The 57,671-nt window shown below is 60.4% G+C and carries 38 protein-coding genes, 5 tRNA genes and 2 pseudogenes (1 of these 45 running past the window's edge); 30 read left to right on the forward strand and 15 right to left on the reverse strand.

Annotation, left to right across the window (positions count from 1 at the left end; translation table 11 throughout):
- Window positions 1-389 precede the first annotated feature (389 nt).
- The gene (locus I8746_RS22855) at window positions 390-1,736 is read right to left on the reverse strand and encodes a class II 3-deoxy-7-phosphoheptulonate synthase (protein ID WP_003247094.1); all 1,347 of its coding nucleotides are present in this window, start codon (window positions 1,734-1,736) and stop codon (window positions 390-392) included.
- 116 nt (window positions 1,737-1,852) lie between these two features.
- On the opposite strand from I8746_RS22855, the gene I8746_RS22860 reads away from it, so the two are divergent.
- Both I8746_RS22860 and I8746_RS22865 read left to right on the forward strand, forming a co-directional pair.
- Window positions 1,853-2,608, forward strand: coding sequence for a spermidine synthase (locus I8746_RS22860; RefSeq protein ID WP_003247095.1), 756 nt, complete (start codon window positions 1,853-1,855; stop codon window positions 2,606-2,608).
- A gap of 317 nt (window positions 2,609-2,925) precedes the next feature.
- A pseudogene (locus I8746_RS22865) lies at window positions 2,926-4,639 on the forward strand (DEAD/DEAH box helicase).
- A 141-nt stretch (window positions 4,640-4,780) separates the two neighbouring features.
- On the opposite strand, the gene I8746_RS22870 reads toward I8746_RS22865, so the two are convergent.
- A complete protein-coding gene (locus tag I8746_RS22870; protein ID WP_064614035.1) occupies window positions 4,781-5,548 on the reverse strand; it encodes a class III extradiol ring-cleavage dioxygenase in 768 nt (255 codons plus the stop codon).
- Window positions 5,549-5,649: 101 nt separating this feature from the next.
- Between I8746_RS22870 and I8746_RS22875 the strand changes: the two genes are divergently transcribed.
- On the forward strand, window positions 5,650-6,300 hold the full coding sequence (locus I8746_RS22875; protein ID WP_004575938.1) for a thiopurine S-methyltransferase: 651 nt from the start codon (window positions 5,650-5,652) through the stop codon (window positions 6,298-6,300).
- Window positions 6,301-6,476: 176 nt separating this feature from the next.
- Here I8746_RS22875 and htpX read toward each other — a convergent pair whose 3' ends face one another.
- Window positions 6,477-7,364, reverse strand: coding sequence for a protease HtpX (gene htpX / locus I8746_RS22880; protein ID WP_004575939.1), 888 nt, complete (start codon window positions 7,362-7,364; stop codon window positions 6,477-6,479).
- Between the two features lie 498 nt (window positions 7,365-7,862).
- Window positions 7,863-9,074, reverse strand: coding sequence for a pyridoxal phosphate-dependent aminotransferase (locus tag I8746_RS22885; RefSeq protein ID WP_003247100.1), 1,212 nt, complete (start codon window positions 9,072-9,074; stop codon window positions 7,863-7,865).
- Between the two features lie 167 nt (window positions 9,075-9,241).
- On the opposite strand from I8746_RS22885, the gene msrB reads away from it, so the two are divergent.
- Both msrB and I8746_RS22895 read left to right on the forward strand, forming a co-directional pair.
- The gene (gene msrB, locus I8746_RS22890) at window positions 9,242-9,637 is read left to right on the forward strand and encodes a peptide-methionine (R)-S-oxide reductase MsrB (RefSeq protein ID WP_003247101.1); all 396 of its coding nucleotides are present in this window, start codon (window positions 9,242-9,244) and stop codon (window positions 9,635-9,637) included.
- 13 nt (window positions 9,638-9,650) lie between these two features.
- On the forward strand, window positions 9,651-10,139 hold the full coding sequence (locus tag I8746_RS22895; protein ID WP_108190976.1) for a glutathione peroxidase: 489 nt from the start codon (window positions 9,651-9,653) through the stop codon (window positions 10,137-10,139).
- Here the strand turns inward: I8746_RS22895 and I8746_RS22900 are convergent.
- Window positions 10,129-12,486, reverse strand: coding sequence for a response regulator (locus tag I8746_RS22900; protein WP_221101083.1), 2,358 nt, complete (start codon window positions 12,484-12,486; stop codon window positions 10,129-10,131). The genes I8746_RS22895 and I8746_RS22900 overlap by 11 nt on opposite strands.
- Window positions 12,487-12,690: 204 nt before the next feature.
- Between I8746_RS22900 and I8746_RS22905 the strand changes: the two genes are divergently transcribed.
- Together I8746_RS22905 and I8746_RS22910 are read left to right on the forward strand one after the other, a co-directional pair.
- Complete coding sequence (locus I8746_RS22905) at window positions 12,691-13,578, forward strand: ATP-binding protein (RefSeq protein ID WP_003247104.1); 888 nt, start codon at window positions 12,691-12,693, stop codon at window positions 13,576-13,578.
- Window positions 13,579-14,061 (forward strand): GAF domain-containing protein, encoded by a 483-nt coding sequence (locus tag I8746_RS22910; protein ID WP_003247105.1) that lies wholly within the window; start codon window positions 13,579-13,581, stop codon window positions 14,059-14,061.
- Window positions 14,062-14,136: 75 nt separating this feature from the next.
- On the opposite strand, the gene I8746_RS22915 is transcribed toward I8746_RS22910, so the two are convergent.
- Window positions 14,137-14,904, reverse strand: coding sequence for a hypothetical protein (locus I8746_RS22915; protein ID WP_014754096.1), 768 nt, complete (start codon window positions 14,902-14,904; stop codon window positions 14,137-14,139).
- A gap of 333 nt (window positions 14,905-15,237) precedes the next feature.
- Between I8746_RS22915 and I8746_RS22920 the strand changes: the two genes are divergently transcribed.
- From I8746_RS22920 to I8746_RS22940, 5 genes are all read left to right on the forward strand, one after another.
- A tRNA-Glu gene (locus I8746_RS22920) sits at window positions 15,238-15,313 on the forward strand.
- A gap of 2 nt (window positions 15,314-15,315) precedes the next feature.
- Window positions 15,316-15,391, forward strand: a tRNA-Gly gene (locus tag I8746_RS22925).
- 92 nt (window positions 15,392-15,483) lie between these two features.
- Window positions 15,484-15,559 (forward strand) — tRNA-Glu (locus tag I8746_RS22930).
- A gap of 3 nt (window positions 15,560-15,562) precedes the next feature.
- A tRNA-Gly gene (locus I8746_RS22935) sits at window positions 15,563-15,638 on the forward strand.
- Between the two features lie 85 nt (window positions 15,639-15,723).
- Window positions 15,724-15,799 (forward strand) — tRNA-Gly (locus I8746_RS22940).
- Between the two features lie 102 nt (window positions 15,800-15,901).
- Here the strand turns inward: I8746_RS22940 and I8746_RS22945 are convergent.
- From I8746_RS22945 to I8746_RS22960, 4 genes are all read right to left on the reverse strand, one after another.
- Complete coding sequence (locus I8746_RS22945) at window positions 15,902-16,990, reverse strand: fimbrial protein (protein ID WP_221101084.1); 1,089 nt, start codon at window positions 16,988-16,990, stop codon at window positions 15,902-15,904.
- On the reverse strand, window positions 16,990-19,563 hold the full coding sequence (locus I8746_RS22950) for a fimbria/pilus outer membrane usher protein (protein WP_012053319.1): 2,574 nt from the start codon (window positions 19,561-19,563) through the stop codon (window positions 16,990-16,992). Before I8746_RS22950 ends, I8746_RS22945 begins: the two co-directional genes overlap by 1 nt.
- Before the next feature lie 270 nt (window positions 19,564-19,833).
- A complete protein-coding gene (locus tag I8746_RS22955) occupies window positions 19,834-25,005 on the reverse strand; it encodes an RHS repeat-associated core domain-containing protein (RefSeq protein ID WP_221101085.1) in 5,172 nt (1,723 codons plus the stop codon).
- Window positions 25,006-25,009: 4 nt separating this feature from the next.
- Window positions 25,010-25,417, reverse strand: a complete 408-nt coding sequence (locus tag I8746_RS22960) for a hypothetical protein (protein WP_012053317.1) — start codon at window positions 25,415-25,417, stop codon at window positions 25,010-25,012.
- Window positions 25,418-25,774: 357 nt separating this feature from the next.
- Between I8746_RS22960 and I8746_RS22965 the strand changes: the two genes are divergently transcribed.
- The 7 genes from I8746_RS22965 (at window position 25,775) to I8746_RS22995 (ending at window position 43,123) form a co-directional block, all read left to right on the forward strand.
- Complete coding sequence (locus I8746_RS22965; RefSeq protein ID WP_014754089.1) at window positions 25,775-27,583, forward strand: hypothetical protein; 1,809 nt, start codon at window positions 25,775-25,777, stop codon at window positions 27,581-27,583.
- A gap of 173 nt (window positions 27,584-27,756) precedes the next feature.
- Window positions 27,757-30,192 carry a hypothetical protein gene (locus tag I8746_RS22970; RefSeq protein ID WP_017147841.1) on the forward strand — a complete coding sequence of 812 codons (2,436 nt, stop codon included), beginning with the start codon at window positions 27,757-27,759 and terminating at the stop codon, window positions 30,190-30,192.
- Window positions 30,193-30,194: 2 nt separating this feature from the next.
- Window positions 30,195-33,026, forward strand: coding sequence for a hypothetical protein (locus I8746_RS22975; protein ID WP_014754086.1), 2,832 nt, complete (start codon window positions 30,195-30,197; stop codon window positions 33,024-33,026).
- Window positions 33,027-33,081: 55 nt separating this feature from the next.
- Window positions 33,082-36,927 carry an RHS repeat domain-containing protein gene (locus tag I8746_RS22980; protein WP_221101086.1) on the forward strand — a complete coding sequence of 1,282 codons (3,846 nt, stop codon included), beginning with the start codon at window positions 33,082-33,084 and terminating at the stop codon, window positions 36,925-36,927.
- 301 nt (window positions 36,928-37,228) lie between these two features.
- Entirely contained in the window at window positions 37,229-39,238 is a 2,010-nt protein-coding gene (locus I8746_RS22985) for a hypothetical protein (protein ID WP_221101087.1), read from the forward strand.
- Window positions 39,239-39,398: 160 nt separating this feature from the next.
- Window positions 39,399-41,594 (forward strand): autotransporter outer membrane beta-barrel domain-containing protein, encoded by a 2,196-nt coding sequence (locus I8746_RS22990; protein ID WP_221101088.1) that lies wholly within the window; start codon window positions 39,399-39,401, stop codon window positions 41,592-41,594.
- A gap of 71 nt (window positions 41,595-41,665) precedes the next feature.
- Window positions 41,666-43,123 (forward strand): hypothetical protein, encoded by a 1,458-nt coding sequence (locus tag I8746_RS22995; protein WP_064590855.1) that lies wholly within the window; start codon window positions 41,666-41,668, stop codon window positions 43,121-43,123.
- Window positions 43,124-43,137: 14 nt separating this feature from the next.
- Here the strand turns inward: I8746_RS22995 and I8746_RS23000 are convergent, their stop codons facing one another.
- The 4 genes from I8746_RS23000 to I8746_RS23015 form a co-directional block, all read right to left on the reverse strand.
- Complete coding sequence (locus I8746_RS23000; protein WP_012053309.1) at window positions 43,138-43,875, reverse strand: molecular chaperone; 738 nt, start codon at window positions 43,873-43,875, stop codon at window positions 43,138-43,140.
- A 55-nt stretch (window positions 43,876-43,930) separates the two neighbouring features.
- Window positions 43,931-44,473: a fimbrial protein gene (locus tag I8746_RS23005; protein WP_014754079.1), complete on the reverse strand. Its 543-nt coding sequence runs from the start codon at window positions 44,471-44,473 to the stop codon at window positions 43,931-43,933.
- A gap of 162 nt (window positions 44,474-44,635) precedes the next feature.
- Window positions 44,636-45,040: a PA2817 family protein gene (locus tag I8746_RS23010; RefSeq protein ID WP_017147837.1), complete on the reverse strand. Its 405-nt coding sequence runs from the start codon at window positions 45,038-45,040 to the stop codon at window positions 44,636-44,638.
- A gap of 79 nt (window positions 45,041-45,119) precedes the next feature.
- Entirely contained in the window at window positions 45,120-47,567 is a 2,448-nt protein-coding gene (locus I8746_RS23015) for an acyl-CoA dehydrogenase (protein WP_014754077.1), read from the reverse strand.
- A gap of 379 nt (window positions 47,568-47,946) precedes the next feature.
- Here I8746_RS23015 and I8746_RS23020 point away from each other — a divergent pair, with 379 nt between their 5' ends.
- The 3 genes from I8746_RS23020 (at window position 47,947) to I8746_RS23030 (ending at window position 50,412) form a co-directional block, all read left to right on the forward strand.
- On the forward strand, window positions 47,947-48,570 hold the full coding sequence (locus I8746_RS23020) for a glutathione S-transferase (RefSeq protein ID WP_003247126.1): 624 nt from the start codon (window positions 47,947-47,949) through the stop codon (window positions 48,568-48,570).
- A 133-nt stretch (window positions 48,571-48,703) separates the two neighbouring features.
- Entirely contained in the window at window positions 48,704-49,636 is a 933-nt protein-coding gene (locus I8746_RS23025; protein ID WP_012053305.1) for an ABC transporter ATP-binding protein, read from the forward strand.
- Window positions 49,633-50,412 carry an ABC transporter permease gene (locus tag I8746_RS23030; protein ID WP_003247128.1) on the forward strand — a complete coding sequence of 260 codons (780 nt, stop codon included), beginning with the start codon at window positions 49,633-49,635 and terminating at the stop codon, window positions 50,410-50,412. Before I8746_RS23025 ends, I8746_RS23030 begins: the two co-directional genes overlap by 4 nt.
- 9 nt (window positions 50,413-50,421) lie before the next feature.
- Here I8746_RS23030 and I8746_RS23035 read toward each other — a convergent pair.
- Window positions 50,422-50,928, reverse strand: a pseudogene (locus I8746_RS23035) (DUF2062 domain-containing protein); the annotation flags it as partial.
- Between the two features lie 142 nt (window positions 50,929-51,070).
- On the opposite strand from I8746_RS23035, the gene I8746_RS23040 reads away from it, so the two are divergent.
- The 8 genes from I8746_RS23040 to murB form a co-directional block, all read left to right on the forward strand.
- Entirely contained in the window at window positions 51,071-53,287 is a 2,217-nt protein-coding gene (locus I8746_RS23040) for a DNA internalization-related competence protein ComEC/Rec2 (RefSeq protein ID WP_017147836.1), read from the forward strand.
- Between the two features lie 155 nt (window positions 53,288-53,442).
- Complete coding sequence (locus I8746_RS23045; protein ID WP_003247132.1) at window positions 53,443-54,078, forward strand: MotA/TolQ/ExbB proton channel family protein; 636 nt, start codon at window positions 53,443-53,445, stop codon at window positions 54,076-54,078.
- Window positions 54,075-54,509 carry a biopolymer transporter ExbD gene (locus tag I8746_RS23050; RefSeq protein WP_014754073.1) on the forward strand — a complete coding sequence of 145 codons (435 nt, stop codon included), beginning with the start codon at window positions 54,075-54,077 and terminating at the stop codon, window positions 54,507-54,509. The genes I8746_RS23045 and I8746_RS23050 overlap by 4 nt, the downstream gene beginning before the upstream one ends.
- Window positions 54,509-55,510, forward strand: coding sequence for a tetraacyldisaccharide 4'-kinase (gene lpxK / locus I8746_RS23055; protein WP_221101090.1), 1,002 nt, complete (start codon window positions 54,509-54,511; stop codon window positions 55,508-55,510). The genes I8746_RS23050 and lpxK overlap by 1 nt, the downstream gene beginning before the upstream one ends.
- Window positions 55,511-55,554: 44 nt before the next feature.
- Window positions 55,555-55,740, forward strand: a complete 186-nt coding sequence (locus tag I8746_RS23060) for a Trm112 family protein (protein ID WP_003247142.1) — start codon at window positions 55,555-55,557, stop codon at window positions 55,738-55,740.
- On the forward strand, window positions 55,737-56,501 hold the full coding sequence (gene kdsB, locus I8746_RS23065; protein ID WP_003247143.1) for a 3-deoxy-manno-octulosonate cytidylyltransferase: 765 nt from the start codon (window positions 55,737-55,739) through the stop codon (window positions 56,499-56,501). The genes I8746_RS23060 and kdsB overlap by 4 nt, the downstream gene beginning before the upstream one ends.
- A complete protein-coding gene (locus I8746_RS23070; RefSeq protein ID WP_004575950.1) occupies window positions 56,501-56,965 on the forward strand; it encodes a low molecular weight protein-tyrosine-phosphatase in 465 nt (154 codons plus the stop codon). The genes kdsB and I8746_RS23070 overlap by 1 nt, the downstream gene beginning before the upstream one ends.
- On the forward strand, window positions 56,962-57,671 hold the 5' portion of the coding sequence (murB, locus tag I8746_RS23075; RefSeq protein ID WP_221101091.1) for a UDP-N-acetylmuramate dehydrogenase. The gene runs 310 nt beyond the window's last position; the window shows 710 of its 1,020 coding nt (coding positions 1-710); it begins with the start codon at window positions 56,962-56,964; the stop codon falls past the right edge of the window. The genes I8746_RS23070 and murB overlap by 4 nt, the downstream gene beginning before the upstream one ends.

The following is a 57,671-nucleotide window of genomic DNA, read 5'->3' on the forward strand; positions in this document are numbered from 1 at the left end:
GGAGGGAGGTGACGGGCATGGATGCCCGTCAAGCGCTGGGCCCCAGGATGGGGCCTGCAGCGCGGTCCTCCCGGGAGCAAGCCCGGAGCGAGGGGACCCCGGAGCGCAGCGTAGGGGCCGGATGATAGGAGCCGACGGTTTTGGTTACTTTGGCCACGACCAAAGTAACCCGCCGGAAGGGCGGAAAGGTGAATAGGCGCCCACATCGTGAATGAATGTCTACTTGATGTGAAAGCGCACAACCCAAAGGCCCAAAAGCCCAAAAGCTTAAGCGCTGGTTCTGATCGGGCGTACAGTCCATTTGCGATGGCCGCAAGGCCTCCTGAAGTCGCAATCTGCGTTGCCTGAACTACCGCGCACTTAGAAGCAAGATCAAAAGCGAAAAGCGCTCAGCGCCGTACCTGCTTGAGGGTTTCGGCAATCAGGAATGCCAACTCCAGCGACTGATCAGCATTCATCCGCGGATCACAATGGGTGTGATACCGGTCAGACAACGCATCCTCGGTGATCGGCCGCGCACCGCCGATGCATTCGGTGACGTTCTGCCCAGTCATCTCGATATGGATACCGCCAGCATGGCTGCCCTCGGCCTGGTGTACCTGGAAGAACTGCTTCACCTCATCCAGAATCTGCGCAAAATCGCGGGTCTTGTAACCGCTGCTGGCCTTGATGGTGTTGCCGTGCATCGGATCGGAACTCCACAGCACCTTGCGCCCCTCGCGCTCGACAGTGCGGATCAGCCCAGGCAAGTGGTCGCCAACCTTGCCCGCGCCCATGCGCACGATCAGGTTCAAACGCCCCGGGTCGTTCGCCGGGTTGAGCGTGTCGATCAGGCGGATCAGCTCTTCGGGGTTCATGCTCGGGCCAACCTTGACCCCGATCGGGTTGTGCACGCCACGCAGGAACTCCACATGGGCCCCATCGAGCTGGCGGGTGCGGTCGCCGATCCACAGCATGTGCGCCGAGCAGTCGTAGTAGTCGCCAGTCAGGCTGTCCTGGCGTACGAAGGCTTCTTCATAGTTCAGCAGCAGCGCTTCGTGAGCCGTGAAGAAGCTGGTTTCGCGCAGTTGCGGCGCACTGTCCAGGCCACAGGCACGCATGAACGCCAGGGTTTCATCGATGCGATTGGCCAACTGGTGGTACTTGTCGGCCAGCGCCGAGTTGGCGATGAAGTCCAGGTTCCACTTGTGCACCTGGTGCAGGTCGGCAAACCCGCCCTGGGCGAACGCGCGCAGCAGGTTGAGGCTGGCGGTGGCCTGGTGGTAGGCCTGCAGCAGGCGTTCCGGGTCCGGAATGCGGCTTTTGGCGTCGAAACCGATGCCGTTGACGATGTCGCCACGGTAGGCGGGGAGGGTGATGTCGCCAATGGTTTCATCGCCAGATGAGCGCGGTTTGGCGAACTGCCCGGCCATACGCCCCACTTTCACCACCGGGCAGCCGGCGGCAAAGGTCATGACAATGGCCATTTGCAGCAACACCTTGAAGGTGTCGCGGATTTTTGCAGCCGAGAACTCGGCGAAGCTCTCGGCGCAATCACCGCCCTGAAGCAGAAAGGCACGGCCTTCGGTGACCTCGGCGAACTGCCGGCGCAGCTCGCGCGCCTCACCCGCGAACACCAGCGGCGGGTAGCTGGCCAGGGTCTGTTCAACCTTCAGCAGGTGCGCGGCATCGGGGTAGGTCGGTTGCTGCTGGATCGGCAGGGCACGCCAGCTGTCGGGGCTCCACGGTTGGTTCATCTTGGGCTCGGTCTTGTCGGTTGTAGGCTATGGGCCATGGTAACAGTTGGCGCTGCGCTTGTTGCATCAAGGGTGTTGGCGGACAATGCGCGTTTTTGCGCAGGCGGGTGGTGGACATGACGGCGGAACGGCAAGAGCGGCTGCTGGCACGGGTGGAAGATGCGTTTGGCGTCATCAGCGTGTACGAAGTAGACGACTACCGCTTTCTGGAATTCGGCGATGCGATCGAGCAAAGCTGTGTGTTCACCGCCGACCCCAGCTGGCTGGAGTACGACTACACCCGCGCCATGCTGGTGGGGGCGCTGTGCCACGAACTGCCTGAGAGTGCACTGTTTCTGGGCCTGGGCGCCGGCACGCTGACCCAGGCCTGCATGAAGTTCCTGCCGTTGGAAGACATCGAGGCCATCGAGCTGCGCCCGGATGTGCCGCGCCTGGCCATGGATTACCTGGGCCTGGACGACGACCCGCGGCTGTATGTGCGCATCGGCGATGCTCTGGAGCTGCTGCCCACTGCAGAGAAGGCCGACCTGCTGTTCGTTGACTTGTACACCGACCATGGTCCTGGGGTCGGGCACCTGGCGTGGAACTTTCTGGAGAACTGCCAGCAGCACCTGAACCCGGGCGGCTGGCTGGTGATCAACCAGTGGGCCACCGATGATGGCAGGCCGCTGGGCGCGGCGTTGTTGCGCGGGTTGTACCACCGGCATTACTGGGAACTGCCTGTGAAGGAGGGCAATGTGATTTTGCTGGTGCCGGCAGACCTGGAGCAGTCGCTGGACCTGGACGGTTTGAGGGCCCGGGCCGAGGCGCTGGCGCCGCGTTTGGGGTACAGCCTCGAGGGGCTGATCCGCGAGATTCGGCCGGCGACGTGAGTGGCTGACGCGCGCCGACACCGAGCGCGCCAGGCTTCAGGGGATTATCGATTCAGCCTGTCGTGCTTGATGGCCCGATACTGGCCCTGCCTCCATGAAAATATTCCTCACGTACGCGACTATTTCAGGTATAGTACGCGCCGGTCTTTTAGCGGACCTCAAAATCAGGTGGTGCAAATCCTCCGAGTCCAGCTTCGGCTGCGCGTCCGCTAGGCGGACCTTCCCAAGTTTTCTTTTTCAATCGTTTTCGCAAATCCCCGCCGCCAAAGCTGCCTGGGTGACCTGACGGTCTTTCAAGGCATGTGCAGCTTTGGAGCATGGGTCTTTGCGGATGCACCTAGAGGCAGACCCATGACCCAGGAAACCGGCGGCTTCGCCGCTCTCGATCTTAACCCGAACATTGTTGCTGCCGTTGTGGCTACCGGCTACGAAGAGCCGTCCGCCATTCAGCAACAATCGATCCCGATCATCCTCGCCGGTCACGACATGATCGGCCAGGCGCAGACTGGCACCGGCAAAACCGCTGCCTTCGCCCTGCCGATCCTGAACAAGATCGATGTGAGCAAGCGCGAACCGCAAGCCCTGATCCTGGCGCCAACCCGTGAGTTGGCGCTGCAAGTTGCTACCGCTTTCGAAACCTACGCCAAGCAGATGCCGGGCGTGAACGTTGTCGCCGTCTACGGTGGTGCCCCGATGGGCCCACAGCTGCGTGCGATCCGCAACGGCGCGCAAATCGTCGTGGCCACCCCGGGCCGTCTGTGCGACCACCTGCGTCGTGACGAAAAAGTCTTGTCGACCGTACAGTACCTGGTACTGGACGAAGCCGACGAGATGCTGAAGCTGGGCTTCATGGACGACCTCGAAGTGATCTTCGACGCAATCCCGGCTACCCGTCAGACCGTACTGTTCTCCGCTACCCTGCCGTCGTCGATCCGTTCGATCGCCGAGCGTCACCTGCGTGAACCCAAGCACGTCAAGATCCAGACCAAGACCCAGACCGTTACCGCGATCGAGCAGGCCCACCTGATGGTCCACGCGGACCAGAAGATCCCGGCTGTGCTGCGTCTGCTGGAAGTGGAAGAGTTTGACGCGCTGATCGCCTTCGTGCGTACCAAGCAAGCCACCCTGGACCTGGCCGCCGCGCTGGAAGCCAAAGGCTACAAGGCTGCTGCACTGAACGGCGATATCGCCCAGAACCAGCGTGAGCGCGTGATCGACTCGCTCAAGGATGGCCGCCTGGACATCGTCGTCGCCACCGACGTCGCTGCCCGTGGCCTGGACGTACCGCGCATCACTCACGTGTTCAACGTTGACATGCCGTACGACCCAGAGTCCTACGTACACCGTATCGGCCGTACTGGCCGTGCCGGTCGCGATGGCCGTGCACTGTTGCTGGTTACCCCGCGTGAGCGCCGCATGCTGCAGGTGATCGAGCGTGTTACCGGGCAGAAGGTTGCCGAAGCGCGCCTGCCGAATGCCCAGGCCGTGCTGGATGCCCGCATCAAGAAGCTGACCTCGAGCCTGGCGCCGCTGGTAGCCGAAGCAGAAGCCACCCACGGCGAGCTGTTCGACCGCCTGACCACCGACCTGGGTTGCAGCGCGCGTGCTCTGGCTTCGGCCCTGCTGCGCAAGGCCACCAATGGCCAGGCGCTGGACCTGGCGGCGGTAGAGCGCGAGCAGCCACTGGTGCCGAGCTTCGCCCCGCGTGGTGAGCGTACCGAGCGCGGTGAGCGTGGCGAGCGTCCTGACCGTGGTGATCGTGAGCGCCGTGCACCGCTGCCGTTGGCCGAAGGCCGCGTGCGTTGCCGTACCGCCCTGGGTGCCCGTGATGGCATCGCTGCCAAGAACCTGCTGGGGGCGATCCTCAACGAAGGTGGCCTGGCGCGTGACGCTATCGGCCGCATCCAGGTGCGCGACAGCTTCAGCCTGGTCGAGCTGCCGGAAGACGGCCTCGAGAAGCTGCTGTCCAAGCTCAAGGACACCCGCGTGGCTGGCAAGCAGCTGAAGCTGCGTCGCTACCGCGAGGATTGATCCTGGCGTAACGAAAAAATCCCCGGCTTAGGTCGGGGATTTTTTTTGCCAGTACCGGCCCTTTGGCGGGCAAGCCCGCTCCTACAGGTACCCCACAGATTTCAGTACCTGTAGGAGCGGGCTTGCCCGCGAAGAGGCCCTTCAGTCGAACCGATAGATGTCCATCCCCAGCGCGCCCAGGGTAAACCCCTGATGCACCACGCCGAACTTGCTCCCGGCCCCGAGGGCAAAGAACAGCGGCAGCAAATGCTCATCACTGGGATGGTTGCGCACCGCAAACGGCGCCTGCTGCCGGTAATCCAGCAACGCCGCCTGGTCATCCTCCTGCAGCCGGTCTACCACCCAATCCCTGAACGCCAGCGCCCATGGCTCGATCACATCCGGCCCTGCATGCCAGTCCAGCTCACCCAGGTTGTGGGTAATGCTGCCTGACCCTATCAGCAGTACATCCTCGGTACGCAACCCCGCCAGTGCCTGGCCCACTTTTAGCTGCAGCGCCGGCCCCATGTGGCTGGGCAGTGAAACCTGCACCACGGGAATGCTCGCATCCGGGTACATCAGCGACAGTGGCACCCAGGCGCCATGGTCGAATGGGCGTTGCATGTCCAGGTGCGCGGGTAACCCCGCAGCCTTCAACCGCTCACTGACCTGGCCAGCAAGCCCGGGCTCGCCCGGCGCCGGGTACTGCACCGCATACAGGGCCGGTGGGAAACCGTAGAAGTCATGCCAGGTTTCCGGCTGTGCGCTGCCGGTGACCAGCAGCTCGCGGCTTTCCCAGTGTGCCGACACCACCACGATCGCTTTCGGCCGTGGCAGGGCGTTGGCCAACCCGGACAGTGCCGGCCCGCTGGCGCCGGGTTGCAGGGCAAGCATGGGGGAACCATGGGAAATGAACAGGCTGGGCAGCATGGCGGGGTCCTGAAGGTTAAGATGCAACCATCATCGATTAACTACAGATCGAAATCCAAACCAAGTTTTACCGACAAATCATCTAAAAATCGGGAGTAATCATGGAACCAGCGTTCTGGCAGCAGCGGTGGGCCGATAACCAGATCGGCTTTCACCAGGCGCAGGTGAACCCCTATCTGCAGACGTATTGGCCACAGTTGCAGTTGGCGCCCGGCAGCCGCGTGCTGGTGCCGTTGTGTGGCAAGAGCCTGGACCTGGCCTGGCTGGCCGGTCAGGGCCATCGTGTATTGGGTGTGGAGCTGTCGCGGCGGGCGGTGGAGGATTTTTTCCGTGAGCACGGGCTTGAGGCTGAGGTGCGGCAGCAGGGCGCATTCGAGGTTTGGCGCAGTGGAGATGTGCAGCTGTGGTGTGGCGACTTCTTTGCCTTGCGGGCAGAGGATGTGGCTGACTGCGTGGGGCTGTATGACCGGGCGGCGGTGATTGCGCTGCCGGTGCAGATGCGTGCGCGGTATATGCAGCTGTTGTCGGGGTTGCTGCCGACAAGCTGCCGGGGGTTGGTGGTGACGCTGGAGTATGACCAGTCATTGTTGGCCGGGCCGCCGTTTTCGGTCAGGGATGAAGAGCTGAGGCAGGGGTTTGCGGGGTGGCAGGTGGAGCAACTGGAGGCTGTGGAGGTGATTGAGGAGAGCCCGAAGTTTGTGCAGGCCGGGGCCTCGAGTTTGTTGGAGCGGGTGTACCGGCTCAGCCGGTAAGCAGGGAGGGCGGGCTGCCCCGGCCCATGTGGGAGCGGGCGTGCCCGCGAACCAGGCGGCGCGTTAGATGGCACCGGCTTTGCCGGTGTTCGCGGGCGCGCCCGCTCCCACAGAAGCTGCGTAAGGCCGGGAATAAAAAAGGGCGACCGAAGTCGCCCTTTGTTTTCTCAGGTGGATCAGCCGCGGCGGCGCAGGGCCTCAATGCGTTCTTCCAGCGGCGGGTGGCTCATCAGCAACCCTGCCAGGCCGTGCTTGAGGCCGCCATTGATGCCGAAAGCCTTCATGGTGTCAGGCATGTGCACTGGCAGGCCTTGTTCCACGCGCAGGCGCTGCAGGGCGCCGATCATTGCCGCAGTACCGGCCAGTTGCGCACCGGCTTCGTCTGCGCGGAATTCGCGGCGGCGCGAGAACCACATCACGATCATGCTGGCCAGGATGCCAAGGATCAGCTCGGCAACGATGGTTGCTACATAGTAGGCAATGCCTTGGCCCTCTTCGTTCTTGAAGATCACCTTGTCGACAAAGTTGCCGATGATGCGGGCAAAGAACATCACGAAGGTGTTCACCACGCCCTGCACCAGCGCCAGGGTGACCATGTCGCCGTTGGCAACGTGGCCAATTTCGTGGGCCAGTACCGCACGCACTTCATCGGGCGAGAAGCGCTCCAGCAGGCCCTGGGACACTGCGACCAGCGCGTCGTTGCGGTTCCAGCCGGTGGCGAAGGCGTTGGCCTCGTAAGCCGGGAAGATACCCACTTCAGGCATTTTGATGCCCGCTTCGCGAGACAGCTCTTCGACCGTTTGCAGCAGCCACTGCTCGTGGCGGGTGCGCGGCTGGCTGATGATCTGGGTGCCGGTGGTCATCTTCGCCATCCACTTGGAGATGAACAGCGAGACGAGGGAGCCGGCAAAGCCGAACACGGCGCAGAACACCAGCAGGCTGCTGAGGTTCAGGTCGACCCCGTTGGCGGCCATGAACCCGTTGAAACCGAACAGGCTCAGGGTAATGCTTGCAACCAGCACCACCGCGAGGTTGGTGGCTACAAACAACAGAATGCGCATCATGGTTGTTACGTTCTCCTGACGGATGAGTTGTCGCTTACTGCGGGGTATATAAGGGGCCTGCCGCGCCGATTCAATCGGGGGACTATTTCAAACTGTGTACGGCGGAGTATGGCAGAGGATGGCGTGGGGGCTGTGGGATAGAGCGTTGCAGGATGTAAGAAACATTCGGCTTGGGGGTTGCGTCAAGGCTGCTGGGTGTTTGCCGCAAGGGGTGTGGCGCCTGTGAGATCGAGCGCCGCCCGCGCGGCGCTTCGCGGGTAAACCCGCTCCTACGTTTGTTTCGGGCCAGTCCATCCTGTGCCAGGCGCGCGCGATCGCCTTGTTTGTACGACGCGATATCGAGCCATGCGCCAGGGCGTTCGCGCGCAAATCCCACAGGCATAATTGGCCCGAAACAAACGTAGGAGCGGGTTTACCCGCGAAGCGCCGCGCGGGCGGCGCTCGATCTGCGCCCCACCACCACCCCCGCGTCGAACCTCTCGTGGCCCCCGTCGAACCCTACTGCGAATAACCCTTCAGGAAATTGCCGATCCGGCCAATGGCTGCTTCCAGGTCGTCCACCCGCGGCAAGGTCACCACGCGGAAGTGGTCCGGCCACGGCCAGTTGAACGCCGTTCCTTGTACGATCAGCAGCTTCTCCGACAGCAACAGGTCAAGGGCGAACTTCTCGTCGTTGAGGATCGGGCAAACCTTCGGGTCGATCCGCGGGAATGCATACAGCGCGCCCATCGGCTTCACGCAGCTGACGCCGGGGATGTCGTTGAGCAGTTCGTAGGTGCGGTTGCGCTGCTCCAGCAGGCGCCCCGGTGGCAGCACCAGGTCGTTGATGCTCTGGTAGCCGCCCAGCGCGGTCTGGATGGCATGCTGGGCCGGCACGTTGGCGCACAGGCGCATGTTGGCCAGCATGTCGATGCCTTCGATGTAGCTGTGTGCGTGGTGCTTGGGCCCGGAAATGATCAGCCAGCCAGAGCGGAAGCCCGCCACCCGGTACGACTTGGACAAGCCGTTGAAGGTCAGGCACAGCAGGTCCGGGGCCAGCGAGGCGGTGCTGATGTGCACGGCTTCGTCGTACAGGATCTTGTCGTAGATCTCGTCGGAGAACACCACCAGGTTGTGCTGGCGGGCCAGCTCCAGCATGCCCAGCAGCAGCTCTTTGGAGTAGACGGCGCCGGTCGGGTTGTTCGGGTTGATGATCACCAGCGCCTTGGTGTTCGGGGTGATCTTGGCCTTGATGTCCTCAAGGTCAGGGAACCAGTCGGCCTGCTCGTCGCACAGGTAGTGCACCGGCTTGCCGCCGGCCAGGCTCACGGCGGCAGTCCACAGCGGGTAGTCGGGGGCCGGGATCAGCACTTCGTCGCCGTTGTTGAGCAGCGCCTGCATCGACATGACGATCAGCTCGGACACACCATTACCCAGGTAGATGTCCTCGATGGTGACGCCTTCGATTTCTTTCTGCTGGCAGTACTGCATCACCGCCTTGCGGGCACTGAACAGGCCTTTGGAGTCGCTGTAGCCCTGTGCGGTGGGCAGGTTGCGGATCACATCCTGAAGGATTTCATCAGGCGCCTCGAAGCCAAACGGCGCCGGGTTGCCGATGTTCAGCTTGAGGATGCGGTGGCCTTCCTCCTCCAGGCGTTTGGCGTGCTTGAGCACTGGGCCGCGAATGTCGTAGCAGACATTGGCGAGCTTGTTCGATTTGCTGAACTGCATGATGGGATCCCGATTGAGAAAACGCGCTACGCCCCGCCGAAAGGTTTGAAAGGGCAGGAAGCGGGTGCCAGACTGAACGCCTGGCACACGAAGCCAACTAATATACGTGCCACCCGCGCCCCGGAAAAGACGGTGTGGGGTGAAATTCAGCCTGCCGAGGTTTCTACATGAAAAAGATCGAAAAAACCCTGGACGAATGGCGGTCGATGCTCGACCCCGAGCAGTACCAGGTCTGCCGCCTCAAGGGCACCGAACGGCCATTCAGCGGCAAGTACAACAGCGAGCGCCGCGATGGCATCTACCATTGCATTTGCTGCGGCCTGGCGCTGTTCGATGCGCAGACCAAGTTCGACGCTGGCTGCGGTTGGCCAAGTTTCTACGCCCCGATCGAGGACAGCGCGATGATCGAGATTCGCGACACCTCCCACGGCATGATCCGCACCGAGGTCACCTGCGCCCGTTGCGATGCGCACCTGGGGCATGTGTTCCCTGACGGCCCGCCACCGACCGGCCTGCGCTACTGCATCAACTCGGTGTGCATCGACCTTCGTCCGCGCGACTGACCGGAGCCCGATCATGGCTGCAACGATGCTGAACATCCCCTGTGTGACCCTGGGTGGCGAGCACAAGACGCTGGGCGACTTCCCGGGCAAGGTGCTGTTGGTGGTCAATACCGCCAGCCAGTGCGGTTTTACCCCGCAGTACAAGGGCCTGGAGCAACTGTGGCAGGCCTACCGCGACCGTGGCCTGGTGGTACTGGGTTTCCCGTGCAACCAGTTCGGCAAGCAGGAACCTGGCGATGCGCGGGACATTGCGCAGTTCTGCGAGCGTAATTTCGGCGTGAGTTTTCCGCTGTTTCGCAAGGTCGAGGTCAACGGCCCAGGCGCTCACCCTCTGTTCGTCGAACTCAAGCAACGCGCCCCGGGTATTTTGGGTAGCCAGAAGATCAAGTGGAACTTCACCAAGTTTCTGGTCGACCCGGCCAGTGGCCAGGTCAAGCGCTATGCCCCCTCCACCAAGCCACAGGCCCTGCAGGCGGACATCGAGCGTTTGCTCAGCCGCTGAAGGGCACCCAATGGTCGACCAGGGCCAGTAGCTCTTCGCGGCGGAATGGCTTGGCCAGGTAGTCGTTCATGCCCGCCGCCCGGCAGCGTTCGCGCTCTTCGGGCATGGCGTTGGCGGTGAGGGCGACGATCGGCAACTCGGGCCAGCGACCGCTTTGGCGGATACGCCGGCTGGCCTCGTAGCCGTCCATCACCGGCATGTTGCAGTCCATCAGCACCAGGTCGAATTCCTCACGCGCCAGCAGCTCAAGGGCCTCCGCGCCCTGGGTGGCCAGTTGCACCTGGCAGCCGAGCTTGGCCAGCATGCCCTTGGCCACCAGCTGGTTCACCGGATTGTCCTCTACCAGCAGGATCCTCGCACGGCCTTGCTCCTGGGTAATGGCCGGGATGGCCAGCGGGTGTTCGGGTTCATGGCCTTGCAAGGTGCGGCGCAGGGTCTGGTACAGGGCGTTGCGTGCCAATGGTCGGGCCAGCTGGTGCAGCGGGGCCAAGGCCAAGGACTGCTCGTTGGGCAGGAAGTTGCCGTAGGCAGTCACCAGCAGAATCGGGGTTTTCAATGCTGGTCGCAGTTCGAACAGGTGCTCGACGTCGTCGGTGATCAACAGGTCGATCACTGCGGCATCCAGCGTGGCGCAACTGTCATGGCGCTGGTAGGTCAGGCCCCAGGCAGGCAGCAAGTGCTGCAACAGTTCATTGAGCCCGCTGCCGGCTGCGCTCAGTGCGGCCACGCGGCCATGCAAGGGTGCTGGCGGGATGGCTTCGGTGTGCACGGTCAGCGGCAATTCGGCGGTGAAACAGCTGCCAAAGCCCGGCTCGGAGCGAATGTGCAGGTGGCCCTGCATGGCCTTGCACAGGTTACGCGTCAACGCCAGGCCCAGGCCGGTGCCACCGTACTGGCGGGTGATGCCGGCACCGGCCTGGGTGAAAGGCTGGAAGATGCGCGCCTGGGCGTCTTCAGGGATGCCGATGCCGGTATCCCGTACCTCAAGACGTACACCACCGACAATGGCCATCAAGCGCACATCGACACGGCCGAAGCGGGTGAACTTCAGCGCGTTGGACAGCAGGTTGCTGACGATCTGCCGCACACGCGTGGGGTCGCCGAGCACGCTGCTGGGGAAGTCGCTGGCGATCAGGCAGGTCAGCTCCACGCTTTGCGCGGTGTTCTGCGACAGCAGGTTGGCGGTGTCTTCCATCATCGAGCCCATGTCGAACGCAATGCGTTCCAGTTCCAGCTGGCCGGCATCGAACTTGGACAAGTCGAGAATATCGTTCAGCAGCTCTACCAGCACCTTGCCCGAGTCATGGGCGATAGCCAGTTGCTGGCGTTGCTCGCTGGGCAGCGGGTTGTCCAGCGCCAGGGCGATCATGCCCAGCATGCCGTTGAGCGGGGTGCGGATTTCATGGCTCATGTTGGCCAGGAAGGCGGCGCGAGCCTGGGCCATGTCCAGCGCTCGGCTGCGGGCTTGTTCCAGCTCCTGGTTGGACAGGCTCAGGCTGCTGTTGCTGGCCTTGAGCTCGTTGGTGCGCGCCGACACGATGTCTTCCAGCTCGTTCAGGTACTGGGTCAGACGGTTTTCCGCAGTGCGCCGCTGTTCGATCTCGGTGGCCATGCTGACGAACTGCTGGTTGGCGACCTTCACCAGCACGCCGATTTCGTCATGCTCATGTCCGTGTGGGCATTCCAGGCGCGTTTGCCGGGGTTTGCGCGGGTCGCTGCCGCTGAGTGCGCCAATCACCGTCACCAGCGGCTTGGTCAGCATCATGTAGAACAGCGCCAGCAGGAGGCCGGTGAGCACCAGGCTGCGGGCAAAGCCATTGAGCAGGGTGATGCCGGCACGGTCGAGAAAACGGCTGCCGAAGGCGAAGGTGTCGATGTCCAGGTACAGGGTGCCCAGGTATTGCTCTGGCATGTGGGTCAGGTACAGGCGCTCCTTGAACTGGCGTTGCTCGCCGAACAGGAAGTCGCTGAGTGGCCGGGAGCGGTCCTGCAGTTTTGGCCGCTCGACATCGGCCAGTACCGTTTCGTTGTTGTCGATCAGCCGTGCGCGGATGACGGCCGGCGACTGCAGCAGGCCGCGGGTCAGCTCCAGCGCCAGTTCCGAGTCGATGTTGTAGGCGATGCGCGAGGCCGGGTTGTGGCTGATTTGCAGCAACGCGTTCACTTCACGGTTGATGGACGCGTCTTCGCTGGCATAATCGATGCCGATCTGGATGAGACTGAGCAATGTTCCCAGGATGAAGCCGACCAGGACTGTCAACCGGGCTTGCTTGTATGACAGGCGATTGGTGAACTTGATATCCATGAGTCCCGAGCCGGTTTCCCGTTCCTTGCGCTGCGCAAGCATAGCCGAATAGCCCCGGCTGCTGGTGGGTCTGTCTGTTCATTTCAGTTGATCGCCAAGCGGGGGCCGCTTGGCGCCCCTTCGCGGGCTTGTCCGCTCCCACAGGTACAGCTTAGCCCCAGGCTGAAGGCAAGCCCTGAGGGAGCGGGCAAGCCCGCGAAGGGGCGCGCAGCGGCCCCCAAAAAACTGAGATTGTTAGGAGTCGTCATGGACGCTCGCTTGATCGCTTTTCTGGACCGCGCCGAATCGGTACTGGCGCGCCTTGAACCCCTGTTGCCGGCACAACGCCCGCACATCGACTGGGGCACCACACTGGCCGCGCGCTGGCAGCGTGATGGCCGCAGCGGCTACCTGCTGCCGCTGGACGTCAGCCTGGACATCCGCCTGACCGACCTGATCGGCGTCGACAAACAGCGCGACCAGCTGGGCCGCAACACCCACCAGTTCATCAACGGCCTGCCAGCCAACCACGCGCTGCTGTGGGGCTCGCGCGGTACTGGCAAGTCGTCGCTGGTACGTGCCTTGCTGGCTGAGCACGCCAGCGCCGGCCTGCGCCTGATCGAAATCGAACGTGACCACCTGGCCGACCTGCCGCGGGTGGTCGAGCAACTGCAGAAGTTGCCGCAACGCTTCATCCTGTTCTGCGACGACCTGTCGTTCGAAGCCGGGGAGGGCGACTACCGGGTGCTCAAGAGTGTGCTCGACGGCTCGCTGGAGCAGGCCCCGGACAACGTGCTGCTGTACGCCACCTCCAACCGCCGCCACCTGGTGCCCGAGAAGGAGAGCGACAACGAGAACTGGAAGCGTGTGGACGGCGAACTGCACCCCAGCGAAGCGGTGGAGGACAAGATTGCCCTGTCTGACCGTTTTGGCCTGTGGCTGTCGTTCTACCCGTTTACCCAGGACCACTTCCTGAACGTTGTCGAGCACTGGATTGGCCAGTTGGCACAACCTGCGGGCCTTGTGTGGCAGCGCACCGAAGCACTCGACATCCTCGCCGTGCGCTGGGCCACCGGCCGCGGCAACCGTAATGGCCGTTGTGCCTATCAGTTCGCCCGCTACTGGGTCGGGCTGCAATTGCTGGAGCAAAAGTAAATGATCGACCTCAATGCCAGTGGCGCCGGCCTCGACGGCTATAACCTGCTGGCGGCGCAAGTGCAGGCACTGTTCGCCGACGAGCGTGACTTCATCGCCAACGCCGCGCAGTTTTCCGCGTTTCTGTATAACCAGGTGGACGACCTGAACTGGGCGGGGTTCTACCTAAACCGCAACGAAGAGCTGGTGCTGGGCCCGTTCCAGGGCCAGGTGGCGTGCGTGCGCATTCCGTTCAGTAAAGGTGTGTGTGGCGCCGCGGCGGCAACGCGGCAGACCCAGCGGGTCGAGGATGTACATGCATTCCCTGGCCACATTGCCTGTGACAGTGCCTCCAACAGCGAGCTGGTGATCCCGTTGGTGAAGGACGGCAGGTTGATTGGCGTGCTGGACCTGGACAGCCCGACGGTCGGGCGGTTCAGCGAGGCGGACCAGGTGGGGCTGGAGCGGTTGGCGGCGATCTTTCTGGCGTTGACTGACTGCTGATTGATGTTGCCTGAGCCGGCCTCTTCGCTTGTAGGAGCGGGTTTACCCGCGAAGAGGCCGGTACAGGTTAACCAATCAGTCGTAGATCACCTTCTTCTTCCAGGTTTCTTCCTCATCGGTCTTGAGCCCATCGGTCAATTCGTTGTGCTCGTCCTCCGCCGGTGCCATGCGGTCCAGCACCTGGGCATTGGCCCGGGCCAACAGTTTCTCAAGATACGTCAGCTGCTCTTCATACACCTTAGGCTCGGGCTGCTTGCGCAAATACTGCACGCCGCGCTCGAAGGCCAGGCGCGCCTGGCCGGGCTGGCCTTTTTGCAGGGCCTGTTGACCAAGGTTGTTGAAAAACTCGATGTGCAGCAGCACCAGGACATGGCGGATTTCCTTGACCCAATGCTTGGCCTCGACAGCGGGCAAAAAGCCTTCATGGGCAGCGCGGGTCACCTGATTGTGCAGCGCCTCCAGCAAGAAGCGTACGTCCTTGGCCTTGATCTCGGTGTGGATCGGGTTGGGTGGGTTGTTGACCGGGATCTTGTCGCCCAGGGCAATCAGCCCTTCCAGTTCGGCGATGCGCGCCTTGAATTCGGCATTGTGCTTGTCCACCGCCAGCAGGCGCTGGTTGAGGTTCAGCTCCAGGCGGGTCAGCAGCAACTTGAGGGCCGGGGTCATGAACTGGCCGGGGAATGTCTCGGTGATTTCGCCACAACGGCGCAGGCGGTCGGCCAGCTCGATCTTCGTCCGGGCGCGTTCTAGCTTGCCATTCTCGACCACGTTGTTGAGGTAGCCGATCACGATCAGCAACGCGATGCCCGCCACGATGAGCAGGGTGATCAGAAGTGGTGTCACCGTTAAAGCCTCATGAATAGGTTTGCATGATTGAGTGTAGGAGCGAGCTTGCTCGCGAGAGGCCCTGACAGCCATTCTCTTTTTCTATCGGCAAACTGTGCCATGACTGGATGCTGGCACATTAATGCTGACTTGACGCCAGAAAATCAACGCCAAACCCCGGCAGGCTTGCCAAAACAGCGCTTGGTGTACCCGGAAGTCATTGATTTAAATAAATTTCTACAAAGGGGTTGACGCCTTCCCGAACCATCCATAGAATGCGCGCCACTTGCAGCGTAAAGCACACAGCGAAACGCAGCAGGGAGTGAAAGCAGGCAGTAATGCCAGCAGCGTGTCCCCTTCGTCTAGTGGCCTAGGACACCGCCCTTTCACGGCGGTAACAGGGGTTCGAGTCCCCTAGGGGACGCCAATGCGGGAATAGCTCAGTTGGTAGAGCACGACCTTGCCAAGGTCGGGGTCGCGAGTTCGAGTCTCGTTTCCCGCTCCAGTTTCTCCGGCACTGCTTAACGGCGGGGCAGGAAAAGAAAATCCAGGCTGAATCGTGAGGTTCATGTTCTGGTGCACTGAAAAGTGTTGTGTGTCCCCTTCGTCTAGTGGCCTAGGACACCGCCCTTTCACGGCGGTAACAGGGGTTCGAGTCCCCTAGGGGACGCCAAATGCGGGAATAGCTCAGTTGGTAGAGCACGACCTTGCCAAGGTCGGGGTCGCGAGTTCGAGTCTCGTTTCCCGCTCCAGTTTAAATACTGTGGCGTCTATGCGGTGCAGTGGTGGTGAAGGTCGTCAAGGCGCTTCACGCCGAAAGCGGTAAAGTTTCACAATGCGGGAATAGCTCAGTTGGTAGAGCACGACCTTGCCAAGGTCGGGGTCGCGAGTTCGAGTCTCGTTTCCCGCTCCAAACGTAAGATAAAAAAGGGACCTCAGGTCCCTTTTTTTTTCGTCTCGATTTCACCCCGATACAACCCTGTGCTAAAGCCCCTTGTTCAGGGGCTTGCACGGTTCAACGGTAGTGAACGGTGAAGTTCAGCGCGCCAGCGGCCACGCCAGGTGTCACCCGAGCCTCGGTCTGCACGTAGCGGGCATTGAAATGCAGCACGGTTTGGCCAATATCCAGTTCCTTGATCAACTGCTCGGACTGCAGGGGCATCGCTGTGGTGTTGTCGCTGCGCAGTATCTGGATGCCGACGCCGTCGGCGCTGCCTGATCCCGGGAGTATGCTGAACACGCCTTCGGTGGGGTCGATGGGGACTGAGCCTTGGCTGGTATCCAGCATCAGATGGATATCCGCACGCTTGGCACCCGGGGCACTGCTGTCCACGCAGTTGTTGAGGGTGATCTGGAATGGGACAGAATTTAGGGGCGTGCCGACGCCCTTGAAGTCATCGATGCTGTATTCCCCCATGTTCACAAGGCCGGGATTCACTTGGTTTCCTGCCAGGGAGCACTGTGCGCGGGTGATGGTGGCCTGGACCTTGTAATCCATGACTTTGCCTAAGTCATGGATGAAACCATGGAACACCTCCACGTCGACTTCTTGCGGCCCTGGGTCGATATCGCCAATCTTGATGAAGCTGGCCTTGCCGCGGATTGCGTCCAGTGGCAGGCCAAACGAGGTCGGCCTGGTCATGGTCCCGGTGTAGGGGATGCCAGTGCCTGCGTCGGGCGTGAAGGTATTGTCGGCACTGCCATTGAAGGGGTAGCCAAGATCGATGGCAACGCCCACGCCCTGGATGTTGGTCTGCATCACCATGCCATCCACGTTCTTGTTGCCCATGAGGGGCAGGCTGCCGACGAACGGTGGTGCGCTGTTGGGCAGCTTGGCAGTGACTGGGTTGGCTGCGTTATAGAAGCAGGTCAAGGTCGCCCCTTGGTCATTTTTTGCGTATAGACTGGCCTCGCCGATGAGCGTCCCGACGGGTGCATCGCGCGGGATCGAAAAACTGACCTTCTGGTTTTTGAAGGTCATGTAGGTTGCGCTGCCAGCGCCCCAGCTGCAGTTGGCCTGCGCGCTGGTCGCCACCAGCCAGGGCATGAGGTTGCAGAGGGTCAAGGCAAGCAGGCGCAGGCGGCGGGTGTGGGGCGGGGTCATTAGGCGTGTTCCTGTGAGTCGTCGGCAGATGCCGGTTTGGTGTCGTCAACCGATACGGGCAGGCATTGCAGCGTTTGCATGCGGAAGCCATCGAGCAGTGGCAGGTTTTGCGGGTTCACTGCCACCTGGCAGTGCTGATTGCCGTCGTCCTGCCAGCGTACCGTCAGGTGTTGCGGACCTTGCTGGGTGCTTGCCAGCAGGGTTTGCCCAGCCTGGCCGACCACGGCCAGTGACTTGCCTTGCGCATCGCTGACGTCGGCGCCGAACGGCAGTGGGCGGCCGTCGGGGTGTTGCAGCGTGAGCACCATGCGCACCACCCGGCGTGCGTCGAAGCGGGCCTTGACCACTGCACCTCGGCGTGGAACCACTTGCTGGCTGCCATTGTCGATGACCACTTCGGGGGGCAGTTGGTCGGTGTCGAGTACCAGTGAATTGACCCGATAAGGGCGCAGGTATGGGACCAGCAGGTATCCATCGGCATCTGTCCGTGTCGAAGTGGCATTCTGCATGCCGAGATCGGCGACGTCGGGTACGTGTACAAGCGCCGTGGTCTCCCCCATGTAGCTGCCGAAAGTGATGCCGTCGGCATGGGCCAGCATCGAGCCACTGGCGTTCAGCGACAGGGTGCGATAGTTGCTGCCTTCGCTGTACCCCACGCCATAACTGGCCTGGCTGCCCTGGTAGGCAAGCGATAGGTTGCCGCTCTTGCGGTTGTTCTGGTCGTTGGTCAGTGCCGCATAGTAACTGAGGCGGTCATCCAGCAAACCGCCTTGCAGGCTGGCGCGCTCGCTATACTGGCCGTTGACGCGTTGCAGGTCGAAACGGGTGGTCTGCCGGCGGCCGAAGTCCAGTGGCAGGCTCAGGCTCAGCCCGAACATCCTGCTGTCGGTATTGCGTTCGCTCAGTGATTGCGAAGCGAAGAGATTGACCCCGAGGTCACCCAGGCGTGTGTTGTACTGCAACTGGAACTGACGACGCTGGTAGTCGCTGCGCCAGTAGTCCTCTTGCGACAGGGTCAGGCTCAGCGAGCTGCTTTGGCCCATGGTCTGGTATGCCGAGGCTTCCAGGCGGCTGCGCCGGCTACCGGCAAACCGCGAAGCGCCATTGCGTTGCAGAACGGCTTCGTCAAAGTCGCGGTAGCCTTCGGTGGAGTAGCGGTAGCCGGCAAAGCGCAGGCTGGTGCGGGTCTGGAAACTTTTACCATAGCGCAGGGCAACGCTTTGCCCCTGCACTTGCCCCAGCGAACCACCCAGGTCGGTGCTCGCCTGGGTGACGTCCAGCGACAACGCACCCAGGTCAGCGAAGTCGCGGGCCGCTCCCAGTGCGTAGGCGCGATAGTAGTCACTGGCCAGCAGGCCGCCATAAAGCGTGCTGTTCCAGGTGCCGCCGCGGGCCAGGGTGGTTTGCCAGAACCCTGGCTTGTCGAGGTGTTCGGCACCGTTGTAGCGGCCAGCGGTGCCCGTATAGCGCCACACCCCTTCGCGTAGCAGGCTCCCCAGCGATGAATAGGGCTGGATGAAGCGGCTGACCTGCCCATCGCTTTCGGTCACCACCACCTCCAGCTCACCGTGACCGGCACCGACGCTGAGGTCGTCGATGGCATACGGTCCCGGGGCTACATAGCTGGAATAGATCGGGAAGCCGTTGCGCAGCACTTCGATCTTCGCCCGAGTTTGTGCAACACCGCGGATGACCGGAGCATATTGCTGCAGGGTATCGGAGAGCATCTCCTGGTCGGAGGCCAGGCGCACGCCAGAAAAAGCAAAGCTGCGAAATACATCGCTGCCGGTAAAGGTTTCGCCCAGGGTGAGGTTCGCGCGCAGGCCGGGCAGGTCACGCTGGGCGTAGGTGTCGCTGCGGCTCCATTGCCGTGTACCGTCATCGCCCTGGCGCAGTGCCTGTTGGCTGCGCAGGCGCCAGGCACCCAGGTTGATCCCACTGTTCAGGTAGAGGTCTTGGCTGCTTGTGTTGCGCCCTTCGCGCAGGCTGCTGTGCTGGGCCGATACCTGATAGTTGACGAACGCTGCATTGATGCCCGCGTCCCAGCGCTCTTGCGGCACGTTGCCCGAGCGGTCCTGGCGCAGGGCAACCTGTGGGATCGACAACGACAGGCGCAGCTGCGCCGGGTCGAAGTCGACACTAGCCTGCGGGATCAGGGTTGCCAGGTCGACACAGCTATCATCCTCGGGCAGGGCTGTCTCAAGCGCTTGCTCGCGCAGGTCCAGGGCACGCAACACGTCGCCGGTCAGGCAGGGTTGCAGGCCACTACCATTGGCTGCGGCATGGAACTCCAGCTCCCGCTCTTCGATGGGGGCAAGGTTTACCAGCAGGGCAACGCGATAGCGCCCTGCTGGTAGCGGCGTATGTGCAGCCAGGCTCTGCAGCGCCACCGCCCCGGCATCCGTCGCCTGGCCAGGGGGTTGGCGCATGAAGCCTGCCTGGAACGTGACAGGTGAGGTTTCGGCAAGCGTGGAGGTGGCGGGTGCCAAGGTCACAAAGGCACCCAGCAGTGGCGAAAGCGGGGCAAGGCGTAGGCGTGATGGCAGGTGCCTGCGCCGATCGAGTCGAGGCATTGGGGGGTCCTGAGCTGCGCTACCGGTCAGTGCCAAGGCAGTACCGGTGGGGTGGCTGTGTTGTGTAGCGAGCAGCGGCGCAGGGGTGCTTCAAAAGACGGTGTACGCCGAGTTCGAGGGCGCTAGGTTAGGCGGGGCGGGGGTGAGGTAATGTAGGAAGAGTCTTCAGTGTCTGGCGGAGTAATCAGCGTGAGCGAGGGGTAATGCATTGTGGGAAGGTTCCCGCTGCGTTGCGCAGCGGGAACTTGGTTGGGGTCAGTCCGCAGGTCATTAATCTAAATATCTAAAGTATCCGGAACGTATACCTTTTCCTGGTTCTGCCCACTCGAATGCTCTCGTAAAATCCGGTGGACCCTTCAGCCAGACAGGTGAGGACGGCGTTGAAGTGCCAGACGATTGACCAGAATTTTGGGTTATCTCAGCGAAGTTTTCCCCGCGGGAATTGTTGTTCGAGGTACGGCTCGTGACGGAGTTGGAACGGGTGGGGTTAGGTGAATTCCGAGAAGTATTCGAAGAGTTAACCACCGACCTGTTAGAATTTGTTCTGGTCAAGATCCTTGGGCTGTTACTTCCCCTGGTAGCCGATATCGAGGCTCGGGAGAGCGTACCCCCACCGGCAGGAGATGCGTTTGCCACTGGTGCGAGATTGCCCCCCTGTTTGATGATACCTGCGTTCATCTCGCCCATGTTTTTGAGCGCTGCGCTTATTCCACTCGTTCTGGCGGCAGCCGCTTTGGCCGCGTGGAGCGCCGCTCTGGTAGCCTTGATCCCGACCCCCGAAGCGAAACCGCCCGCAAAGGAGAGTCCAAAGAGTATGTATTGCAGGTTCTGGTCCTCATCATTGTTGACGGCGATATAGATCTGTCCAGCGAACGCGAGGCCGTTGGCGGTGACACCCGCGACCCCCAAGGTGAACTTAGGGAGTAAACTAAGACTCAATGGCGCCGACCACGGCATGAAGTATACCGAAGCGAGAAATATCGCCCCGGCTACGGCCACGCTTATCCACGCACCCCAAGGCGCTTTGGGCTTCTCGGGCGGGTCGATATACGATGGTGGTACACGGTCAGGAGGGATGCCTTGGACACGGTGCCCGGTAGGGTCGCGCCAGTTCACCGGGTTGCCTAGGGCGTACAGGTAGGGGTTGATGCCTGCTTCCTCCTGGCTTAGCGAGTCTGGGCTGTGGAAGCGCATCAGTCCTGGGTTGTACGCACGATAGCCGCTGCCGAGCAGATACCAGCCAAGCGCTTCCTCGCGGGCTTCGCCGTTGAACGCCAGCAGGGTGCGCATGCCGTTGTCGGCAGGGCGCTCGCCATAGACGCTGTAGTTGGCGTGGCGGGTACCCTGGGCATCGGTTTCGCTGACCACGCTACCGGCGATATCGCTGTGCAGCAGCCGTGTGGCCTCGGGGGCAGCCGGGTATTGCTGAACGCCCAGGGGCTGGATGCCGCTGTACAGGTATTGGGTCAGGACATCGTTTTCCAGCGTGCTGTCCAGCTGATGGCCGAGGAAACGGCGATGTACCTGGCGGCCGTCGGCATGCCGCGATGCCAGCAATTGATCATGCCCGTCGTACTGGTACTCCACCAGCGTGGTTTTGCCGTCGACATCGATAACCCGTTGCAAACGGCCAAGGGTGTCGTACTCAAGCTTGCGGCCAAGTTCGTCATTGAGCATGTTGCCTTGCTCGTCATAGGTGAACGTCTGCTCTTCGTCGAATGTCTGCTCCTCTTCGAATGCCTGCCATTCATAGTCGAAGGCCTGTTGGGCGGTGTAGCCCTCGAACAGGCGATAGCCAACCTTTTCCAATTGGAAACTGCCATCCTCTTTGTAGGTAAAGTCGGCTCTCTCGCTGTTGCCATCGGCAAACTCGGTGGCGCGACGGGTTAGCCGGTCCAAATCGTCGAGGCGGAACAGCTGGACACTGATCTGGCGCCCTTTGGTGTCGCTGGGCAGGTCCTCGCCAGTGCAGGTGTACTGGACCAAGCGATCGAGTTCATCGTACTCGAAGGTTTCCTTGCGCACCTCCTTTGCGTCCCGAACCAGCGTACGGCTATAGAGCAAGTCATTGTCGTACCATTCCAGGCTCAACACTTGTTCTGCAGCGCCATTTACGGTCAGCGTGCGTGTTTTCTCACGGCCCAGGGCATCGTATGTCTGGGTGCACAGCACGCGGCGATCGGCATTCCCGCCGTCACGGGTTTCTGTGCTGCACAGCAAACCCTGGCTGTTGTACTTGAGAACACTGTGCAGCGCCCCTTGGCTGATGCTGTTTACGCGGCCCTCGGCGTCATAACCGTATTCGCACTCGTGGCCATCGGAGTGCTTGCGAGTGCGTATCCTGCCTTGAAGGGAGTGTTTGTAGTCACTGTGGTGTTGCTCTTTGCCCCCGACCATCCAGGTGTCTTTAGCCAGGTAGCCCTCCTGGGTGTATTCATACCCGTGTCGGCCATTGCCGTTGTCGGCGCTCGATATCTGCGCGGTGGTCTTGTCGTAGCCGAAGATGGCCTGCGTAGCGGAATGCCGTTGCCCTGGCACTTCGATACTGGCATCCAGCATGGTGGGTTGTTCAGTCAGCTGCGGCAGGTAATTGTATTGGATGACGCGCTTGCGGTTCTGGTCTTGTGCGTAAGCCGTACGCTTGTCGATCAGCAAGGTCTGCGTCACGTAGTCGTAGTCCTCGATCCGTGGGCCGATCTTCACCTGTTTCAGCCTGCCCAGGCCATCGTAGCTGCGGCTGAATACCGTTTCGGCGGTGTCGCTGCCCGCTTCTTGCACTTCCAGCCTGGTGGTGAGTTCCTCCACGCTGTACCCGACGAAGCTACGCAGCAGCGCGCTACCGTTCGGGCGCACGGTTTTGTACATGCGTCCCCAGACGTCATAGCTGAATTTGCGGATGCGGGGTACTGCCTTGCTGCCCGGTGTGGTGGAGCTGAAAGTGTCCTGGGTGCAGCGGCCAAACCCATCGTAGACGTAGTCCGTGCGGCCGACTTGCACCGGTGGTTGACCTGGCTCTTCGATCTGGCGGTACTCGTAGGATGGTTTGTTGAAGGCATTCAGCTGGCTGACCCGCACATTCTGCCTGACGCCCGGTTGGTCCCGGGTTTCAATCCACTCGGTGACCAGATCGCCGCCTACGCCGAACGGTGTGGAGTCCGTGAACTCCGTGACGCCATCCGAGCGGAATACCTGGCTGCGTGCACCCCAGCCGTCGTAGCCATAGTCATAGGTCGTGGTGACGTCGGGCTGTTGCGGGGCCTGTGCGCCGGCATCGACAGGTGGGTAGTCGTAGAGCGTCTCGCGGGTGAGGCGGCCTGCCGAGTCATAGCGTGACGTCGATAGCGTGCGCGTCAGGCGCGTTGCTGGGTCGCCAGCAACGATGACCTCGCGCTCTTCCCTGATCGGCCGGTTCAGGCCGTCGTAAACCACCCGTGTGATCACCCCTTTGGCGTCAGTGACTTGGTCATAGGAGCGTTTTCGTCCCTCATCGATGAAGAATCGGTAGGCGTAGCTACGGGTGGCCTGGTAAACGCTGTCGGGCGCCGTAGTGTGCTCTATCAGGCGGTTCAGCATGTCGTAGCGGAAGCGGCTCACCACGCCATTGAGATCTTCATCTTCGACCAACTGGCCACTAAGGATCGACTGCACGGCGCGGGTCGTCGTTTCGAGCGTGCCGCCGGGTGCTTTGTAGGTTTCTTTGGTCTGCAGCCAGGTAGGATTACCGTCGAGATCATTGGTGATCTCATAGCGCCAGGCGGTACTGGCCGAGAAACCGTTCATGCTGAACTCATGCTTGTCGGTGCGGCCATGCAAGAGTGGATTTTCAGGCATGTTCAGGTAGTAGCGGTGATTACTGTGCAGCAGGTGTTCTGTTTCTGCTTTCTGCCCGCCAGCGCGTGCCTCGATCTTGACCTCGAAGGTGTCCTCGTTCTCCAGTGCCAGCCAGTGGTTGGGCAGTTGCTGGGATGTGGCCTGGGCCAGAGCGGGTAGTTTGACGTACCGATAGCGGTTGCGCTTGATCGGAGCAGCATCCAGTGAGCTGTCGGCCACGGGCGCCGGGTAGACCGTTTCACATTTCAGGTTGCGCACAAAGCCTTCTGGGTCTTCCGGGCAGCCTTCGCATCCATTGGAGTAGTACTCGCGTACCGTGCGTATGCCGTTGGCCTGGATCTCCTCGGTCAGGTTGCCAAAGGTGTCGTACAGGGTCACCAGGGTTTCATCGCGGCGCTTGTTGGAGTCGCCGTCCAGCGTCCAGGACTTGGTCACTTGGTGGGGCAACTGGAAATGGTTGGGCTGAGCCTTGAAGTTCAGATTGTCTACTTCGTGGTACTTGGTCGTGACGGTTTCGATGCAACCCTGTTGTTGGGTGACCTGTTCGGTCAGGAGATGAAAGCGGTTGAAGGTGCGTGTGACCGTTCGCAGCACTTGGTCGCCCAGGTGGTGGTGTGCTGTGGACTGATAACGGAAGGTGGGATCAGGGGAGTCGTAGAGAATGTCTAGACCCGTGTCGGACCAACTGACGCCGGCACCATTGCCCAGGAAGTTGTTGTTGCTGAACGCGTAGGTGTTTTTCAGGTAGGTGGTATCGTCCAGCGGGTCGGGCTGAAGGATGTGTTCGGTCGCGTAGGGCAGGTATTTGCCTTCCACCCCTGGAAACGCATGGCCGTCCACCTTGTACCTAATCGTTTCGATGCCACCGACGGGGTTTTCCAGGCGGGTCAGGTAGTACAGGGTATCGTTATCATAGGCGACGTAGTCAAACTGCCAGGCTGCTTTGTCGGGGCCCGGCAGGTTCACACTTGTCAGGTGACCACCTTGCAGTCCCAAGGTAAACCGGGCATGAGCCTCGGTGCCCGGGTTTATATCTACAAGTACCTCGGCGTTGCCGGTGTAATCAATGCGCAGTAACACGCGCTTGCTGTCATCGCTGATCGATGTCAGGTGCGGCGTGGTCTTGTCTGGTGCGTAGTGCAGGTTGAGGCCATGCCCTGACGGCGCCAGTACCCGTACCGGCACTGCCCAATCATAGTTGGCGTCGCGTGGTTCGAGGATTTCGGTCAGGCCCGACTTGTGCGCAATGCGAAAGCGTTTCTGTTCGCCCTCGCTGATATCGCTGAAGTGAAAACTTTCCAGCTTACGCTCCGCGATGACGGCAGCCTCCCCAGGACCATTGTTGTCGACCTTGAATCTTTCACCGCTGTGCAGGTTGAGCATGCCGCTGGAGACGGTAAAGCGTGTCAGTTTCAGGCTCCAGCCAGTACCGAACCCCGTCTTCTCGTTGTTCATCGGGTTGAAATTAAGCTGCAACGGCAGGTCGGGACCGCACAGGTTATTGGCGTTAAGTGTTGGCAGGTCGATGCTTAACGCATATTGGCCGGTGCGCGGGTCGACACTGCCTTGAACGAAACTTGAAAAGTTGAAGGCGTTGGAATGCACGGACATGACATTATTCTCGCGAAGTGGATGGGAGGCCAGGTTGTTTCGAAAGGGTGACCTCAATTTTTTTTAGTGAATCGCGGCTCGCTGTACCGGTTTTTTCCATGACCTCCACGCCCAGCCCTTCCTTGATGAAGGCGTTGTTATCGTAAGTTCTCGCGTAGTAGTCAATATCGTTCGGCTCCAGGCCGGCCGGGTGGTGAGTGGTCTTGAGTTTTACTGACCAGTTATAGCCACTCAATGTAATGATTGAGGCGGAAGGTATATCGGAGAATTGGATTTTACGTGGCTTAGAAAGCGTCACGTTGAGTGTGAATGTTTCGCCATATTTTTCCGGGACGATTAATTCGTTAAAGTCTTGGTCCGGGTCGGTAACCATTATAATGCCCGACTGGAGGGGGGCACTTTCAGTGTTCATACTGGTCGTCTCATGTCAGCGTGTGGATCGGGTGTGCCGCAGCTGGAGTGCCCGCGACATCCATGAGCGAAAGTGATGCGCATAGGCCTCACGTATTCGCATACAGGCTAGGGGGGCTTTCTCTGGCGCGCACCTAGCAGTTTTACCAGTTGTTCGACCGATCCGAGCAGGGCTATAACTTTGCTGAAATATGTTGCTGGCAGACGAGGCCCAAGCGTTCCAGGGCGTAGCGTTCAGCTGGCACTCCTACAGTCGCCCATGCGATGGCGTCGACGTATTCGTCCTGTTCAAATTGGCAGGTTGATCAGCGATTGCGACGTTTCAGCGTAAAGGGTAATTAACCTGAGGTCGCTTGACATGAGTGGGCTGAAAGCTGCACCCGAGAAGCCGCATATCCCTGATTTGAATGAACGTGATGAGATAGATCTGGATAAATTGGGTGCCGATGCATTGGTTGTGCGTATTAAGTACACGGGTATGGATGGCGCAGATACTGTAAGTCCACGCTGGATAGGGGCTAACCCGGGCGGTGATGCTTTCGATGATACAGGCGCGGGGTACCCGGTCGACCCGATAGATGGGGTCGAGGTAAAGATCGATAACGCAACTATCCGAGGCGCCGCTGGCGGATGGGCATTTCTGTCCTACACCGTATTCCCATCCGGCGGCAACCCGCTGGAGTCACTTCGGCAGTTTTGCTATGTGGGGGTGCGCCCGCAAGAGGGAGGCGAGACGCTAGCGGTGCTACAGGCGCTGCCCTCGCACGGCTTGGTCATTCAGCCCCGCAAGCTCCCCGTCGGTGGTGTGGTGACCGTGCTTGTCGCTCCCTACCAGGCCATGCAGCCGGGAGACAAAGTCCATCTCAAGGTGGTCGGCTATGACGAAGATGGGGTTAAAGATGATGAATGGTCCAGGACGCTGTTAGTCGATGAAGACCATTTCGATAAGGAAGCCCTATCGGCCACCGTTCCCAAAAATTTTTTCAGCTTACTGGAAAAGGGCCATGCAGAGGGGTCTTACAGTATTGAATTGATGAACGGCAGCAAGCTCGATTCGCCTGTCCAACGCTGGGAAATCGACTCGGGCGCGACTTTGCCCCAGCCACTCGAAAAACCTGCCATCGATGGGTATGCGGAGGGCGAACCGCTGGAGCCGGCGAAGCTCCGCTCGGGCGTGACGATCCGGGTTCCGGTGTACCCTTCGATGGCGTCGTCTGACCGCGTTGTCATGCATTGGCGCAGCCCGGTGGGGGACCTGATCCAGTCGGTGCGTGTCGATCCCAGCACCATGGAGGCGGCCTCGATCCCTTTTCAGGTTTCTGGCGAAACCTTGGCGGCCAATGGGGGCACGACGGTGTGGTTGAGCTACCAATATGGCCGACCGGGCGAGAGCCTGAGTTCGAGCGAGTTGCAGGTAGAGATACTGCCAATGCGAGAGGCGCTGGTGGCGCCTGATATCAGGGGTGCCAACCCGGATGCAACGCCAGATTGGGGAACGATGGAGGCGCTGTCTGGTATTGACGGCGTATATGTTGTAGTGCCCACCGGCGTTGTCGCGCCTGGAGAACGCGTGCAGGTGCATTGGATAGGGCATTCCGAATGGGGCCAATACGTGGCCAAGGAGCCGGCGAGCACAGCCGACCCGCTGCGTTTTTTCATCCCGGCGCAGTATGTCGTGGCGAATATGGCGCGGGGTGACAAGGATGAATCCAGGCGTTTCAAGGTGTTTTACCGGGTGATCAACGAAGCGGATGAAGCTGATTATTTCGACTCGGTGGCCTACCACCTGCGAGTAGCGCCACTGCCACATGAACAGTTGCCGCAGATTATCTGCAAGGGTGTCTCTGGTAAAGAGCTGCCGCTCTCGGAAGTGCCTGAAGACGGTGCCGACCTGGAGCTGGAAACTTGGTACTTCATTGCTGAAAAGCAGCTACTGACCTTGTCGATCGTCGGCGTGACGGCAGAGGGCGAGCAGGAATACGTGTTTCACGATGCTATCGAAGTCTCCCCAGGGGAAGTCGAGACCGGGGTGAAGGCGAAGTTACCCAAGGACATATTGAAGCGGCTCATCGTGGGTGAGCGTTTTACGTTGTATCCACGGCTCAGCTATGACGGTGGAATTTACTATACGCCCTTCCGTGTTAATAACTTGACGTTAGTCGACTAGTCTCAAATTGTCGCGCATCAAGCGCTGGTGTTTTGTATCCAGCGATGATAGGCGATGAGTGATTTTAGGTAAAACGCTGTCAATAGGTAGTTTTTTTGTAATGCAGTGCGGGCGCACTGCTGTGCAGTCTGTGATGCACCTTTCTTGTTTCTAGAGTTCAGAGGGTTAAATAAATGCCTAGGCCTACACTTGCTCAATATTTGCAATACCTTGGAGAAAAGCCCCAGACGAAAGGTTGGGGGGCTATACTGGTTTATGATCGTTTTAAAACCAACATGCTGTTGACCCAGGAGCACATTGAGCGTTTCGACGGTAGCCATTGGCTAAAACCTATCAACCTGCGTGAGCTAACCGAGACGGGTAGTTACATTGATCTGTCGGAGCTTACCTTCAGCAAACCCAGCTTGACCTTCGTTAACTCGAACATCAGTAGCTCTAATGCGCGGTTGAGCATGCGTATGGTTGACGGCACCATCAAGCATCTGCGCGAAAAGTCAGGCGGTGATACCTTGGAAGTGATAAGCATCGCTCGGGTCGACCCACTGACCGCCCCGTCCGTGCGTATGAACATCTCTCTCAAAGAGAGCAACGGGGGCAACATTAATGACAAGGGCCGGGTGACACTGAACTTGGCCGAGGGTACAGCCTATACGTTCGAAGTGTCTGCATGGAAGGACTTGAACGATAAGGTGGGTAACGCTATTCGGAAAGAGTTTCAAGGGAGGGAGGTGGAAGAGCAAGTATGGGAACTGAACACGCTCGCGCCAGTGGAAGGTGAATTGAAGCCGACTTTCTTCTCGGTTCGAACGCACTCGCTGGCCAAGGCCGGCCAGACGGTCGCGAGTACTGACCCGGCCGAACTTGAAGAGGGGGCGGTACTGGTTGGCGTGGCCTTCAATGGTGGGGCGGTCGGTGATTGGCCAGCGAACGATGGAGGTTTTCCGTATTTACTGCCGCAACCCCCAACTGGCGAGGCGTATACGGCAAATATCATTTTGCACAATGCGGCGTGGGCAAAAGACCTCGTGGCCAAGATGATAAAAAAAATACCCGAATTCAGTGGAATTGAGCCGACGTATGAGGAATCTGCAAATGGTTTTATTGTGCGGGCGAATTATGGTGAGTTGAAAGCCAATATTCCTGAGCTCGTGTTTAATGACCCGGGTGCGACGCTCGACTATGGGCGGCTTTCCCCCTTTAGTCTAGCGAGTGAGGGTAATGAGGGCTCGTTTAGTTTTGAAGAGGGCAAAATAAAATTCAGGTGGCAGTGTCATGCGCCGGCTGAAGTCAGGTGTTGTTTTACTTGGAGTTCGGTGCATACGTGTGGGGAGCGAGAACCAGTTTTCATCTTCACCTTTGAGAAGGAATATTTGCTCAGCATCGAAAGCGAAGGTCCGAATAAAGGTAGGGTGACCATTGTACCCGGAGAGAAAAGTCTTCGTACGGATATTGAGCTTGACGACAATACTGATGTGAGAGGGATGTTTTGGGGGTTCACTGTCGATCGTTGTGCCCCTCACGTCAAACCACCGATGGAAAAAGCATTTGAGAAGTTTACTTCCGCCATCGAAGAAGTCGGGGCCTCGATTGATGTGCTGCGTCTGAACGGGTTGCTGTTCCGCAGTGAACAAGCGGTACAACCCGTTTCCGTGCATGCCCCCGGCGACCTGTCGTTGCTGGGTACCCTGGCACCGAAGTTCACCGCCTTTGCCGTTGAACCTCTAGAGGTATCGATTGGGGCCGGTACAAGTCAGGACTTCGTCCTGACGACACCACCCAACGCCCCAGTTACCTGGACTGTCAAGCCCGTGCCAGGCTCAGAGGGTGAAATAGGCTCTATCAAGGATGGCACCTATACCGCGCCGACGCGGGACAAGATCACAGGTGCCTCGAAGCAGGTCATCGTCGAGGCCCAATCAGGCGACAGTATCAGTCGGGCATTGGTGACAGTCGTCGCTAGAAAAGTCTCGGCCTATCCGCTTCTACAGGTCGCCAATTATTCGCCGGAGCCTCCGGCGAAACCCCGCACTTACCTGCTGATAGGTGGCAGCTTGGATGAACAGTTGCAGTGGAGCATGGGGGGCGGTGCGAAAGGCGCCTTGCGTGAGCCAAACGCCGACGACGATAACCTTGAGATTCCCCCGGGTGCGAACGCGCGCATTTATGAGGCACCGACCCATCAACCGGGAAGTGCGGGCACGATTGGGCGCGTGGTGCAACTGGACACTGTGCAGGTATCCGCTGGGGGAGAAACGGACGTCTTCGAGATCCTCATAGCGTGGTTCCCTGTCACTGGCGTGCTCAAGGCTACGCAGCCGGAAGAAGGAAAGCTGGCGCTGGAGCTTTGGACTCCAGGGGGAATGATGGACCCTGAGCTAATCCCGCCTGATGCGGTCGATTGGTACACGGTAAGGGGGGAGGGCAACATTGATGAAAAGACGGGTGTTTATACAATCAGCGAAAAGGACAGCGATTACGTCATTCTTGCAGCGATTGAAAAGACTAGGCCCAATACCTGGGATTACGTCGTGCTTCCACTACCCTTCGACCCGGATTACATCGAGCAACTGAAACAAGTCAAGCAAAACACCGGTGCGAAGGGGGCTTGATCATGGCTAGCAATTCAAAGGATGACCTGCTCGCAGAACTGAGCAAGGGTGACGCCATGCACGGCTGGGGTGCGATGCTCTCGATCGGCCGCGACCGTTTCAACCAACTGTTGCAGGATCGCTTTGTCGAGGCATTCGCGACCCAGGACTTTATCGTGCCGTTCAGCGGCGAATATTACGCGGATAACAACACCGAGAAGGTTGTTTTCGCGAACATCATGTTCGGCCCGCCCCAGGTGTCGTTCAGAGCGGCCAGTGGTCGGTCGGCACGGGTCAAGCTGAGCATGGAACTGATCGCCGGCAGGTGTAGCATGATTGCCGAGTACCCCGGCGAGCCTGCCTTCTTGAGGCGCAGCCATGTGCTGCAGCCGGGCATGGGCTTTCGATTCGAAGTAACCGTCGATTTGCAGGTAGTGCGGTCACGTAATGCCGACAAGGGCCAATTGGTCATCGATTGGAGTACGGTCTCCGACCCGGTCTGTAACCTGGCGCCAACCCCAAACGCCGAAAGCACCATGGGCGCATATTTACTGCGGCAGCTGGGGCCGCAGTTGCGCAACTGGGCATTGCCGGTGGTAACGATCGAATTCCACTTTGGCTATAGCGCACTGTCCGTGGTGGATTTCACTGTCGTGGCGCAAAAGGCCCCTGAAGGGGGGGGCAGCGGCTCATCGCCCGCGGACGATGGGGCCGTGGTGTTGCTCATGCAGTTAAGGGGTGCGCTGAAGTGGGGCTATGCGCCTGCCGGGTGGCTCTACCTACTGCCGTCGAGCGGTGCCGGCAAGGGCAACTACGGTGCTTCGCTGCTGGTAAGCAAGGCTTGGGCCCCCCTGATGGCCAAGTTCGCCACCGACGTGTTGTCGCAGGTGGTCTTGCCGCAGAAACATGAGATTGCGATGTCCGAAGAGTACAAGCAGCATGACACGATCCTGTTTGGCGATATTACGCCTGGCAAGGACGCGCGTATTCTGCAGCCGGCGCTAAGTAGTCTCGGGGCTTCCAGGGACAAGCAATTCACCCTGACGGGCACGGCGCCCAGTGAATGGTCGGTGCGTAATCTCACTTATCCGCGTGCGTGCGGTGACATGGTGGCCGGGCGTTATACCGCTTCGGCCATCGACAAGTTTGCCAGTGACTCGCAAGTTGTCCTAGTGACGGCCAAGCTGACCAACTCGCCCGACAGTGAAGTACGTACGGCATTAGTGGTCGAGTCCAGCGAGGCCTTGGCGATTTCACCCAGAGTAGTGCTCTGGAACAAAGGCGATCCTGCGCTCACGCTGACGGCGTCAGATGGTGAGGGCATCTCCTGGGCGCTCGAGGATGGCACCACTGACGGCTTTGAAGCGATTCCGGAAGATCCCCGCAGTGTCAGGTATACGCCGAGCGCCAAAGACGAAAAGGTGCCTGTGGAGCTGTTGCGTATAAAGGTGTCGCGCGGCGCCGACAGCGGCTATGCAACGGTGGTGATGATCAAATACTCCATGATGCTCCAGCTCGAGCCGTTTCATGTCTCGCAAATGCCACCCAGCGGGACCCAGGACTTTGCTCTTCTCGATTATAAGGCGGACTCATGGATGCTCTTCGGTAAAGGTACGCTTAAGGACGGTGTCTACACCGCGCCGGGGGCTGAGCCAGGCGGGCCGGGTGAAGTCAGCGTCGTTGTCGGCGTTGCCTACGGGCTTGGGGGGCTTGCCGTGATCGAGCACGGGCGTAACAGTGTGCAACAAATGGCCACACAGCAAGAGCGTTGGAAAGCGCTCAATAGATTTGAAGTTTTGCGTAATAACAGCAATCGTAACAAGGTCTTGGCCAATGGTTTGCAGCAGGTTGGCATCGACGTCCTTATCGAAACCAACAGTTTCGAGGGGGCTAACGGGACTGTATGGGACCCGGTGAGCGATCAGGAATTATCGACGCTGCAGCTGCTATACGAGGACGGTAGCCCAGTCTACGTCTTGCCGGCTGGTGCTGATGGGTTGGACCCTGATGAGCTGCCTGAGGAGGCAGCTGACCAGAAATGGGCAGTTACCAAGCGTCGCAATGTTCGCTACGACTACTTTCCAGTTAGCGCGGTTCAGGCTGAGCAAGACTCATTGCTAGCGCCAATCGACGCACGGCGTACCGTGACCTTCTTTGTGAACGCCCTGGAGGCCGAGGTCAGGAAGTTCAAGGCCAAGTTCCAGGATCATAACAACGGCTGGCATTACTCTGACCTCAAGGAGGGAGCCCCGGGGGTGCTCGAGCTGCAAGGGGTGCAAGTTTCCCCGCCCAATATTGACGATTACAAATTTGAGCCAAAGCGGGTGTATACCCACGATGGTAGTAATCACTCGAACGGCGACTTCTTCAACTATTGGCATTACACCACCGATTACTGGGTACTCAGAGCCCCCGGACTCGAGTTTGTCAGGGCCCGTCTGGCGTATGCATCGATGATGAAGTGGGAAAGCGAACTGATCGACGAAACCTACTGCAGCTACACAGGGTTTGCGTTCATTCCCCGTCGTGATCCGGATTCCGTATCGCCACCGAGCGGCATCACGTATGGGGCTGAACTCGAGTTGCTGGTGCATGAGGAAAAGGTGAAGTTCGAAGGCCTGGATTATGGGTTCAAGAACCATGAGTCCGTCAGTACAGGCACCCTGCTGTTGAGCCTGGATCGGGTACCGAACTTGAAATACTGGGTTGACACCGAACATACCGAGTATCGCAAGGTATTGGACAGACCACTGCTCGTAACGCTCACCGACAACTACGGCAATGCCCACCACTTGAGAATTACTTTCAAGGGCGGCGTGGACAGCCGCAACCAGTTGGTCCTTGAGGGGCAGTAAAGCCAAGTCGCCCGTTCGCGGGCGACGCACCCCAATTATCGAGTGAGTATTTACCATGACGACCCAATCCATCGTCCATTCCAATGCTTTCAACTTCCTCAGCTTCGTGCAGGGTGGCGTTGACCCGCGAACCGGGCAATACACACTGGCGATTCAGTTACCCGAACTGCCCGCCAACGACCTCAACGGCCCCAGCCTGCCGCTGCGGCTGTCCTACAACCCGATGAGCAAAGGGGATCCAGGGTTCGGAGACGGCTGGAGCTTGAACCTGAGCCAATTCACGAACCGTGGGATGCTCAACCTGCATTCTGGTGAAAGCTTCAAAGTGGACGACAACGGTCCGGGTGAGCAGGCTGTGGTGCTAGAGCGCAAAATCGACAGCTTTCATTTTGAAAATGTCAGTGAAGGTGAGCAAACGCGCTATCGCGTGGCGCACAAGACCGGTTTGATCGAGCTGCTTGAGCCACAGGCTCCCGATTACACCGTGTCCTTGCCCGTGCGGGTGCTGGCAGAGACAGGTCATGGCATCACCCTGGGCTACACGCCTGTGGACGGTGCGCCCTGCCTGGAATGGATCGTTGACGACACCAACAGGACCTTGCTGAAAATCGACTATTCCACCAGCGATGTGCTGATCGACTTGAACCCCGGGACCAAAGCCTTCGCACGTTACACCTTGGTACGCGACGGCGATGAACTGAAACAAGTCGTGTTACCCACCCCGGACAAGGCACGCTGGGAATTCGACTATCATCCGTTGCAAACGGAGTCGTGGGGCATTTTGCGTTTGTTGACCCATGTGCGAACCCCGCTCGGTGGCAGCGAAGTCATCGAATACAAGTACGATGGCCATGACTTGCCTGGCGGGAAGACGCTACCGTACGTAACGCGCCATGTCGTGAGCCCAGGCTTTGAACAGGAAGATGTCGAAACACACTATGCTTTCAGCAGCAACAATTATCTAGGTAACGGCGCCGGCGTCGATTGGGAGGATAATGGCTTCGACAACTTGTACAAGTTCACCGGGAGCGATTTTCTCTATACCTCGACGACAAGCCACTATATGAACAAGGTTGCGGTGCGCGTGGTGGAGCGCAGTTTCAACCGCTTCCATTTAATAACCAAACAGGTCACTACCCAGGACGCCTGCGTCAATACCGTTACCACCACCTATCATGAGGTCGATAATTTAGGATTCTCGGCACAACCGAATAACTTCCAGTTACCCAAGACCGTGACAACCGCCTGGCGGCTGGCAGGAAACTCAAACGCTTACCGGGAGCAGACGGTCACCACTGACTATGACCCATACGGCAACCTGATACTGGAGCGGCAGCCCAATGGTGTGACAACGCACAGCACCTATTACCCAGCGGCCGCCGAGGGAGACTACCCCGGTGATCCAGAAGGCTTTGTCCGGTGGCTGAGATCGCGCACGGTGGAGCCCGCCGCCGACGGCGATGCCGGAGCAGAAACACTGCGTAGTGACTATACCTACGTCAAACTGTCCGCCCTCGACGCTGATGCCAGGGGCAAGTTGCTTCAGCATACTGAAGCACTGGTGCGAGTGCAGGGCGCCAAGCTGTTGCGCCATACCCAGACTGAATATGCAGACAGCGTCGGCGGTACGTGGCATCGTGGCCTGGTGCGAGGGCGCCAGATCAAGGCATTGCGTCATGGCCAGTCCAGGCTCGCGACCCCGCGCGACGATAAGTTGCAACATGGCCGGCCTGTCAGTGAAACGCTGAAGCTGAACGGCAAGGTTACCCATACAACCTATAACTACACCCGGGTTGAGGAGGACCAGCATCCCGCTGTGCAAACCGTGGCGACTCTGAACGGCTTCGACCATGGGCATTATCTGCCAGGTACGGGCAAGCGTCATGCGCAAAAAGTCACCACTTTGCGGCACTCGGTGTTGATCGGTGAACCGCTGCTCCATTATGACGAAAACTATGAGAGCAACGATGTGCAGATCGCTTATACCTATGACGAGCTGCGACGCGTAACAAGCGAAACCGTTGCGCCGGGTACCGAGTACACGGCGAAACGCGAGTACAGCTACCATCTGTCGTCCAATGGCAGCCAGGCTCTGCAGGTCATGGTAGACGTCAAGGGTGTTACCACCTGGAGCTATGTCGATGGCCTGAACCGCGAAGTTCGGCGGATGCGCCAGGATCCCGACTATGCGCTTACGCCAGCAGCCCAGGAAGCGCAGCGTCAGACCTATAGTGCAACGTACGATGCCCTGGGCAACCTGGTTGAAGAGGTTGAACATGAGTGGCTGGCGCTGGAAGACCTGCCGCTGACCACCCGTTACGAGTACGACGCCTGGGGGCAGCGTTGCTGTGAGGTTGGGCCGGATGGTGTGCGCAACCATGAACAAACCGACCCGATCGGCACGCAAGAATCAGCAGGGCCGATCATCACGCAGTGGCGTGAATCGGGGGATGGTAAGGTGCGCACTGGCAAGACCGTGACATGGCAGAATCTGTTCGACAAACCAGTGCGTGTCGAGCGCTTGCGCCTTGATGGCAAACGGGAAAGCTTGCACCAGTATTTTTATGACGGCCTGGGCCGGACCTCTCGGGAAATCGATGGCCGTCAAGCGCAAACTGCCTTTGCCTACGATGAATTCGATCGATTGCTCGTGCATACCTTGGCCGATAACTCGCAGGTGGTGCGTGAGTATGCGCCGCATAGCCACGAAGACCTGCCGGTGCTGATCAAAGTGTTGGAAACCGTTAGTGGGGTAGTGGAGGAGCATGTGTTGGGCGAACAGGCCTTTGACGGCCTGAACCGTATGGTGGCGTCTGTTACCGGTGGTCGTCGGCGCTTGATGGAATATGCCCCGGGCATGCGCCAGCCGGAGTCAGTGATTTCCCCCCGTGGCGAGCATATTGTTTACAAGTATGTGCCACAGGTAGGTGAAGAGCCTTGGCAAAGGACCCTGGTTAACACCGAGGTGAATGCGGAATACGACTACGACACAAAAAATGCTCGGCTGCTCGGTTGCAAGGAAAATGGTGATGAGCTTTCGCGAGACTATTACAGTACCGGTCACCTGCGCTCGGAAACGCGTAGCCAGGGGGGTGGGGAACCGCTTCGCATGCAATACGTCCACAGCCTTGGCGGTCGCCTTTTGAGTTATACGGATGTATTAGGAGGTGTTCAATCACACCGTTACAACGCATTGGGCCAGCTCGAGGAAACCCGCCTGGGTACACTTGTCAGCCGCTTCTACTATGACGCACTGGGCCGCATCGAGTCCTACGTGACGGAAACGGAGGAACCCGACGGTAGTGTGCGTAGCCTGACAACTACCTTGGGCTACGATGAGTTCGAACGCGAGACATCCCGCATTTTTGATTTTGGCGACACGCAGCAGACGTTGACCCAAACCTACGATGCAGTGGATGCAATCGTGACTAAAACGCTTAGTGAGGGCGAGGGCGCGCCGGTGCTGCGCGAAGAAAGCTACGTCTATGACGAGCGAGGCCGGTTGACCGACTACGAGTGTCAGGGTGAAGACGCCTATGTACCCGTAGACCCATATGGCAACAAGATCCAGCTGCAGCGCTTCGATATGGACGCATTGGATAACATCACCCGAGTGCGCACCCTGTTCGAGGAAGGCATGATCGATGCCCGTTATCATTTCGACAACCCTTGGGACCCCGCGCAACTGACGGGCATCACCATCAATGGGCTTGAAGATGAGCCGCGAATCATTGAGTTGGAATACGATGCCGATGGCAACCTGATACTGGATGAGGAGGGGCGTCAACTTGAATATGATGGGTTAGGGCGTTTGCAGCGTGTCAAGCTGGCGTCCGGTTCGGGTGGGGCTACCTATGGTTACGATGCGCTGGATCGGTTGGCGATGCAGGATGTACTGTGACCCTTTATCGAGGGGCTACCTGGCTTTGCAGGGGTAATGTCAAGTGGGCCCACCCCGTGGGTGAAAGGTCTTGCGCCTGCGCATAATGCTGCTTGCTTAAGCAGTTGAACCCAATCTGGGCTTTATGGAAAATCCGATACCAGCCCTCTGGTATCGGATTTTCACGTTTGAAAAAAGCATCTTTGTAAAAGCGTCAACTGACATTTTTGTCAGTTGTCGATGGGGGGGTTACGCTTTTTAATGGGTTCACCTGAGTTTGGTTGGTTTGTCGTTTTTCAACTTCTATCCAGCGGGTGAGGCTATGAACAAGCAAGTAAGCAAGTGGGCGGCAGCAGAACAAGCCCGTCAAAGCGTTCGCGGGGCCAGGGCCCGGGCAGTCGAGGTCGCGCCGCTCGATCCGCCAACTATCAAGGAATCGCTGTTGGCGGACCCAGCAGATAATACTGTGAAGAACAGCGTCTTGCTGAACCCAGCTGAAAACCTGATTATCGATCTGCAAGCTTGGGATACGTTTGCGCCGCCGGATTCTGGCCTGTTTGACACATTATATGTTTATCATACTGCGGCTACGGGTGGGCCAGAGGAAATGTTCAACCGGGAATTCAATGCCGATGATAAGCCTGGTTTTCCTTTTGCATTCACAGTTCCCAAAGCGAAGATAGAGTTGTGGGGGGAGGGTGAACACAAATTCAGTTGTGAAGTTCAGCCGTACAATGGTGGAGACAGGATAAAATCTGATGGTGAACTCAGCCTGATATTTGACCGTGTGCCTCCCTATGGCCAGGCACTGCCAGCACCCTTTACGCCAATTGCGGATGTGACGGATGCCAATATCGATAGCGTGGATTTGGCCTTCCCAGAATATGACGATTATAAGGCAGGCGATACCGTACATGTGTATTGGCTGAAAAGCGTGCCTGACGATCCATCCGAATTTAAACCTGTTGTGAGTGTGCCTGTGCAAGCTCCACCACAAGCGTTGCGAGTGCCTAAGAAGGCCATCGAAGACATGGGTGACGGCGGCGTCTATGCACTCTACCTGTTGGTGGACAAGGCAGGGAACATCAGCAAGCTCTCGCAGTATCTCCCGGTAGGGGTGGCTATCGGGCCCTTGCCCACCGGGTTGCAGGACCCTGTAGTGCCGTTAGCGCCTTCTGGTGATGGTTTGATTGACCAAGAGGATGTTTTCACCGGTGTTAGCGTGCAGATCCCTGAATTTTCAAACTTCAAGCCCACGGATGAGCTTGAAGTGACATGGGGGACGCTCAAGCTCGGCTGGCAACCGATCGGCAACGCTCCCCGCTTCCCCTTGGTCGTCAATCTGACGTCGTTGCAAGTGTGGGGGCAGTATGGTGATTCAAGCAGCGGCGATGTGCAGACGCCCGTCAGCTATGAGCTGCGACGAGGGGCGGTCTCGGCAGGTAGCAAATCCATTGATGTGAACGTCAACCTCGAACGCATTGGGCCGGTTGACCCAAATCCGGACCCAGAATGGCCAGGGCCCGTCAACCCGAAGCTGGGGCCGGTCACGGTAACTGGTGCAGTTTCAAGTAAACCCAACGAACTGACCCCGGACGATGAAACGCATCCTGCATCGTTGACGTTTTTGCTTGATGCTGCATTCAAAGAGGATGACAACATTACCTTCTATTGGGGGGGGCAACATATTGCTGAAGCGGATTATCCTGTAGAAAATGGAGACTCTGGCTCGAATATTACGTGTGAAATTCCCTGGAAATATATTGAGGCAGGCAAGAACGGTACCGTACCGGTTCATTATGAGATCACGCGCACTGGCATTCCAAATAAAACGGCTTCACCTTCTACCGATGTGTTAGTCAATGCCATCGTTTTGCGCCCCGAAGCACCTGCTTTCTTAGGTGGAAATACCGAAGCGCCAGTAGGCTGGCTGACGTGTGCGTCGTTGTTCGATCCAGACAACCCCACTGACAACGTCCCATCTATTCGCGTTCAAGTGCCTGATCTTGCCCTGTATGGCTTGACAGAGAGTGATAAAGTGACAATGCACTGGACGGCGGTGCATGGGTACTCTGGCGACACAAAAATCCCGAATATCGACAAGACAGAAGATATACCCCTGACTGGCGGTAAGTTGAACGGTTTCGTCTGGCGGGTCGAGCCATATGATGTGCACATTTTACCCATTCCTAACTACAGCACAACCATCAGGGAAGGGCGTGGTCGTGTAACGTATAGCTTCACCTTGGACGGTAAGCCGTACACCTCACTTACCTTGGAACAAATTGTCTCCATGCACCAGCTTGGGGCTGCCTGCCCACTTAGGCCATGAGCAGTGAAAGGGCGGCGATAGAGCGCGCCATCGCCGTCCTTTCTGAAGTTGACGAAGGGATTGTAGGGTTTTCCTACAGAATTTTCGGACTGTGTTTAGTAACTTTTCTGCCATAGCCGTTTGGCAGAAATATTAACTGACACAACTGAGGTCATTGCTGATGGGGATTGTGAAAAAACAACGCGGGGGGCCGTTGGTGCGGGCCAAGGTGGTCATGTCTGCGCTTATGATGCTAAGCCCAATTGCCCAAGCGTTGACGACCGTGGATGGCGACCTGACCATCGATGCGAATACACCACTCGATAACTATCAACTAAACCCAGGGGCCAGGCTTGACGCCAACGGTGCATCCACCCAGCACATCGATATTTTTGGCGGTGCGCACCTGGAGATGAGCGGCAGCACGGTGGATGCGCAACTGGACGATGGCATCGCCCTGCGGGGCGGTTCGAGCGCAAACGTAACTGCCAATTCGCGGGTGGTCAGCGCCCGCTATGGTCTGCGCTTGCAGCACGACAACAGCCTGGGTGGCTCAACGGCCACCGTCAGTGACAGTTATGTCGAAGGCGCCAGGGGGGGCGCGCTGATATCGGACGAGTCGACCCTGGTACTGCACAACAGTACACTGGTCGGTACCGGCACGGCCGCAGCTGCGGACATGTTTGACAACGCAACGCTCAGCGCGGAAGGCAGCCGTTTGCAGGGTGCACGGAATGGCTTGCGGATATTGTCTGCGCAGGCACAGCCTGGCACTGCAACGGTGAGCCTGGTGGGGTCGCACGTAGAGGGGCAGGACGGCTCTGCGATTGTGGTCGGCAACCCCGCGCTTGGCCCGGCTGAGGCCGATGTCCTCGTAGCCGGAGGAAGCACCTTGCAAGGCAGCAACGGCACGCTGCTGGAGGTCATGGGCAGTTCCACGGCGCGCATGACGGTGGACAACAGCCAGCTGGTGGGTGACGTGCGTGTCGAAGAGGGCTCCAGCGCCTCGCTGACGCTGGACAACCACGCCAGCCTGACAGGCCGACTGGAGAACGTAGCAGGCCTGACCTTGAGCAACCAGGCGCGCTGGAACATGGTCGAGGACAGCAAGGTCGGCAGCTTGGCCCTTGAGGGTGGCAGTGTCAGGTTTGGTGAGCCGGGCCAGTATCAGCGCTTGAGCGTGGGGACGCTGGCTGGCAGTGGCAACTTCATCATGGACGCCGACTTCAGTACCGGCGATAGCGATTACCTTGAAATCACCGGTACCGCCACCGGCAGCCATACCTTGCTGGTTGGCAGCAGTGGTGCCGATCCTGTAGCTGAAAACCAACTGCACCTGGTGCATGCCGCTGCAGGCGATGCGCAGTTTTCCTTGCTCAACGGCCCAGTCGACGTGGGCACGTTCTCCTACGAACTGGTGCAGCGTGGCAACGACTGGTTCCTCGACGGTGCGAGCAAGGTCATCAGCCCCGGCACCGCTTCGGTGCTGGCCCTGTTCAACACCGCGCCGACCGTATGGTATGGCGAGCTCACCACCTTGCGTAGCCGCATGGGCGAACTGCGCCTGGACCAAGGCAAGGCGGGTGGCTGGGTCAGGGCATATGGCAACAAGTACAACGTTTCCGATGCAGCGGGCAGTGCATACCAGCAGGTACAGCAGGGCTTCTCGTTAGGTGCTGATATGCCGCTGCCGCTTGGGGATGGCCAGTGGCTTCTGGGTGTGATGGCAGGGCACAGCAATTCGGACTTGAACCTGACGCGTGGCGCGTCCGCCGACGTCAAGAGTTATTACCTGGGGCTGTATGCCACCTGGCTCGATGCCCAGAGCGGTTACTATCTGGATGGCGTGGTCAAGCTCAACCGCTTTGACAACTCGTCGGATATCACAATGAGCGATGGCAAGCGCAGCAAAGGTGATTACGACAACTTCGGTGTGGGTGCATCCCTGGAGTTCGGTCGCCATCTGGAGCTGGGTAATGACTACTTCATCGAGCCCTATACGCAATGGTCAATGGTCACCATCCAAGGCAAACACTATGACCTGGATAACGGTATGCAGGCGCGCGGCGACGTCACCCGCTCGCTGCTTGGCAAGGCCGGGGCCACCGTTGGGCGTACCTTCGACCTAGGTGCCGGGCGCAAGGTGCAACCCTACCTGCGCGCTGCCTACGCACATGAGTTCGTCGACGACAACCAGGTCAACGTCAACGACAACCGGTTTGACAATGATCTGTCGGGCTCGCGCGGCGAGCTGGGGCTGGGGGTTGCCGTTAGCATGACCGATCGCCTGCAACTGCACGCCGACTTCGATTACGCCAACGGTGAAAAGATCGAGCAGCCCTGGGGTGCCAACGTCGGGCTTCACTACAGCTGGTAGGGCTATTGCAACCGGGGAGGTATCGAACCTCCCCTTTTTGTGCCCGCCTGCACTGGATGGAGATGCAGAGTATGCAACGGTCTACACAGGGTACTTCCGTTCCGGTTCCGGTTCCGCTCGATCCGCCGACGGCGCCGGATGCGCTACCCGACATTCCCGGCGGGCAGCACAATTTGCTGCCGGTTGCGGTGTTGGGTCGCCCACTGCGCATCGACATCCCGATGTGGGAATACTCGCGTCCAACTCCCGAATACCCGGAATGGATCATCCTGTACTGGAACGGTTCAGAGGTCGAGAAAAAGACCTGGTACGACGACATACCGCCAGATGAGCTCTATGTGGATGTCCCGGTGCAGTTCCTCGAGCACGGGGTGGCGGCCGTCACCTATTTGGCCCACGGCTTCAATGGGGGGGAGGTCGGATCCGTGCCTCTGTCCCTGACCATCGACAAGGTGGCGCCAGTGCTGGGTGACAACCAAGGGAGCCTGGTGTTCGATGAGGAAGTGCTCAGGGACGGCGTGACCGCGCGCTACCTCGAGAACAACGTCCTGCAGGCGCTGGTACCGAGCTATCAAACCCCCGCAGTGGCTGACATGCTGATCGTTTACTGGGACCGTGAGCCGTTTGCCGATGAAGAGGTCGATCGGTATGAACTGAAGGACCCCAGCCAGCCGATAAGCATCGTATTTTCCAAGGAAATGATACTGGCGCGCGGTGATGGCAAGCGCTATGTCCATTACAAGGTCTGTGACCGTGCCGGTAACCTGAGCGCTGGTTCACGGCCAGTCACGCTGGAGGTGGCTGCCACGCCGATACCGCGAAGTTTGCCGCCGGTGTTGATCGAACAGGCAGAGGGCTGGGGGGCACAACAGACGCTGACGCTCAATGACTTTTACCCGCCGTTACTGGTTGAGGTCCCGGCGAGTGCGGTTATCTACCCGGATGAAACCCTCACGGTGGTGTGGGGAGCGCCGGGCACAGCGGGGTACTTTACGACCAGCACGCCGTACAACGGGCAAGAGCGTCTCTTCGAGATACCCACCCAGTACGTTTTGGCGCAAAGCACGCATACCGTTACGGTGCTATACCGCGTGAGTGACAACGCCAATGCGCTCGATTCCGACGCGCTTGCTCTGGACGTGAAAGCGCGCTCGGAACAGCTGCCCCAACCCGAGTTGGATGGGGCCAATGCCGATGGGTTCAGCCTGGGCAAGGCGCCAGCCAATGTGCCGATCCGGCTGGGCACTTGGCCTTTGATTGCCGAGGGGCAGCAGGTCAGCATTCAGCTGACCGGGGTTTTGCCTGGTGGCAGCGACGCGCCAGCGTATGACGTGCTGTTTGCGCATGCGTTATCTGCTACCGAGGCCGACGAGGGAATTGGCATGCGCGATGATGTGACGGTACCTAAAACCCACCTGGCCACCCTATGGATCGGTCATAATTTTACTATCACGGCGTCCGTAAGCTTCGATGAGGGCGCGACTTGGGTAGCGTTTCGTCCCGTGCTCAACCTGCCACTGCGCGATTGATGGAAAGTGTTGGATCACGGCCTTGCGACCGGGCTGGAGACCTCTGCAGTTATGCCACTGTAGTCACTGATCGTGGTGAACTTCACCTGCAGCCCATCGGTGACTGTCATGGTGTTCAGCGCATAGGCCTGCGTGCCCAGGGGCAAGGCCATGGCCTTGGCGTTGATGGTTTCACTCGCGCCATTGCCACTTACCACCAGGCGGCTGAAGGTGAAGTAATAAGGCGACGGGTTATCGACGACCAGATGCGGTTTTCCATCTATTTGTTGCACTGACCAGGCCAGGTCTTTCAACCGGTCTTGCGGGCGGCCTTTGAGCTCACTGGGTCGATAGAACAGCTTGATGCGCGTGCGCAGGGCGATGTTGAGGATGTTCTCTCCGTCATTGGTCGCTGCCTGCGGTATTTCCTGCAGGTTGAAATAGAACACGGACTCACGATCACGGGGGAGATCGTTAGGCAGGGCATTGATTTGCACCGTCTGTTCGCCACCGGGGTCGAGGCGGAACAGGTTAGGGGCAGCGATCAGGGGGACGGCAGTGGTTGCGTCGTCGGCTTCGGTGTTGACCCAGGCCTGCGCCGCGTACGGCCTGTTGGAGGGGTTGGCGACGATGACCGAGGAGCTGCGTTTGGCGCTGTCGTGCACCACTCGCGTGTGGCTGATGGTGAGTGCCGCTTGTGCGCCGGGGAGAATGGCTGTGAGCAGCGCCAGGCAGCTGCATGAGGTGATCAGAAGTCGAGAAAGGGGTGACATGGTGTTTGACCGGGCAGGAATGGTGGACTCCAGGTGCGGGCACCTGGAGTAGGTGTCAAGGCAGGTCTACCGTGAAGGCGACTTCAGCTTGTGCTACACCGTCGGTGATATCTGCTGCATCCAGGTAAGACTCGTACGAGGCGTAGAACACCATCTCCGTTGGGCGATCTACGTATAGATCGTATGGGATGGAAGCACTGTTGGGTGCAATTTTGGCTTTCAGCCTGTCTTTGATCGCGACGCCCACGCCCGAGGCACCGTTGACGCCATAAAGGTCGCCGCCGACGATGCCGTGCAAGGGTGTATATTTCACGGTTGCGGTGTGGGGGGCTACAATTTGGCAGGCCGGAGTCGGTGTTATCTTCAGCGCGAATGCCTTGTCAGGCGTGGCGGTGCCAGGGGTGTGGAAGTAGCCTTTCGTGAAGTTACCCAGCGATACCTCGGGGATAACGCTGGCGCCTGGGGCGACGACTTCAATCGGGCAGGTACCGCCGCCGTAGATGGTACCGTAGAAGCTGATCTGGCCCGTTTCATCGTCGAGAGCGAATGCGCTGCTGCTGGCCATCGCCATGGCGAGCATGAGCAAAGTTTTTTTCATTGGCAGGTCCTTGATGTTGTCGTGTTGACTAGGGGACGCTCCCTTGCGTCGGCTTCGAGCCGAAGGGGGAGCGGCCAACAGCATAGGGGGGGAGGCCAATGGTTGAATGTAGGATTAAGTGGCAGCTGGGTACGGATTTTTAGGGCGGCAGCGCACGTGTGGTCAGGACTTTTTTACGGCTTCCAGCAGAGCCTGCTTTTGTGCATGCCAGTCAAACCGCTGGCCGTCCCGTTCCGCTTCATAGCGCAGATCTTCCAGGTTCTGGTAGAGCTGCAGCTCTTCGTCCGGCATGAAGTGCAGGCAGTCGCCACCGAAGAACCACAGCAGGTCGCGCGGCACCAGGTGGGCGATTTGCGGATAGCGCTGAATCACCTGGCATATCAGGTCCTGGCCCAGATATTGGCTTTCCAGCGGGTTTTGCGGCAACAGGGTCAGCAGCTCGTCGAAGCGGTCGAGGAACAGGGTGTGGCTTTCCTCCGGTACCTGCTCGGCTTCACCCAAGGCCACCAGTATGGTGCGCAGGTGGTTCAGCAGTTGCAGGTGGTATTCCACGTGGGGGGTGGCCATTGGGGTGGTCCTCGGAATGGTTGAAACGGGGCGCGGAGTATACGCCGGTTGGGGAAGGGGCCGCAAAACGGCCCCTGTCTCAGCGTACCTTGCCTTGCTCCGGCAGCAGCTGTGCCTTGTCGAAGGCATCCACGTCGATCACCGCACGGCGCGCTTGCTCGGCAGCATGCAGGCGTTGCGCCTGATCAGGCTGAAGTACCCCACTGTCGACTGCCGCATCGATCACCGACTGCCCGGGCGCCGGTCGTACCTTGCCTTCCTTGATTACCTGATGCAGCGCGTTGTGCAGCGGCGTCGACGCCTCCAGCAGGTCGCAGGCTCGTTGCAGGGCTGCCACCGGGTCGCCGTCGGCTTGCGGCCTGAAGCAACCGGCAAGCAGCTCTTCCAGCGCAGGGTCGCCTTTGCTGCGCCCTATCAGCGCTGCCACCTCGGCGTCCAGTTCATCGCTCGGCCCGGTGTGACGGCGGCCAAAGGGGAACACCAGCACCCGTAGCGCGCAGCCGACGAAGCGGTTGGGGAAGTTGTCGAGCAACCGGTCCAGGGCGTGCTCCGCCTGGCCCAGGCTTTCTTCCATGGCCCAGCGCAGCAGGGGCTGCATGTGCTCGGGCGAACCGAGATCGTGGTAGCGCTTGAGTGCGGCACTGGACAGGTACAGGTAGCTGAGTACATCGCCCAGCCGCGCACTCAGGCGCTCCCGGCGCTTGAGCGCCCCGCCCAGCAGCATCATCGACAGGTCGGCCAGCAGGGCAAAGGCGGCGGCCTGGCGGTTGAGGGCCCGGAAGTAGCCTTGGCTCAGCGTGTCACCCGGTACTTTCTCGAAAACCCCCAGCCCCAGGTTGAACACCAGGGTGCTGGCCGCATTGCCGGCGGCGAACAGGATGTGTTTCATCAGCAGGTCATCGAATTCCTGAAGTGCCTGATCGTGGTCTTCACGCCCGGCCAACGCCATCTCCTTGAGCACGAACGGGTGGCAGCGAATGGCGCCCTGGCCGAAGATCATCAGGTTGCGCGAAAGGATGTTGGCGCCTTCGACCGTGATGAAGATCGGCGCTCCTTGCCAGTTGCGGCCCAGGTAGTTGTTCGGGCCCATGATGATGCCCTTGCCACCGTGCACGTCCATGGCGTGCTGGATGCATTCGCGGCCACGCTCGGTGAGGTGGTACTTGAGGATCGCCGACAGCACCGAGGGTTTCTCGCCCAGGTCTACGGCCTTGGCGGTCAGCAGGCGGGCACTGTCCATCAGCCACGCGTTGCCGCCAATACGTGCCAGCGACTCCTGGATACCTTCGAAGGCAGCCAGTGGCACGTTGAATTGCTCGCGGATATTGGCGTACTGGCCGGTCACCAGGCTGGTGTACTTGGCAGCCCCTGTACCCACGGCAGGCAGTGAGATGGAGCGACCTACCGACAGGCAGTTCATCAGCATCATCCAGCCTTTGCCAAGCATCGCTTGGCCGCCAATGAGGAAGTCCAGCGGGACGAACACGTCCTTGCCGCTGTTGGGGCCATTCATGAACGCGGCGCCCAGTGGCAGGTGGCGTTTACCGATTTCCACCCCGGGGGTATCGGTGGGGATCAGTGCCAGGCTGATGCCCAGTTCTTCCTCATCGCCCAGCAGGTGGTCCGGGTCGTAGGCCTTGAATGCCAGGCCCAGCAGGGTGGCGACCGGGCCGAGGGTGATGTAGCGCTTTTCCCAGTTCAGGCGCAGGCCGATCACTTCTTCGCCGTGCCACTGGCCTTTGCAGATGATGCCGGTGTCGGGCATGGCGCCAGCGTCGGAGCCGGCCAGTGGGCCGGTGAGGGCGAAGCAGGGGATTTCCTCGCCTCGGGCCAGGCGGGGCAGGTAGTGGTTGCGTTGTTCGTCGGTGCCGTAATGCAGCAGCAGTTCGGCAGGGCCGAGGGAGTTGGGCACCATCACCGTGGAGGCCAGATCACCGCTGCGGGTGGCCAGTTTCATCGCCACCTGGGAGTGGGCGTAGGCGGAGAAGCCCTTGCCGCCGTATTCCTTGGGGATGATCAGGGCGAAAAAGCCATGCTGCTTGATATGTGCCCAGGCTTCGGGCGGCAGGTCCAGGTCCTGGCCGATCTGCCAGTCGCTGACCATGGCGCACAGTGCTTCGGTCGGGCCATCGATGAAGGCCTGTTCTTCTTCGGTCAGTTTCGGTGCCGGGTAGGCCAGCAAGGTGCGCCAGTCGGGGCGGCCACTGAACAGTTCGCCGTCCCACCACACGGTGCCGGCGTCGATGGCTTCGCGCTCAGTCTGGGACATGGGTGGCAGGGTGCGCTGGAACCAGCGAAATACCGGGGCGGTAAAGACTTTGCGTCGCCACTGCGGCAGCGCAACCAGGGCGATCTTCAGGGCCAGCACCACCCAGATCAGGGCCAGCAGCCAGCCGGGGGCACTGCTGAAAATGCCCATCAACAGCACATAGGCCGCCAGGATGCCGAGAATCTGCAAGGGCGCCAGGCGCCGGTGCGTGAGGTACGCCGCGCCGATCACCAGCACCACCAACCACAACAGCAACATAATCGGTCCTCCTTGGAACCAAGGGCTTGAGCCGTCCCAGACAGCTTAGACGCAATGCTGTGAACGGCATGTTCAGAACAGTGACAGGGTGTGGCGGTGGGAGTTTCAGTTCATTTGTTCGCCTGTACCGGCCTATTCGCGGGTAAACCCGCTCCTACAACGGAAGGTGGCGATGGCAGCGATTGGCGAATGTGGGGGCGGCCGCGATGGTGAATGGCCGGCAGGCTCGGCCTATGTGTGGGTAAAACCCACGCAGGAATACCGGTGACGTGAAGACGGTGGTGAGCCTGTGGGAGCGGGCTTGCCCGCGAAGAGGCCCGTACAGGCGGCGAAGGTCTGGAGTAGACTGTGCCACCTCCGCACTCAAAAGGATGTTGCCATGCTGAAGATCTGGGGCCGCAAGAATTCGAGCAATGTGCGCAAGGCGCTGTGGATCGCCCACGAGCTGGGCCTGGACTTCGAATCCATCGACGCCGGCGGCGCCTTCGGCGTGGTCAACGAGCCGCACTACCGCGCCCGCAACCCCAACGGCCTGGTGCCGATGCTCGAAGACGGCGACCTGACTTTGTGGGAATCCAACACCATCGTTCGCTACCTGTGCGCGGAGTACGGCACGGAGCAGGGCTGGTATCTGGCAGACCCACGGCAGCGCGCCCTGGCCGACAAATGGATGGACTGGACCACATCGTCCTTCGCCGCACCCTTCCGCCCGCTGTTCTGGGGCCTGCTGCGCACGCCGGAAGACCAGCGCGACTGGGTGGCGATCAACGCCGCGCACAAGCAGTGCGCGCAATTACTGGCCATTGCCGACGAAACCCTGGCCAATCAGCCGTACCTGTCCGGTGACCAGATCGGCATGGGCGACATCCCACTGGGTAGCTTCATCTATGCCTGGTTCGAACTGCCCATCGAGCGCCCGGACATGTACCACCTTCAAGCCTGGTATGAGCGCCTGAAGCAACGCCCGGCCTACCAGGCCGCAGTGATGACTGCGCTCACTTGAACCCGCTTCGATAGTCATTATCAATAGATGTGACTGTACTTGTGCAGCCTGGCCTTGCACCATGGCTGCACTCACTGCGCCAGTGACTTTACCTGGCGTGTCCTGCACCTTTTTCTTCGGTAAGTGACCCGCTATGAGTTCCGCCCTGTCCATCCGACAGCTGACCAAGACCTACGGCAATGGCTTTCAGGCCCTCAAAGGCATCGACCTCGATGTTGCCGAAGGCGACTTCTTCGCCTTGCTCGGCCCCAACGGCGCCGGCAAATCCACCACCATCGGCATTCTCTCGACCCTGGTGAACAAGACCAGCGGCACAGTGAGCGTGTTCGGTCACGACCTGGACCGCGAGCCCTCCGCGCTCAAGCGTTGCCTGGGCGTGGTGCCGCAAGAGTTCAACTTCAACCAGTTCGAGAAGACCTTCGACATCGTCGTGACCCAGGCCGGGTACTACGGCATCCCGCCCAAGCTGGCCAAGGAGCGCGCCGAGCAGTACCTGACCCAGCTGGGCCTGTGGGACAAACGTGATGTGCAGTCGCGTTCGTTGTCCGGCGGCATGAAGCGGCGTCTGATGATTGCCCGCGCATTGATCCACGAACCGCGCCTGCTGATTCTGGACGAACCCACCGCCGGGGTTGATATCGAGCTGCGCCGCTCGATGTGGAGCTTCCTCACCGAGCTGAACCAGAAGGGCATCACCATCATCCTCACCACCCACTACCTGGAAGAGGCTGAGCAGCTGTGCCGTAACATCGGCATCATCGACCACGGCACCATCGTCGAGAACACCAGCATGCGCCAGTTGCTGGGCAAGCTGCATGTCGAAACCTTCGTGCTCGACCTCAAGCAGGACCTGGCCACGACGCCGGTACTGCAGGGCTACCCGTGCCGGCTGCTGACCCCGCATACCCTGGAAGTGCAGGTGGAGAAGGACATCGGCATCACCGCGCTGTTCGGCCAGCTGGCGCTACAGAACATCGAGGTACAGAGCCTGCGCAACAAGACCAACCGACTTGAGGAGCTGTTCGTGTCCCTGGTGGAAAAAAACCTGTCGAAGGTGGCCGTATGAGTGTGGAACTGCGCACCAACTGGGTCGCCCTGAACACCATCGTCTACCGCGAAGTGCGGCGCTTCCTGCGCATCTGGCCGCAGACGTTGCTGCCACCAGCGATCACCATGGTTCTGTACTTCGTCATCTTCGGTAACCTGATTGGCCGGCAGATCGGCGACATGGGTGGCTTCACCTACATGCAGTACATCGTGCCGGGGCTGATCATGATGTCGGTGATCACCAACTCCTACGGCAACGTGGTGTCGAGCTTTTTCGGCAGCAAGTTTCAGCGCTCGATCGAAGAGCTGATGGTGTCGCCGGTGTCACCGCACACCATTCTCGTCGGCTATGTGCTGGGTGGGGTGCTGCGTGGTTTGGCGGTGGGTGTGATCGTGACCATCCTGTCGATGTTCTTCACCGACCTGCAGGTGCACCACCTGGGCGTGACCGTGGTGGTGGTGCTGCTGACGGCCACCATCTTTTCGCTGCTTGGCTTCGTCAACGCAGTGTTCGCGCGCAACTTCGACGATATCTCGATCATCCCGACCTTCGTGCTGACGCCGCTGACCTACCTGGGCGGGGTGTTCTACTCGATCAACCTGCTGCCGCCGTTCTGGCAGACCGTGTCGTTGGCCAACCCGGTGCTGCACATGGTCAACTCGTTCCGCTACGGCATTCTAGGGGTGTCGGATATCAGTATTGGCACGGCGATCACCTTCATGCTGGTGGCCACTGCGGTGCTCTACGTTGTTTGCGTTCGCTTGCTGGTCAGCGGCCGCGGCATGCGGGCCTGAAGCCTTGCACCGGCATTGGCGACGACGCCACTGCCGGCCCACCCACCAGCGCCAGTAGAACATGGTGGTGAAGTAGGCAAGGATGCCCAGCACCACGCCGCACACCACCGAGCCGAGCAGGAAGGGTTGCCACAGCGTCGACAGCTGGTCGGTGATCCACTGGAAGGTCAGCTCGTCGGGCAGGGTGCGCGGCGGTACCTGCATCAGCCAGGCACCGGTCATGTAGGTGACGAAGAACACCGGCGGCATGGTCAACGGGTTGGTCAGCCACACCAGGCTGACGGCGACCGGCAGGTTGCCGCGCACCGGGATCGCCAGGGCCGCCGCCAGCAGCATCTGCATCGGGATGGGAATAAGCGCCGCGAACAGGCCCACACCCATGGCTCTGGCCACCGAATGGCGGTTCAGGTGCCAGAGGTTGGGGTCGTGCAGCAATTTGCCGAAAAAGCGTAAGGACTTGTGTTCCCGAATGCTGGTCGGGTCCGGCATGTAGCGTTTGAAAAGTCGGCGCGGCATGTAGGCTCCCGGAGCGTTGACCCTGGCAGTATGCCCTTAATCCTGCTCCGCCTCGTTTAGAGTTTGTGACAATTGTTGAGCAAGCGATGCCGGCAATTGAGCTATGCCTCAGGAGGTGACTCGCCTTCTGGAGCTCTACCTCATGCGCACAGGGATGTTTGCGCTCGCGCTCGGGCTGTTGTGCCTGGGCTTTCTGCCCGCATTGCCATCGGTCGGATGGTTGATAACCCTGGCAGCCTGCGCTGTCGGCAGCCTGTTTACCCGCGTCTGGCCGTTGGGTTGGTTTCTGCTGGGCTTGTGTTGGGCGTGCGGGTCTGCTCAGCAGGCCCTTGATGATCGTCTGGCTGCCGGCCTGGAGGGCCGCACCTTGTGGCTGGAGGGGCGGGTGGCGGGTTTGCCGGCCCGCACTGCACAAGGCGTGCGTTTCGAGCTGGAAGCGCCACGCTCGCGGCGGGCCGAACTGCCTCAGCGTTTGCAACTGAGCTGGTTCGATGGGCCGCCGCTGCGGGCGGGCGAGCAGTGGCGGCTGGCGGTGACCTTGCAACGCCCGGCCGGGCTGCTGAACCCGCACGGGCCTGACCGGGAAGCGCAGTTGCTGGGGCGACGGGTGGGGGCTACGGGTACGGTCAAGGCGGGGCAGTTGCTGGCGCCAGTCGCCGGTGGTTGGCGCGATGCGCTGCGTCAGCGCTTGCTGATGGTCGAAGCCAATGGCCGACAGGCAGCGCTGGTGGCACTGGTGCTTGGCGATGGTGCGGGCCTGGCCCGGGAGGACTGGCAGACGTTGCAGGCCACCGGCACGGTGCACCTGCTGGTGATTTCCGGCCAGCACATCGGCCTGGTCGCCGGTTTGCTCTATGGCCTGGTCGCCGGGCTGGCACGTTGGGGGCTATGGCCGGCAAGGCTACCGTGGTTACCCTGGGCCTGTGGCCTGGCCATGGCCGCAGCGCTGGCCTACGGCTGGCTGGCGGGTGGTGGGGTGCCAGTGCAGCGGGCCTGTCTGATGCTGGCCGTGGTGCTGCTCTGGCGTCTGCGCTTTCGCCACCTTGGCGCTTTTTTTCCGTTGCTGCTTGCACTGGTCGCTGTGCTTGTCTTCGAGCCACTGGCGGCGTTGCTGCCTGGGTTCTGGCTGTCGTTCGCCGCCGTGGCCACGCTCATCTACTGCTTCAGTGCCCGGTTGGGGGGTTGGCGGCCCTGGCAGGCCTGGACACGAGCGCAATGGGTGATCGCCGTCGGCTTGCTGCCGGTGTTGCTGGCCACCGGCTTGCCGGTGAGCCTCAGTGCGCCGCTGGCCAACCTTGTGGCGGTGCCGTGGGTCAGCCTGGCGGTCTTGCCATTGGCGTTGTTGGGCACGCTGATGTTGCCGCTGGCGGGCGTTGGCGAGGCGTTGCTCTGGCTGGCAGGTGGCCTGCTGGATGTGCTGTTCCGCGGGCTGGCGCTGGTGGCGCAACAGCGCCCGGCATGGGTGCCGCCGGCCCTGCCGTGGTGGGCCTGGCTGCTGGTATGTCTGGGTGCGCTGTTGCTTTTGCTGCCTCGTGGTGTGCCGCTGCGCGGGTTGGGAGGGGTGATGCTGCTGGCGCTGTGGGTACCCAGGGAGCCGGTGCCGTTTGGCCAAATCGAGGTCTGGCAGCTGGATGTCGGCCAGGGGCTGGCGGTGCTCTTGCGTACGCGGCATCACAGCCTGCTTTACGATGCCGGGCCGGCCAGGGGGGAAAGCGACTTGGGGGAACGCGTGGTGCTGCCAACCTTGCGCAAGCTGGGGGTGGGCGGCCTTGACGTGATGGTGATCAGCCATGCGCATGCCGATCATGCGGGCGGGGCCGAGGCCATTGCGCGTGGTTTGCCGATCAAGCGGATAATCGGTGGGGAAGCGCTGGTTGATGTTCCGTTGGAGCCTTGTGCCAGTGGCGAGCAATGGGACTGGGATGGCGTGCGTTTTTCGTTGTGGCGCTGGGTGGACGGGCAGAGCAGTAATGACCGTTCCTGTGTGCTGTTGGTCGAGGCGCAGGGCGAGCGCTTGCTGCTGGCGGGGGATATGGAAGCTGCTGCCGAACGGGCGTGGCTGGCGGACACTGAAGTGCCGCGCATCGACTGGCTGCAGGCACCGCATCATGGCAGCCGCAGCTCGTCCACCGAGGCGTTCGTCCGGGCTACCGCACCGCGCGGGGTATTGATTTCGCGGGGGCGCAACAACAGCTTCGGGCACCCGCACGTGCAGGTGGTCGAACGGTATGGGCGGCATGGGGTGGTGATGCATGATACGGCGGTGGAGGGGGCATTGCGGTTGGTGCTGGGGCGGCATGGGGAGGTTGAGGGTGTGCGCCGACAACGGCGATTCTGGCGTGATGTGGGGGGTGGCTGATCTGGCCCTTTCGCGGGTAAAGCCGCTGCCACAGGTACTGCAAGGCCCAGAGGGCCGACCCGGTAGCCCGACAGGCTAATTCCCTGACCTCCGGCAGATGAGCCCTCGGCGCGCCTATGGTAGAGTGGCGGCCTTTTTCCGAAGGGGCGTTTACTGTGTGGGAATTGGTCAAGTCCGGTGGTTGGATGATGCTGCCGATCATTCTGAGTTCCATCGTTGCCATGGCTATCGTCGTCGAGCGCCTGTGGACCCTGCGTGCCAGCCGCGTCACCCCGCCCCACCTGCTGGGCCAGGTGTGGATGTGGATCAAGGACAAGCAACTGACCAGTGACAAGCTCAAGGCACTGCGGGCCGATTCGCCACTGGGCGAAATCCTGGCAGCGGGCCTCGCCAACTCGCGCCATGGTCGCGAAATCATGAAAGAGTGCATCGAGGAGGCCGCCTCGCGCGTCATCCACGAACTGGAACGCTACATCAGCACCCTCGGCACCATTGCCGCCATGGCGCCTCTGCTGGGCCTGCTGGGCACCGTGCTGGGCATGATCGACATTTTCAGCGCCTTCATGGGCTCGCAGATGACTGCCAACGCCGCCGTGCTGGCCGGTGGTATCTCCAAGGCCCTGGTCACCACTGCGGCAGGCCTGATGGTTGGTATCCCGGCGGTGTTCTTCCACCGCTTCCTGCTGCGCCGCATCGATGAGCTGGTGGTCGGCATGGAGCAGGAGGCGATCAAGCTGGTGGAAGTGATCCAGGGCGACCGTGAAGTGGAAGTGGCCGGAGGCAAGGCGTGAAGTTCCGGCGCAATCGCCAGCGGGAGAACGTCGACATCAACCTGGCGTCGCTGATCGACGTGGTGTTCGTCCTGCTGCTGTTCTTCGTGGTTACCACCACCTTCACCCGCGAAACGCAACTGCGCGTCGAGCTGCCCGAAGCCACCAGCGCCGAGCCGGCGCCGACCGACCCGGGCAAGCTGGTGGAAATCACCATCAGCGCCGAAGGCGTGTATTCGGTGAACAACCACCTGCTGCCCAAAAGCGACCTGGCCACCCTGAGCGAGGCCATAGCGCGCGAGTCGGGTGGCGACAACACGCTGCCGCTGGCCATCAGCGCCGACGGCAAGACCCCGCACCAGGCTGTGGTCACCGCAATGGATGCTGCCGGCAAGCTCGGTTTCAGCCAGTTGCGCATGACCACCGTCGAGGCGGCCCAGGGCACGCCTTGATGGCTTTCGCCGACCGCTTGCTCGCTGCCTGGTACGCCGGGCATCCGGCGCTGGCGCTGCTGCGTCCGCTGGAGGCCTTGTATCGCCGCGTGGTCACGCGCAAGCGGGCACGTTTTCTAAGGGGTGACAGTGTCAGCTACCGGGCACCGGTACCGGTCATTGTGGTGGGCAACATCACCGTCGGTGGCACCGGCAAGACGCCGATGATTCTCTGGTTGATCGAACACTGTCGCCAGCAAGGGCTGAAGGTGGGCGTAGTCAGCCGCGGTTATGGTGCCAAGCCTCCACGGTTGCCTTGGCGGGTGCAGGCCGATCAACCGGCCGATGAGGCGGGCGACGAGCCGCTGCTGATCGTGCAACGCACCGGCGTGCCACTGATGATCGACCCGGATCGCTCCCGTGCCGTGCAGGCATTGCTGGCCAGCGAACCCCTCGACCTGATCCTGTGCGACGACGGTATGCAACATTACCGCCTGGCCCGTGACCTGGAACTGGTGCTGATCGACGCTGCCCGCGGCCTGGGCAATGGCCGCTGCCTGCCGGCGGGGCCGTTGCGTGAGCCGGCCGACCGCTTGCGTGAGGCTGACGCGGTGCTGTTCAACGGCGCCAGCGAAGACCGCACCGAGGGTTTTGGTTTCCGCCTGCAGCCGTCGGCCCTGGTCAACGTGCGCACTGGCGAGCGCCGTGCGCTCGACCATTTCCCCGCCGGCCAGCGCCTGCATGCGGTGGCCGGTATCGGCAACCCGCAACGTTTCTTCAACACCCTGCTGGGGCTAAACTGGCAGCCGGTGCCGCATCCCTTCGCCGACCATGCGCAGTTCAGTGCCCGGAGCCTGGCTTTCAGCCCGCCACTGCCGCTGGTCATGACCGAGAAGGACGCGGTGAAATGCCGGGCCTTTGCCGCTGACGACTGGTGGTACCTGGCCGTCGAAGCGCAGCCTACGCCGGCTTTCAGCGCCTGGTTCGACAACCAGCTGCAACGCTTGTTGCGCAAACCCTGAGCCCGTTTTCAATTTCCGGCCACCTGGCCTAAAGGAAGCCTCCAATGGACACCAAACTGCTCGATATCCTGGCCTGCCCGATCACCAAGGGGCCGCTCAAGCTGAGCGCCGACAAGACCGAGCTGATCAGCAAGGGCGCTGGCCTGGCCTACCCGATTCGCGACGGTATCCCGGTCATGCTGGAAAGCGAGGCACGCACCCTGACCGACGACGAGCGTCTTGACAAATGAGCCTGGAATTTACGGTAGTAATCCCCGCCCGGCTGCGCTCCACCCGCCTGCCAGGCAAACCGCTGCTGCTGATTGCCGGCAAGCCAATGGTGCAACATGTGTGGGAGCAGGCCCGCAAGAGCGGTGCCAGCCGTGTGGTCATCGCCACCGACGACACCAGCATCCTCGAAGCCTGCCAGGCCTTCGGTGCCGAAGTGCTGATGACCCGTGCCGATCATGAATCGGGCACTGACCGCCTGGCCGAAGTGGCCGCGTACCTAGGGTTGCCGGCTGACGCCATTGTGGTCAACGTGCAGGGCGACGAGCCGCTGATCCCGCCGGTGATCATCGACCAGGTGGCGGCCAACCTGGCGGCGCATCCGGAAGCCGGTATCGCCACCCTGGCCGAGCCGATCCATGAACCGGAAACCGTGTTCAACCCGAACGCGGTCAAGGTGGTGAGTGACAAGAACGGCCTGGCCCTGACGTTCAGCCGAGCGCCGCTGCCCTGGGCCCGCGATACCTTTGCCAAGGCCCGCGACGTGCTGCCGGAAGGGGTGCCCTATCGCCGTCATATTGGCATGTACGCCTACCGTGTCGGCTTCCTGCACGACTTCGTCAGCTGGGGCCCATGCTGGCTCGAGCAGGCTGAAGCGCTGGAGCAGCTGCGTGCCCTGTGGCACGGCGTACGCATTCACATCGAGGACGCTATCGAGGCGCCAGCCGTGGGTGTCGACACCCCTGAGGATCTGGAGCGCGTACGGCGCTTGCTGGAGGCCTGATGCGCGTCCTGTTCGTGTGCTTGGGCAACATCTGCCGCTCGCCCACCGCCGAAGGCGTGCTGCGCCATCAATTGCACGCCGCCGGGCTCGCTGACAAGGTGCAGGTGGCTTCTGCCGGCACCGGCGATTGGCATGTCGGCAAGGCGCCAGACAGCCGCACCTGCAAGGCGGCGCTGGCGCGCGGTTACGACCTGTCGCAGCAACGCGCCCAACAGGTCAAGGCATCGCACTTCGCCGAATACGATCTGGTGTTGGCCATGGATGAGCACAACCTGCGCGATCTGCGCGCCCTGCGCCCGTCCACGGCAGTGGGCGAACTCGACCTGTTCCTGCGCCGCTACGGTGCAGCCCTGGATGAAGTGCCAGACCCGTACTACGGTGGCGCCGACGGCTTCGAGCAGGTGCTGGACCTGGTGGAAGCGGCTTGCCAGGCGCTGGTACTGGAAATCAAGGGGCGTCTATGACAGTGCAGTGGCAGGAGCAGGTATCGCTCAAGCCTTACAATACCTTCGGCATCGACGTGAAGGCGCGCTATTTCAGCCAGGTGCAGGACGACCAGCAGGTGCGTCAGGCGCTGGGCCAGGCACAGCAAAGGGGCTTGCCGGTACTGGTGATCGGGGGGGGCAGCAACCTGCTGCTGACCCGCGATATCGATGCACTGGTGCTGCACATGGCCAGCCGCGGTCGGCGTGTGCTCAGTGACGATGGCGAGCGAATCGTGGTCGAAGCCGAGGCCGGTGAGCCATGGCACGCGTTTGTGCAATGGGCGCTGGCGCAGGGCTATTGCGGGTTGGAGAACCTCAGCCTGATCCCCGGCACCGTGGGTGCTGCGCCGATGCAGAACGTGGGCGCTTACGGGGTGGAGATCAAGGACGTATTTGCCGGGCTGACAGCCTTGGACCGTGAGACGGGCGAGCTGCGTGACTTCAGTTTGGCGGAATGTGCTTTCGGCTATCGCGACAGCCTTTTCAAGCGCAACCCCGGCCGCTGGTTGATCCTGCGTGTGCGCTTTGCCTTGACCCGCACCCTGCACGCTCATCTGGACTATGGCCCGGTGCGCCATCGTCTGTCTGAGCAGGGTGTGACCGAGATGACCGCGCAAGCGATCAGCGATGCAATCTGCAGCATTCGCCGCGAGAAGCTGCCAGACCCGGTAGAGCTTGGCAATGC

Origin of the sequence: Pseudomonas sp. USTB-Z (assembly GCF_019691255.1) — a bacterium.
In the GTDB taxonomy this organism is placed as follows: Bacteria; Pseudomonadota; Gammaproteobacteria; order Pseudomonadales; family Pseudomonadaceae; genus Aquipseudomonas; species Aquipseudomonas alloputida.

What these genes read in the sequence shown, in the direction of transcription:
- I8746_RS22855 (WP_003247094.1), bottom strand. Translation starts at nt 1,736, where the DNA reads ATGAACCAACCGTGGAGCCCCGACAGCTGGCGTGCCCTGCCGATCCAG.
- I8746_RS22860 (WP_003247095.1), top strand. Translation starts at nt 1,853, where the DNA reads ATGACGGCGGAACGGCAAGAGCGGCTGCTGGCACGGGTGGAAGATGCG.
- I8746_RS22870 (WP_064614035.1), bottom strand. Translation starts at nt 5,548, where the DNA reads ATGCTGCCCAGCCTGTTCATTTCCCATGGTTCCCCCATGCTTGCCCTG.
- I8746_RS22875 (WP_004575938.1), top strand. Translation starts at nt 5,650, where the DNA reads ATGGAACCAGCGTTCTGGCAGCAGCGGTGGGCCGATAACCAGATCGGC.
- htpX (WP_004575939.1), bottom strand. Translation starts at nt 7,364, where the DNA reads ATGATGCGCATTCTGTTGTTTGTAGCCACCAACCTCGCGGTGGTGCTG.
- I8746_RS22885 (WP_003247100.1), bottom strand. Translation starts at nt 9,074, where the DNA reads ATGCAGTTCAGCAAATCGAACAAGCTCGCCAATGTCTGCTACGACATT.
- msrB (WP_003247101.1), top strand. Translation starts at nt 9,242, where the DNA reads ATGAAAAAGATCGAAAAAACCCTGGACGAATGGCGGTCGATGCTCGAC.
- I8746_RS22895 (WP_108190976.1), top strand. Translation starts at nt 9,651, where the DNA reads ATGGCTGCAACGATGCTGAACATCCCCTGTGTGACCCTGGGTGGCGAG.
- I8746_RS22900 (WP_221101083.1), bottom strand. Translation starts at nt 12,486, where the DNA reads ATGCTTGCGCAGCGCAAGGAACGGGAAACCGGCTCGGGACTCATGGAT.
- I8746_RS22905 (WP_003247104.1), top strand. Translation starts at nt 12,691, where the DNA reads ATGGACGCTCGCTTGATCGCTTTTCTGGACCGCGCCGAATCGGTACTG.
- I8746_RS22910 (WP_003247105.1), top strand. Translation starts at nt 13,579, where the DNA reads ATGATCGACCTCAATGCCAGTGGCGCCGGCCTCGACGGCTATAACCTG.
- I8746_RS22945 (WP_221101084.1), bottom strand. Translation starts at nt 16,990, where the DNA reads ATGACCCCGCCCCACACCCGCCGCCTGCGCCTGCTTGCCTTGACCCTC.
- I8746_RS22950 (WP_012053319.1), bottom strand. Translation starts at nt 19,563, where the DNA reads ATGCCTCGACTCGATCGGCGCAGGCACCTGCCATCACGCCTACGCCTT.
- I8746_RS22955 (WP_221101085.1), bottom strand. Translation starts at nt 25,005, where the DNA reads ATGTCCGTGCATTCCAACGCCTTCAACTTTTCAAGTTTCGTTCAAGGC.
- I8746_RS22960 (WP_012053317.1), bottom strand. Translation starts at nt 25,417, where the DNA reads ATGAACACTGAAAGTGCCCCCCTCCAGTCGGGCATTATAATGGTTACC.
- I8746_RS22965 (WP_014754089.1), top strand. Translation starts at nt 25,775, where the DNA reads ATGAGTGGGCTGAAAGCTGCACCCGAGAAGCCGCATATCCCTGATTTG.
- I8746_RS22970 (WP_017147841.1), top strand. Translation starts at nt 27,757, where the DNA reads ATGCCTAGGCCTACACTTGCTCAATATTTGCAATACCTTGGAGAAAAG.
- I8746_RS22975 (WP_014754086.1), top strand. Translation starts at nt 30,195, where the DNA reads ATGGCTAGCAATTCAAAGGATGACCTGCTCGCAGAACTGAGCAAGGGT.
- I8746_RS22980 (WP_221101086.1), top strand. Translation starts at nt 33,082, where the DNA reads ATGACGACCCAATCCATCGTCCATTCCAATGCTTTCAACTTCCTCAGC.
- I8746_RS22985 (WP_221101087.1), top strand. Translation starts at nt 37,229, where the DNA reads ATGAACAAGCAAGTAAGCAAGTGGGCGGCAGCAGAACAAGCCCGTCAA.
- I8746_RS22990 (WP_221101088.1), top strand. Translation starts at nt 39,399, where the DNA reads ATGGGGATTGTGAAAAAACAACGCGGGGGGCCGTTGGTGCGGGCCAAG.
- I8746_RS22995 (WP_064590855.1), top strand. Translation starts at nt 41,666, where the DNA reads ATGCAACGGTCTACACAGGGTACTTCCGTTCCGGTTCCGGTTCCGCTC.
- I8746_RS23000 (WP_012053309.1), bottom strand. Translation starts at nt 43,875, where the DNA reads ATGTCACCCCTTTCTCGACTTCTGATCACCTCATGCAGCTGCCTGGCG.
- I8746_RS23005 (WP_014754079.1), bottom strand. Translation starts at nt 44,473, where the DNA reads ATGAAAAAAACTTTGCTCATGCTCGCCATGGCGATGGCCAGCAGCAGC.
- I8746_RS23010 (WP_017147837.1), bottom strand. Translation starts at nt 45,040, where the DNA reads ATGGCCACCCCCCACGTGGAATACCACCTGCAACTGCTGAACCACCTG.
- I8746_RS23015 (WP_014754077.1), bottom strand. Translation starts at nt 47,567, where the DNA reads ATGTTGCTGTTGTGGTTGGTGGTGCTGGTGATCGGCGCGGCGTACCTC.
- I8746_RS23020 (WP_003247126.1), top strand. Translation starts at nt 47,947, where the DNA reads ATGCTGAAGATCTGGGGCCGCAAGAATTCGAGCAATGTGCGCAAGGCG.
- I8746_RS23025 (WP_012053305.1), top strand. Translation starts at nt 48,704, where the DNA reads ATGAGTTCCGCCCTGTCCATCCGACAGCTGACCAAGACCTACGGCAAT.
- I8746_RS23030 (WP_003247128.1), top strand. Translation starts at nt 49,633, where the DNA reads ATGAGTGTGGAACTGCGCACCAACTGGGTCGCCCTGAACACCATCGTC.
- I8746_RS23040 (WP_017147836.1), top strand. Translation starts at nt 51,071, where the DNA reads ATGCGCACAGGGATGTTTGCGCTCGCGCTCGGGCTGTTGTGCCTGGGC.
- lpxK (WP_221101090.1), top strand. Translation starts at nt 54,509, where the DNA reads ATGGCTTTCGCCGACCGCTTGCTCGCTGCCTGGTACGCCGGGCATCCG.
- I8746_RS23060 (WP_003247142.1), top strand. Translation starts at nt 55,555, where the DNA reads ATGGACACCAAACTGCTCGATATCCTGGCCTGCCCGATCACCAAGGGG.
- kdsB (WP_003247143.1), top strand. Translation starts at nt 55,737, where the DNA reads ATGAGCCTGGAATTTACGGTAGTAATCCCCGCCCGGCTGCGCTCCACC.
- I8746_RS23070 (WP_004575950.1), top strand. Translation starts at nt 56,501, where the DNA reads ATGCGCGTCCTGTTCGTGTGCTTGGGCAACATCTGCCGCTCGCCCACC.